Origin of the sequence: Halovenus halobia (assembly GCF_051414135.1) — an archaeon.
Lineage (GTDB): Archaea > Halobacteriota > Halobacteria > Halobacteriales > Haloarculaceae > Halovenus > Halovenus halobia.
Genome location: NZ_JBLKOA010000003.1, coordinates 111947 through 168597, shown reverse-complemented (window position 1 = coordinate 168597; position 56651 = coordinate 111947). Strand labels below are relative to the sequence as shown.

Genomic DNA, 56651 nt, shown 5'->3' with positions numbered 1-56651 from the left:
GGGAGTGAGGAAGCAATCGACCCCTGTGCCGAACTGGCAAACAGGGCGCGGGAAGCGGGTGCAGAGGTCATCTACACGCGGGACGTTCACCCGCCCGAGCAGTTCGACGACGCCCACTACTACGACGAGTTCGAGCGCTGGGGCGAGCACGTTCTCGAAGACTCGTGGGAGGCCGAACTTGTCGATGGCCTTGGGGCGGACCCCGACGACCACGTCGTGGTCAAACACACCTACGACGCCTTCCACGAGACTGAACTCGACGGCTACCTCTCGGCACACAACATCGACAATCTCGTCTTCGCCGGCACGCTCGCAAACGTCTGCGTGCTCCACACCGCCGGCAGTGCGGGCCTGCGTGACTACCGGCCTGTGCTCGTCGAAGACGCAATTGGGTTCATCGAAGAAGCTGACCGCGACTATGCGCTCGACCACGCCGAGTGGCTGTTCGGTGAGGTAACGGACCTCGACGCAATCAGTTTCGCGTAGGTTCGTCACCGCCGTCGGCGGTCAGTGCTGCCTCGCTCGTCGTCTCCTCGCCAACCGCACGGTCGAATGTGAGCGTCACAGTGGTTCCGTCGTCTGCGTCGAAGGAGAGTTCGCCGCCGGATTTGTCCATCACCCAGTAGACCAACCACAGTCCGAGTCCAGTTCCGTGCTGCAGTTGTGTCTCCTCGCGGTCCCGCAGGGTTTCGATTTCGTGAGATTCGATGCCCGGGCCGTTGTCTGTAACGTGCAGTTTCAGTTGCTCGCCGACAGGTTCGATATCGACTCGAACCAGTGGATTCTCGGCGGTGTTGTACCGGGCCGCGTTGTCGAGGATGTCCCGGAGTGCCCGGTCAATCTGTGGCACTGCCTGGACTGCTCGTGGCTGCCTCTCGGTGAACTCGAAGGTCACCTCGGGGTACTCCTCGCGGAGTTCCTCGAGCAGTGTGTCGAGTTCGGCCGTGAGGTCACGGGTAACTCGGTTGTCGGTTTCGACGAGTTGCTCGATCGTTCGCGCTTTTGTGCTCCACTCGAGAATCTGGTCGGTCTTTTTGACGATAGTCTCGTATCTGTCGCGTTCAACTGGATTGTCAATATCGGCAAGCAGTTCGGCGTTGGCGCGGACGACGTTCAGTTCGTTGCGCAAATTGTGGCGCAAAAACCGGCTCTGGAGGTTCTTCAGCAGTTCGAGTTCCTCCTCACGCCGCCGAAGTTGTCGCTCCTGTTTGCGTTGTTCGGTGATATCACGACAGACGAGCACGCGCGCGAGGAGATTGTCGCGATAATCGGTAATCGGCGAGCTGTTGACGTTGATTGCTCGCTGTTCGCCGTCGATGTCGAGTTCGAGTTGCTGCTGGTCGTCCGCGAGGATGTCCTCGATTTGCTCCGTCTCGAACAGGTCGGTCGCTGGCTTGCCGGCCGCGGAGCCGTCGATGCCGAAGGCCTCCCGGGTGGCGCTGTTGGTGGTGATAACCTCGTTGTCCTCGTCGAGTACGATCACCATGTCCTCCATCTCTTCGAGCACCGTCTGGCGGGCCACTGGAATCGCGTCGAGCAGCCGCAACTGGAAGGTTGCGAACATCAACACGCCCGCAGTGCCGACGAAACTCACCGGCGTGAGGTCAAACTGTGTGATATCGAAGTGGAAGGCGAGGTTGACCGCTGTCGGGAAGAGAATCGCGAGAAACACGGCTCCGAGCTGTCGGCGGTAGCCGGCGTTGGCCCGGAGCATCATCCCGCCGAGTAGCCCGAGACTCATGATGACAAACACGTACGAGTAGACGGTGTGGGCCAGAAACAGCGGCGTCTGGACGAGTTCGTAGCCCCACGGAAGAGCGTCGTTGACACGAGCCTCGAACAACAGCGACCGCGCTGGCGACAGCGCCAGCGCAATCTCCGTGAGTGGGACGACTGAAAGCAACGTCACGAGTCGCCAGTCGATATACCGCTCGCGACCCGTGTACTCCAGTCCAAGAAAGAACATCCCGATGACCGTGATTTCGATACCGAGAATGCGCAACGCCATCCCGAAGCCTGCATACCGCAACATCCGGAGCTGGATCTGCAGCAGTTCGGAGCCGACCCAGAGACTGATTCCCGTGAACATCACGATGAGCGACGTGACGCCTCGCTTCTGGCGGTACTGCAGACAGTAGGCGAGAAATCCCAGCGAGATACAGAGGCCCCCCAGTAACAGCAGTTGGAGCACTGGAAATGCAGTTGTGACCCCCTTCATTCGCTTATCTACTACTTTGCACCCACATAAATTGGTATTGGCCACAGAATGAGATCTGATACTCACTGACAGTGTGCTGAGATTCAAGACAGCCGGGGTCCTACTGCCTGCCATGGGGCCTTCGACAGGCGACATCGAGTACCGGCCGGCGACACACGACGATTACGAGGCTGTGGTCGAATTTACTGACAAAACCTGGGCTGACCTCGATGTCGAGGTCTCTGATTATCTGCCCGATGTCTACCACGACTGGATTGACGGCGACAACCGCCAGACCATCGTTGCCGACGCCGGCGACGACATTGCAGGTATTGCACAGGTAGTCGCGCTCTCCTCGTGGGAGGGCTGGGCCCAGGGGATGCGCGTCAACCCAGCCTTCCGTGGCGAGGGTATCGGCCGGGCAATTAACGACCACCTCTTCAGGTGGGCTCGCGAACAGGACCTTACAGTCGTCCGGAATATGGTCTTCTCGTGGAATCAGGCCGGTCTTGGCCAGTCCCGCGCGCTCGGCTACGAGCCAACGACGGAGTTTCGCTGGCTGCACCCTGACCCAGACGCCGACGCGGTTGCAGACCTCGACAGCTACCGTGGCGAGGCCGACGCCGCGTGGGCGTACTGGACGACCAGCGACGCCCGGGACCACCTCCGCGGGCTCGGGCTCGATACCGAGGAATCGTGGGCGCTCCGCGAACTGACTCGGGAGACACTCGCTCGTGCTGCTGAGGACCAACGACTGCTGACTGTGGGCGAGGACACGACTCACGGCTTTGCGTACCTGTCTCGAACTGTGGACAACGCAGGCGAGGACGACACACAGCGACTGGCAGAATACGGTGTCGCGGCGTGGGCTGACCTTGACGCGGGTCGAGAACTCTTGGCTGGGATTGCCGCCGACGCAGCGGCCCGTGACGCTGACACTGTTCGGGTGCTGATTCCAGAGACACCACGGTTCGTCTCCGATGGCGCACACCTTCGGGCTGGCATCGGGCAGAATCCCGATTTCGTCCTCTCGACCGAGCTCAGTCCCACTGTGCGCCGGGATTTGTAACTGCGCCAGGACCATCTTTTTCCGATTCGGGTGTGCTGCGCACACCGCTCGTCGCAAAAATATGGGTGAAAAAGGCCGCGAGCGTGCAGCAGCGCGCTCGCGGTAGAGTCAAGCTAGCCCAGACAGCATGACACCGCTCTCACGGCTTCGCCGTTCGAGTGGATCGAGACCTCGCTTCGCTCGGTCTCGCACTCAGTCCCACTGTGCGCCGGGATTCGTCACTGCGCCGTTGGCCGCCGACCCGAAGTCACGGACGACCATCTTTTTCCGACTCGGGTGTGCTGCGCACACCACTCGTCGCAAAAACATGGGTGAAAAAAGCCGCGAGCGTGCAGTGGCGCGCTCGCGGTGGAGTTAGTCGAACCGCACCGCTGACTACCTACTCCATTGCGCGCCAGGATTCGTCACCGCACCGTTGGCCGCCGACCCGAAGTCACGGACGTGCTTTGCGAGCACGCCGTTCTCGTAGGCTGGCTCTGGGTCGTGGTCCTCCAGTCGCTGTTCGAGTTCTTCATCCGAGACGTCGACCGACAGTTCCAGTTCGTCGATGTCGATAGTGACGGTATCGCCGTCCTCCAGCGCGGCAATTGGACCGCCGACGTACGCTTCCGGTGCAACGTGACCGATGGAAAACCCTCGCGTCGCGCCCGAGAACCGCCCATCAGTAAACAGCGCCACATCCTCGGCGTGACCCTGTCCGGCCACCGCGGAGGTGACACCGAGCATCTCACGCATTCCGGGGCCGCCTCGTGGCCCCTCGTTTCGGATGCAGATAACGTCTCCAGATTCGACGTTTCCTTCCTGCACGTACTCCATCGCGCCCTCCTCGCGCTCGAAGACCTGCACCGGCCCTTCGTGACGGAGGTGGTCCTCGCCGGTGATTTTGATGACCGCACCGTCGGGCGCGAGGTTGCCCGTCAGAATTCGGATTGCGCCGCGCTCGTGAATCGGCTCGTCGACCGGGTAGAGATAATCCACGTCCAGGTCCTCGATGGCTGGCGGGTCGATTGCGTCGAGTTCTTCGGTGATTGTGTTGCCCGTCACCGTCAGCGCGTCGCCGTGGAGCAGGCCGGCGTCGTTGAGTGCCTTCAACACGACTGGCACGCCGCCGACTTCGTGGAGGTCGTTCATCACGCGCGTCCCGCCGGGCTGGAGGTTCGCAATCTTGGGCGTGCGCGCGCTGATTTCGTTGAACGTCTCGATATCGAGGTCGATGCCCGCCTCTGCGGCCAGCGCGAGCAGGTGCAACACGGCGTTGGTCGACCCGCCGATGGCAACCTGCAGGGCAATTGCGTTCTCGAAAGACTCTCGCGAGAGGAAATCGGAGGGTTTGCGCTGTGCCTCGACAGCCTCGATAGCGAGTTCGCCTGCGCGCTGGGCCTCGACGTATCGGCCCTCGTCCTCGGCCGGTGGCGACGCACTCCCCAGCGGCGAGAAGCCCAGTGCCTCCGAGATGGAGGCCATCGTGTTCGCGGTGAACATTCCACCACAGGAGCCAGCACCGGGACAGGCGTTGCGCTCCATCTCGTCGAGTTCGTCGGGGCTCATGTCGCCGTCGGAGACAGCGCCGACACCCTCGAAGACGTTCTGGATGGTAATCTCGCGGCCGCCGTGCTCGCCGGGCATAATCGAGCCACCGTAGAGGAAGACACTCGGCAGGTCCGCGCGAATCGAGGCCATCATCATCCCCGGCATGTTCTTGTCACAGCCACCGATGGTGACGAGGCCGTCCATTCGCTCGCCGAAGGCAACCAGTTCCACGGAGTCGGCGATGATCTCACGCGAGATGAGCGAGGCACGCATTCCCTCGGTGCCCATCGAAATCGCGTCGGAGATAGTGATGGTCCCGAACTCGATTGGCATGCCGCCAGCCTCGTCGACACCCTCGTAGGCGGCGTCGGCCACGTCGTCGAGGTGAACGTTGCAAGGGGTGATATCTGCGGCTGGGTTGGCGATGCCAATCATCGGCGCCGACAAGTCCTCGTCGTCGTAGCCCATCGCGCGGAACATCGCACGGTGCGGGGCACGCTCGGTACCCTGTGTCACCTCGTTGCTCGGGAGGTCGGGGTCCTTCTCGTATCGTAACTCCTCGGCTGGCTCTTCGTCGCTGCTCATATCCCTGTGGTGGCACCCGCTGAACTTAAACGGTGCTTTCGACGGGTGTTGTCGATTTCTAACCAACGAACGGATCCATCGAAGTTGACGACTCTCTCACGGCCGAAGTCTCCAGCTGTTCCTCGAATGCTGAGATTTAAGTAGGAACTGGCAGGCAAAGTTCACTGTCTGAAGTGATGAATTCGACCGACGATAGTGCAGACAACGGGCTGCACTTCGATGCCGAGGAGGACCTCTTGAGACGTTACGAACAGATGATCCAGACTCAGATATCGACGCTGAACGATATTGACGACAAGGCCGCATACGTCGCTCGACTGGTCGCAATCCTGACCGGATTGATACTGAGTGCAGCCTCCCTCGCAGCGAGCAGAGCCGAAATATCACTGAACGTGGACACAGGTGCTGTCCTCCTTCTGACTGGTTCGTCGGTGTCCGCGTTTTTCATCTCTGTCGTGCTTGCGATTCTAACCTATCTGAAAAGCGAATTTGAGTACGGACCGACTATCGGGATGGGACGGTATATGTCGAGGTACAAAGTGGACGAACAGCAGTACAAGGATGTCCTCCTCAGGAGCTACGCCACTGCTATCGAAAACAACAGAACGGTTGTCGTAGCAAATGCTCGACGGTTCCAGACGAGTCTTGCCGCACTCTTAGCTGGACTATTCCTCCTCTTCGGGAGTGCAGCGCTTCTCGTGTTGCCACCTGCCCCAATGGTTCAGTACGGCACCGCAGGCCTGTTTGTTATCGCCGCTACGTGTGTCGCCCTGGTTATTAACCACGGTGCATATTTAAGATTGGAAGAGCAAGATCATAACAATGAGTGACAAGAAGCCTGAGGGGAACCTCGCAGACGCGGACGGAGTCTCGGAAGACGAAGAGGGGAATCCGCAGGCCGAATTCGAGACGCTGCAAAAAGGCGCCGACGACTCCGACGCGGATCAGTAGCAAGGACTACTCTACCAACGCGCGACACACTACCTTTTGTTCACCATGTCACCGCCATCTGCTCCGCGTCTCCGACGGCGACTCGGAGGGGGACTCGCGATTGGCCGCGGATAGCTCTGGTGTATCCAAGAGTAACGAGAGGACAAAAACCACGAACCCGACGATCACCAAGGTCAGCGCAATTCCGACTAACTGCAGGACCAGCGCCACGAACAGCCCCAGCACTGTCAGATATATTGCGACCAGCGCGCCTCCTCGATTCATTTTGTCCACTTGTTGTGTCTTTCAGTTGTTAGTAGTTGCGCTCGCCTCGACGAGTGGTGTCACGAACGGCTCTCGTGAGGACTGATTCGACCGCTAGCGTTCGATCAGCAACCGAGACAAGTCTCCACAAACGACCTGTGTCAACGCCCGACAGGAACGGTAGGCCTACTCAAATAATGAGTATAAGGGACATTTATCATGGTTTTTCATAACGTTTTTCTATCCGTGCCAATTCCAAATAGACGCCAAGCGAGCCGCGCATGAAACGCGGCACTACATACCAACTATGACACAAGATAACGACGGAGTTGACGAAGTTGCGTCCCGAGTCCAGAGCACAGACCCGTACATGTGTGATGTGGACAACGAGGCCGCCCGAGAACTGCGAGACAAACTGAACAACCAGGATTTCGTTTTCGCACCTGGTACCTACCACGCCCTCGACGCGCGACTGGCCGAGATGGCCGGTCTCGACGCTGTCTACATGTCGGGTTACTCCACAGTCCTCGGCCAGTTCGGCTTCCCGGACCTGGAGATGGTCGACATGCGAGAGATGGTCGAGAACGCAAAGCGGCAGGTCGAAGCGACGAACCTGCCAATCATCGCGGACTGTGACACCGGCTACGGTGGCATCCACAACGTCCAGCGAGCAGTGCGAGAGTACGAGAAAGCAGGCGTTGCAGCGGTCCACATCGAGGACCAGACGACGCCAAAACGCTGTGGCCACATCGCCGGCAAGCAGATCATCTCGCGAGACCAGGCTGAGGCCCGCTTCAGCGCGGCCGTCGACGCCAAACAGTCCGAGGACACCATCATCATCGCCCGAACCGACGCCTACGGCTCGGCGAACGGTGACTGGGAAGAGCACCTCGAGCGAGGCCGACTCTACGCCGACTGTGGCGTCGACCTCGTCTGGCCCGAGATGCCGGACCCATCGCGTGAGGACGCTGTCGAATACGCCGAAACGATTCACGAGACTCACCCTGACCTGAAACTGGCCTTCAACTACTCCAGCTCCTTCGCCTGGAGTGAAGAGGAAGACCCACTCACGTTCCAGGAGCTGGGCGACCTCGGTTACAAATACCAGTTCATCACGCTGTACGCCCTGCACAGTGGCGCACACGCCGTCTACGAGGACATGGTCAACATCGCCGAAAACGACGAAGAGGCACAGTGGGACCTCGAAGACCGCTACCTCGGTCACCCGACCGAAAGCCACCACGAGCTTTCCTTTGTCCCACGATTCCAGAACATCGAGGCGCAGTACGACCCTGACGCCAAGCAGCGACAGCAGGACTCTGCAGGCTTCAGCGACGACGAAGAAGAAGCAGTCATCACCAGCGACAACGACGACTGACGACGGTTACTGACGATTTCTGCAGGACAGCACTTTTGCTGTCTTTCTCTCTTTTCAGTCTCGAGCCGTGCGTGTCTCGTGTGACCTGGTGCGATTGCGACTACCGCTAACAGAGACCGAAACAGCATTGGTTTATTGGTGGCGAGCAGAAGACGTGCTATGAGCGAGGAGTCACACCAGGAACTCGGGATTACCGAGTCGAAAGAACACAGTACGGGCGACTGGTACGCAGAGGTCGTCCAGAAGGCCGGGCTGGCGGATTACGCTCCGATGGGCGGGTTCATCGTCACGAAACCGCGGGGCTACGCCATCTGGGAACGCATGCAGGACTATCTCGACGGCTGGTTTAAAGACACCGGCGTCCAGAACGCCTACTTCCCACTCTTTATCCCCGAGAGCTATCTCGAAAAGGAGAAAGACGTCGTCGAAGGATTCGACCCCGAAGTGGCGTGGGTCACCCACGGCGGCTACGACGAACTCGAAGAGCGACTCGCAGTTCGGCCAACGAGCGAGTCCATCATTGCGCCGTTTATGGCCCAGTGGATTCGCTCACATCGTGACCTCCCGATGCAACTGAACCAGTGGTGTTCGGTCGTTCGCTGGGAGGCCACAGAGACCAAGCCGTTCTTCCGGACCAAGGAGTTCCTCTGGCAGGAGGGCCACACCGCCCACCGCGATATGGACGGCGCGTGGGACGAGACGATGACACGACTGGAGCAGTACGAACGACTCTACAAAGACGTTCTCGCCATCCCGCCGCTGGTCGGTCGGAAACCCGAACACGACAAGTTCCCCGGCGCACACACCACGACGACCATCGAGGCACTGATGCCTGACGGGAAAAGCGTTCAGGGGGCAACCTCACACTATCTCGGCACCTCCTTCGCGGAGGCGTTCGATATCACCTACGCCGACGAGGACCAGGACGACCAGACAGCCCACACTACCTCGTGGGGGCTGTCCTGGCGGGCGATGGGCGCGCTCATCATGACCCACAGCGACGACCAGGGGCTCGTGCTTCCGCCGACGCTCGCGCCAAAGCAGGTCGTCATCGTCCCGATCTGGCAGGAAGACAACAAAGAAGAAGTCGTCGACTACGCTGCCGAGCTGGAGGAGACCCTCGCCGACGCGGGCGTGCGTGTCCACCTCGACGACCGCGAGAACCGCAACCCTGGCTTCAAGTACAACGAGTGGGAGCTCAAGGGCGTGCCGCTGCGAATCGAGGTCGGTCCGAACGAAGTCGAGGACGAGATGGCAACGCTTGTCCACCGGCCCGACGGCGAGAGCGAAGCGGTCGACCGAGAGGGACTCTCGGAAACTGTCGACGACCACCTCGAAACAATCTTCGCAAAACTGTACGCCAGCGCCGAGGAGACCCTCGACGGCGCGACCCGGGAAGCCCAGAGCCGCGAGGAGATTCTCGGCACCCTCGGCCAGCACGGCGGCTACGTGAAGTGTGGCTGGTGTGGTGAGGAAGACTGCGAGGAACCGATCAAGGAGGCGATGGCAGCGGAAATTACGATGGTGCCACTGGAGCGCGACGAGGAACCGATCCACGACGAGTGTGCAATTTGTGGCGAGGACGCTGAAGAGACGGCGTACTTCGCGCGGACGTACTAATTTCCGGCGAGCACTGCGAGGCGGTTCGCTCGGCGCTTGCGCCGAGGACTTTTTCGCCGACGTTTTTCAAGGAGTGGTGTGCGGAGCACACCCGACGCAGAAAAAGGTCGGTACCGGCGTACTTCGCGCGGACGTACTAATTTCCGGCGAGCACTGCGTGGCGGTTCGCTCGGCGCTTGCGCCGAGGACTTTTTCGCCGACGTTTTTCAAGTCGAGCGAGACCAGCGGTCTCGCTAACCATGCGAACGGCGCTGCGAGGCGCGGTAGCGCCTCGAAGTCGCGGCGCGTAGCGCCGCGCTGCCCGTGAGCAGAGAGTGGTGCCCGCAGCGAACGGAGTGAGCGGGGACACCCGACGCAGAAAAAGGTCGGTACCGGCGTACTTCGCGCGGACGTACTAACTGCCGCCGCTGGCGTGGTTTCACAGAGCCCCGAGCAGCGCGAACGCCGAGTTACTGCTCCGACTCGCCATCTACCGTGTAGGCGTCCTCGTCTGCAGTGTGGCGGATTTCGACACGGACGACGTTGAGGGTATCGTCGACGACAGCCTCGCAGATTTCTCCTGATGCTGTGAACGTTACCTGCATCCGGAACGGCGATTCAGAGAGGAGTTCGAGGCCATCATCGGAGACAAAGTCATCGACTTCCCAGTAGTGTTTGTTCCGATAGTCGACGAAATGGCGTTCGTGGAAATCGTTGACCGCCGGGTCCCGGCGCGCAATCGCTGCGAAGGAAGTCCTGACCCGGCGGTGACAAACGTCACAGATTATCTCTGGGAGCACGTCGAAGGGAAGCCCATCAGCTGTGTCTTCCGTGATACCGTGGTTGACTGGCCCGCCACAGGTCGGACAGATACCCGCGTAGGCCTGCTCGACCTGCTCGAACGACCATTCCTCGAAGGCAGCGAGGGCCTCTTCGGGGTCACGCCCGCGAATGAGACTCGGTGGGGCGTCGACTTCGAGCATCTGGTGGTCACACTCCCGGCAGGCGATGATGAATTGCTCGTCAGCGTATGCGGCGTCGAGTGTCTCCAGGCCGCAGTTGTTGCAGATGCCGTCGACACCGAACGGCGGCAGTTCCGGGCTGTCGGTGTACAGGCCAGCCGACACCGCGCGGGCGAGGCGTTCACCTGCAGCCGTGAGTCTGTATCCGTCGTCGGGTTTTGTGACGAAGTGTCCCACAAGCTGGGAGAGATGGTAATTGAACTGGCCGCTGTCCTCGACACCGACCCGGTCCTGTAACTCGGAGAATCCGATGGGCTCGCCGGTCGCCTCGTCCAGCGCAGCGATGATGTTCAGACGGACATCCTCGCCCAGAAGCGAGAAGGCATCCGCTGGGTCCAGACTCTCCTCACTCATCGTCGCTCCGTCCCGTTGCGGGGCAGCACATGCACCTCTTTCGACGCCGTCCGTCAAAAAACCCTCCTGAAACCGTGCTCAGTTCACCGCCCCGCACAGCGCTGGATAACGAACCGCCCGGGGCCGCTCGAAAACAGACTCGAATGTGGGTAGACTGAATTGTTCGGTTTCGACTTCCTCACGGTCCCTCCGGACGGGGCCTGTGAAACGGCTACAACTGAAGATTACTTCAGTAAGTCGTCTTACAGAAGTATCATTCAGATTACTATTATGTGGCTGACGCCCCTTCTATACAGATACAATGAGAGTAACACCATCGCAGACGGAATACACAACGTTGAGTGGGACAGTTACGAGTGCGCTCGTCGTAGTGGCGCTGTTCGCTGGCGTGTTTGTCATCGCAAGTCATCCAGTCCTGGCCGCGCTGGTCGGCGCTGGGGCTGTGGTCGCTGGGTTATTGGCGCGGACGGTCTGGCAGCAGACGAAGTCGAAGTTGCCCGGTCTCTACGGCCGCCTTCGGGTCGGTAACAATGAGCGACCGGCAGCACCGTCTGGACGCTGAGGCTTATTTGACGACTTCGGCGAAGGCGACGTTCTGTTTCACCTGTTCGATTTCGACAGTTGGCTGTTCGCCCGGCTCAGCTCCGGGAACGATGACGACGTAGCCGCGTTCGACTTTTGCGATGCCGTCCCCCTGGTCACCGACAGATTCGATTTCGACTGTCCGGACCTCCCCTTCGTCGACTGGTGGTTCGGGCTGTGTTTCGTGCTCGGCGTAGTCGTCGTCGGATGGCTCGACTGTTTCGGCTGGTACCGCCTCAGAATCGCTGCCTTGCGGGAGCACGGCGATGCGGTAGGTCTCGCCGGGGGCTGCCGCCTCGTGTTCGATCTCAGAGTCAGGAATCTCGATATAGTAGCGGTCGTCGTGTTCTTCAACAGTCGCAGTGAACAAACTTCGCAGTGAGTCAGGAATCTCGACCATACAATGTTTCCTGGTTCGCACGGTACGCTCATTAACTTTTGCAGGACTCGCCGGCATAGTTGGCCCGCCACGCCCCGAACGTGTTCGCGATAACCGCTGATGTGGTCGAGTGCTTTCCTTCTGGTATGAGAGGAATTCGCTCGATGCTCGGCGGCGAGGACGCGGAGTTCACCGACCCGACGGCCTTCGAGGCGGAATATATCCCAGAGTCCGGCTCGTTCCTGCGCGGCCACGACGTGCTCACCGGCCAGCGCCACGTTGCGTTTCACCAGCTCACAGCCGAACTTTTCGAGGAACGTGGCGTCTACGACATGACCTTCGGGTACAATCTCGCCAAATTGAATCGAGACACTCGTCACCCCGGCGCAGGTTATCGGTACGCTGTCGACGCCGAGGATTCGACTGTTCTCTGGGCAGAGTTCTCGCCGACGACGGAGTTCTGCCCGCAGACTGATACGCTCACGAAGGGGTCGTTCCGCGCGTGGAACGGCAACCCAGAGCGTCACGAGTTCGACCTGGTTCGCGTTCGCGCCGCCGAGAGCCACCAGCAAAGCGAGGCCGTCAACGAGGCGCTCGCCGAGATGGAAGCGCAGTACCGCGAGACCGGCGAAATTGACGCCGCGGAGTCTGACGCAGCGGCTCCGGAACCAACAGTCGACGGAGACGCTAATCCGGACGCGCCGTTTTGACCTGCCCCGGTGTTTATGTGCTAACCAGCGGTCGGTTCTCGTATGGACTCGATTGGTGCAACCGCAACCGAACTCGCCAAGGCAATCCGGAGCGGCGAGACGACAGCAGAAGCCGTGCTCGACGCGCATCTCGACCGCATCGCCGAGCACGACGAACTGAACGCCTTCGTGACTGTCATCGAAGAGTCGGCCCGCGAACAGGCCCGACGCGCCGACGAGGCCGCCGACGCCGGCGAAGACCTCGGCCCACTGCACGGCGTGCCGGTCGCAATCAAAGACCTGACCCAGCGTAAGGCCGGCGTCCAGCACACGCTGGGGCTGGCACCGCTGTCCGACAACGTCGCCAGCACCGACTCAGTGACCGTCGAGCGACTGGAAGCCGCTGGCGCGGTGATTCTCGGCACCACGAATACACCTGCGCTCGGACATACGATCAAGACGGACAACAGGCTGCAGGGGGCCACGCCGACGCCGTTCGACCTGACACGCTCGGCAGGTGGCTCCTCCGGGGGGTCGGCGGCGGCACTCGCCGGTGGATTGACGCCACTCGCAACGGGGTCGGATATCGGTGGCTCGCTCCGCGTGCCGGCTGCCTGCTGTTACGTCGCCAGTCTCAAACCGACGTTTGGACGGGTTCCGGCCGACGACGGCGGTGTCGACCGGTTCAGCCACCACACGCCATTTCTGGTGCTCGGTTCACTCGCCCGTACCGTCGAGGACGTGGCGCTGAGCTACGACGTACTCGCCGGCCCGGACGACCGCGACCCCTTCTCGCTGCCGGCGACTCCAGCAACACGCGACCAACTCGACCAGCCACCCGAAACCCTCTCGGCGGCCTACAGTCCTGACCTCGGCCTCCAGCCAGTCGCGCCAGAAGTCAGGGACGCCGTCGGTGCGGCCGTCGACGACCTCGCCAGCGCCGGTGTGACTGTCGAGGAGCGCGACCCAGACCTGCCCGACTACGCCACGTTGAGTGAGGCCTACATGACCCAGGTCGGTGTCTTCTTCGCCGGGATGGCCCGGGGCATCGAGGAGGCGTTCGGTATCGACTTCGAGACTGCCGACGTTGTCGACACGGTTCGGTCGACGATTGCGCTCGGTGAGAGCGCCGACCCTGTCGAGGCGCAGTTGAAAAACCGCGTTCGGACCGCCGCCTACGACGGTATCGAGGCTGTGCTCGACGAGTACGACGTGCTCGTGACGCCGACGCTGACGGTCCCACCGTACAGCAGAGACCTCGCTGACGGCTACCCGACCGAAATAGACGGGGAGGACGTGATGGGCGTACCGACCGACCAGATGCTGACGTGGGTCTTCAACGTGACCGGCCACCCAGTCGCGAACGTTCCTGCCGGACTGACCGACGACGGACTTCCAGTTGGGCTGCAGATTGTCGGGAGCCGACACGCCGAGGCGGACGTCCTCGCCGTGGCGAAGTCACTCGAAACTGTGCGGCCGTGGGCCGACGAGTACCCCTTCCGCAATTAGACCGGTTCCGGCGGTTCGTCCTGGAACTCGACCACGACCTCCCGGAAGGCGTCCGGCACGCGGGTCGGTGACCCGGAGTCGTCAACAGCGACGTGGGTGACTGTCCCCTCTGCGAGCACTTCGTCGTCGGATTTGCGTCGACACTGGTACTCGAAGGTGAGACTGGAGTCGCTAATCGACGCGATCCGAAGTGAGTTGACCAGTCGGTCCCCAAACTCCGCTGAGCCGCGGTAATCCAGTTCGACGTTGACGACGTGAACGTCCCAGCCCCGGTCTGCAAAGGTTGCGTACTCGTAGCCGATTGCGTCGAGATATTCGGTGAAGGCTTCGTCCTGATATGTCACGTAGTTGCCATAGAAGACAATTCCCTGTGCGTCTGTCTCCTCGAAGCGAACGTCGTTTTCGAAGACGTCGTGCATACCTGCTACGGTCGCTCGCCCGGGGTATAACGGCTCCGCTCGCGAGGGACTCTCAGAATAAACTTTTCTTCATACACAACAGCTCGTTTAGGATTTCAGAAAACACTATTTGTGCGTGCGTCCAGTAATAAACTGTGACTGGACATCAACAGACACTGACACCGTTTTTGTGGCGCGCTGAAAATGTATTCCCGGAGAAAGAGATAGTCGCTCGTACCCACGAGGGTATGAAACGGTATACCTACGATGAGTACGGTGACCGTGTCAGCAAACTGGCGAACGCCCTCGACAACGCGGGTGTCGAGGATGGCGACCGAGTGGGAACGATCTGTTGGAACACGGACCGACACTTCGAGACGTACTTTGCAGTTCCGAACATCGGTGCCCAACTGCACACGATCAACCCGCTGCTGCCCGACGGGCACATCCAGCATATCGTCGACGACGCCCAGAACAAGGTCATCTTTGTCGACCCATCGCTGGCGGAGAAACTCGATTCGGCCTACGAGGAAGAGTCGTTCTCGAGTGTCGAGCAGTTCGTCGTGATGGGCTCTGAGGTCCCTGACGTTTCTGTCGAACCTATCACGGACTACGAGTCTTTCATCGGCGACGAATCTACGGAGTACGACTTCCCGGAACTCTCCGAAGACCAGCCTGCAGGGATGTGTTACACCTCCGGCACGACGGGGATGCCAAAAGGTGTCGAGTACACACAGCAGATGATGCACGCCCACACGATGGCGACGATGGTTCCGCAGGCGCTGGGCATCGACGACTCAGACGTGCTGATGCCGGTGGTCCCGATGTTCCACGTCAACGCCTGGGGGATGCCGTTCTCGGCGACTGCCGCGGGTGCCAAGCAGGTCTTCCCGGGACCGTCGCCCGAACCCGCAGATATCGCCCGACTCATCGAGGAAGAGGGGGTCACACTCACCGCCGGCGTCCCGACTGTCTGGCTCGGCCTGCTCGAGTACATGGAGGACAACGAGGTTGACCTCTCCTCGCTCGAACGAGTCATCATCGGCGGCTCTGCCGCCCCGAAAGCACTCATCGAGAAGTTCGATGACCTCGGCGTCGAGGTCGTCCACGCGTGGGGTATGACCGAGATGTCCCCAATCGGCAGCGTTGCAAACCTCAAATCCGACCTCGAAGACGCACCGAAAGAACAGCAGTTCAACCTGAAGGCCAAACAGGGGCTGATCGTCCCCGGACTCGAGTTCAAGGTCGTCGACGACGACGGCAACGAAATCGAGTGGAACGGCGAAGACTTCGGTGAACTCTACGTCCGTGGACCGTGGGTCACTCAGTCCTATTTCGAGCGCCCCGACGCAAACGAAGAAGACTTCGAGGGGTCGTGGCTCAAGACCGGTGACATCGTCACCGTCGACACCGACGGCTACCTCGAAATTGTCGACCGAGCAGGCGACGTGATCAAATCTGGTGGCGAGTGGATCTCCAGTCAGGAACTGGAAAACGCCATCATGGCCCACGACGACGTCAGCGAAGCGGCGGTCATCGGCGTTCCCCACGAACGCTGGTCCGAGCGCCCAGTCGCGATGGTTGTCACTCCCGAACACGTCGACAACGAAGTCCTGACCGATGAACTCAGAGAGATGCTACTCGAGGAGTACCCCAAGTGGTGGCTCCCGGACGGCTTCAAGTTCATCGACGAGATTCCGAAAACCGCGACCGGCAAGTTCTCCAAGAAAGACCTCCGCGAGATGTACGAAGGGCAGGAGGACGAACTGCTGCAGGAAGAGGTCTCCGAGGACGCAGCGCCGGAAGAAGCAGACAACTAACGCCCGCCGTCTGTCCTCCGAGCCTATTTATTCGCGCTGCTCGTACTGAGAGTGTGCCTGTCGTTTTCACGCCGTACCTGAAAAATAAACTCGGTGTCGCCGACGCCGAGGAGTCACCCGAACCCGTCACCTCCGTCGACAACACTGTCGAACTGCTCACCAGACGGGAGTTTCTCGCAGGTATCGCCGCGGCCGGAATCGCGGTTCTCGCGCTCCGGCGTCGCCGTGCGGACGACGCGCCTGCAGAACCCGAGGCGTAGGTCGGCTACGACTCGAATTCGGCCAGAATTGACCGGTAGAGAACTGCTTCTCGCGCACCGACCGCTTCGACCTGTTCACTCGCCTCCCACAGCAACGATTGGCGGTCGGCGGCGCTGTCCGTCTCGCTTGCCTCCCGGAGCACACCGGCGAGTTCGGTCCAGTCGTCGGCGATATCGACCATCTCCGCTGGGAGGGCGCTGTCCAGTCCAATTGACCCGGCTGCTGTCTCCAGAAAGTCGGCGAACAGCCGTCTGAACGCGCCGCCGCCGGTTCCACGGCGCTCGATGTTCTGGTAGGCGAACCGAATCGTCCACGACGGGTCCGGTAAGTCGTCGAACTCCGGCAGTTCTTCGGCGAAGGCTTCGATTTCACCGACTCCCTGCCCGCTGAAGTACTTCGATTCACGCTTGCTCGCTGCCGGGTCGAGCATATAGGTTGCCGTCTCTCTCAGTGCGTCTCTCGCTGCCGTCTCGAAGTCGACGGTCATCGTCGGGTCGTCGATCGTGAGATATCGACACTGCAGCGCAACGACGTGCGTGGAGGTGAGTGCTTTCTGGAGGCGCTCGAGGGGAAGTCGCTGAATCTCGCCGAACTCGCTGTCAGCGAGGTGGACAGTCTCCTCGTCGTAGCCCACCACGAGCAGCGAGTGGGGCGCGAAGTGGGTGTCGGTGTCGTAGTAATCCAGATAGAACAGGTCGGTGAAGATCATCACTGGCTCGCCGTCGTCGATTCGAGCGCGGATGTCGGCCCACGCGTCCTCGAAAGACTGGCCCTCGTGAATCGTGTGGTCGATACCACAGTTCTCGAAGAAGGCGCGTTCGAGCCAGCCTGTCCGACCGAAAAACGCCCGGTGTGGCGACTCCGGGAGTTCGAGATACGAGAAGCCAAGCCCCTCTCCAAGCCCGAAACAGGTCGGCTCGTCGAACCCCCAGCCGTAGTACGTCGACAGGTCACGAAGCGAGGTCGACCCACAGTGGGCGCCGACCTCGTGCTCGAAATCGAGTCGTTCCATACCTTGGCTGGTGGTTGCGAGCCACTTAGCTCTCCGGCCTCGGAGGCGTGCGGGTTTTTGTGTGCCCTGGCGTAAGCAGTGAATGATGGTCGCAGCCGCAGATATCCTGTTCCTCGTGGTTATCGGCGTTGGGCTCTCTCTCGTCGGCCTCAGCTGGGCTCTCCGAACGACCGACGGCCTCGGTGTCACGGCGCTTCGAGCCTTCGCGGTCGTATTCGGCGCTGGTGTTGCCGCTACGGGTGTCGTCGGCCTCGTTGCCCGCGACCCGGAGCCACTCGTCCAGCCTCTCTGGGCACAGATTGGCTTCTTCTTCTGGGCCGTGTCGGTCGTCCCATGGTTTCTCTTCGCACTCGCGTACACTGGCCGGTACACCGACCCGACTCGCCGCGTTGTCGCTAGCTTGTGGCTTCCGTTCGTGATTCCGTTTGCGAACTTTGCCTGGCTGAACGCCGGCGGCTCACCCTCCGGCGTGCTCAACGCACTCTCCTCGGTCGTGTTCATCTACGGGCTCTCAATCGCTGTGTTCGGTGCGCTCCTCGTGTTGCAAGCCACTCGGTCGTACGTCCACCTCTCGGTCTGGGACGGACTTGGACTGACCGCGACGCCAGTGTTGGTTGTCCTCGCACTGAACTCGACGGGAAATCTGCAACAGAGTGCGCTCATCCTCGCACCGCTCGTCTACGCTTTTGCACTCGTTGCTGGCACAGCGGCGCTGTGGGCTGCCGTCGTCCGCGGGTCGGCCCTGAACCGACCGCCTGCTGTCGAGCGGATTGGCCGACGCGCGATTGCGAGACAGACAGACGACCTGGTCTTCATCGTCGACGCGGACGGGCTGATTGTCGAGTGTAACTCGGCAGCCGTCGAGACACTTCCGACGACGCGAGACACGATGCTCGCTACGCCTGCAAGGGAACTTTTGGGTGCCGATACGACGACACTTCGGGACCGCGAGACAGTCACAGTTGACACCGTTGCCGGCGAACGCCAGTACGATCCGCAGGTGTCGACGCTCGGCGACGACCCGCTTGGCGCGGTGCTCAGTCTCCGGGACGTCACCGAGCGTCAACTACGCGAACAGCGCCTCGCAGTGCTCAACCGCGTGCTCAGACACAACCTCCGTAACAAACTCGACGTCATCAAAAGCCACGCGGAAGTGCTCGACGGCGAGGAACACCCCGCGATGATTACCGACACTGCCGACGAACTCGACCGTCTCGGCAACGAAGCCCGCCGTATCGACCGCTTTCTCTCCGCGTCATCGACGGCCGAAGTCGACCTCACGGAAGCAATGATTCGGGCGCGCGATGCCGTCACTGGCGAGTATCCTGACGTGACTGTTAGCCTCGACTGCCCAGCAGACGCGGTGGTTACCACGAACCGGGAGGCACTGGAGGCCGCGCTCGACAGTGCCGTCGAGAATGCCTTCTCGTACGCAGACTCCGCCGTCGATATCGCTGCCGAGCGCCACGAGGTCGGCTACACAGTCGTTATTTCCGACGACGGCAGCGGGATTCCCGAGCTCGAACTCCGCTCACTCGACTCTGGCATCGAGACGCCGCTCCAACACGGCACCGGACTCGGACTCTGGCAACTGAAGTGGGCGGTCACGACTATCGGTGGTGAACTGACTATCGAGACGACCGACGGGACGACTGTCCAGTTCACCGTTCCAGACTGCTCCTGACGGTGGTGCCCACAATCGTGGATTTATTATTTGCGCAGGTGTATTCGTAGGTATGGATTTCACGCGTTCCACTGAACACCAACAGATCAAGGACATGGTCTCCGACTTCGTCGATGAGGAGATCAAACCGCAGTCCGCCGAAATCGACAAGGAAGACGAGTTCCCGTGGGAACTGGTCGACGAGATGGCGAGCCTCGGCCTGATGGGCATGCCGATTCCTGAAGAGTACGGCGGAGCAGGACTGGATTATCACTCCTACGCGACCGCACTCGAGGAAATCTCCCGAGGCAGTGGCGGTGTCGGAACCATCGTTGCAGCCCACATCTCGCTCGCCTGCAACATGATCTACGACTTCGGCAGTGAGGAACAGAAAGAGGAGTACCTCACGCCGCTGGCAGAGGGCCAAGAAATCGGTGCCTTCGGACTGTCGGAAGCAGGCGCAGGCAGTGACGCCCCGGCGATGGATACCACCGCCACAGCGGACGGCGACGAGTACGTCATCAATGGTGGCAAACTCTGGATTTCTAACGGTTCCGTCGCCGACACTGTCGTTGTCTTCGCCAAGACTGACGAAGACGCCGGCGCGAAGGGTATCTCCTCGTTCATCCTCCGCCCCGAGGAGGACGACGGATTCATCGTCGAAGGCACAGAGGACAAACTCGGCGACAAGGGCTGTCCGACTGCCGAACTGCGATTCGACGACCTGCGCATCCCGGAATCCCGCCGTATCGGCGGCGAAGGCGAGGGAATGATTCAGGCGCTGAAGACGCTCAACGGCGGCCGAATCACCATCGCTGCCCGCTCGGTCGGTATTGCACAGGCTGCGCTGGATGAGGCACTCGCCTACTCACAGGACCGCGAACAGTTCGACCAGCCAATCAGCGACTTCCAGGCCATCCAGCACAAACTCGCCGACATGGATACGAAGATTTCGGCGGCCCGGATGCTGATGCACCGCGCGGCCGACCTGAAGATGAACGGCGACGAGTACCGCAAGGAGGCCGCGCAGGCGAAACTGTACGCGTCCGAGGTTTCCCGTGAAGTTGCCAACGAAGGTATCCAGATCCACGGCGGCTACGGCTACGTGAAAGACTTCCCTGCCGAGCGGTTCCTCCGTGACGCGAAAATCAACGAGATTTACGAAGGAACCAGCGAAGTGCTGCGTAACACCATCGCCGACCAACTGCTCGACTAACGCCGAATTTACGCTTTCGGCGGCAGTGACTTTTCTGAAGAATCTCTGTCTGCGTTACTCGATATGAATCGCTGGCTTGCCCGGCTTTGCCTTCCCGGCAAACTCCCCATCTGGGTCGGCCCGACGAACCTGCACTGTCGTCTCGAACTCGTCTTCGAGCAGCCACGACGCCCGCTCCAGAAGTTCGAGTTCTGCTGCCGGCGACAGCGTCGGCCGCAGTTCCTGCTGGCGGCCCTGTAACTCGGCGGCGTACTCCTGTGCCGCCGTCCCGACCGACTGCATCGACTCTTGCTCCATAATCTTGCCGACGAGGGCATCAGTCTTGTCGGCCTCACGAGCGATGTCGTGGGCGGTGTATTTCCACTCCGGAGCCAGCACGACATCGATTTCCTGTGGGTTCGCAATCGAGGCCACGTCGACGATGTCACGCACGTCGTCACGGAGTTGCTCGACAATCCGGCGCTCGACATCGCCCTGCTCGACTGCCGAATCTGGTTCGGGCCACTCCGCCGCCGCGACGAGGCCGTCGCCCCGGAGCATGTTCCACATCTCCTCGCCGAGATACGGGGCAATGGGCGCAATGAGACGGGAGAGCACGCGCAACCCGCGGCGATACACCGCCTCCTGTGGCGTGTCGAACTCGCGGTACTGGCCCAGCAGGGCGGCGAGGGTTCGAATCTCGTTGACTGCTCGGTGGAACCGGAACCGGTCGTAGTGCTCGGAGACGGCACTGACCGTCCGGTCGATCTCGCGGGCCACGTACTCGTCGTGTGGCCGTCGGTCGTCTCTCACTTCGGCCCGTTCGTTGAAGTCGGCGACCATTCCGTACAGCTGTTGCTGGAGGTCGTAGGAACTGCTCACGTCACGGGCAGTCCACTCGAAATCCTGCTCGGGGTGGGCCGCCGAGAGCACGAAGAGTCGCGTCGTCTCCGCGCCGTACTCGTGAGGACTGACGACGTTGTCTTTCGTCTTCGACATCTTCTCGCCGCTGTGCAACACCGTCCCCTGATTGATGAGGCGCTCGACCGGTTCGCGCTCGTCTAGCAACCCGATGTCTGCGAGTGCGCGGGTGAAGAATCGAATGTACAGCAGGTGCAACACGGCGTGTTCCTCGCCGCCGACGTAGACATCCACCGGGAGGCTCTGGTCGGCCACGTCGCTGTCGAACGGCGCATCGTCGAGGTTCGGCGAGAGATACCGCAGGAAGTACCACGAGGAATCGACGAAGGTGTCCATCGTGTCCGTCTCTCGCTCTGCAGGCTCGCCACACTCCGGACAGGTCGTCTCGACAAACTCCGGCGACTCTTCGAGTGGGTTCCCACGGCTTTGGACGAACTCTGGGAGTTCGACCGGGAGGTCGTCTTCTGGAACGAGCACCGGGCCACAGTCCTCACAGTGGACGACAGGAATTGGCGTCCCCCAGTACCGCTGCCGGGAGATGAGCCAGTCACGGAGTCGGTAGGTGACGTCCTCGGCGACGGCGTCGGTGTCGGCGAGAATTCGCTCGCGGGCGGCGACGCTTGCGAGGCCGTTGTACTCGCCGCTGTCGGTGAGCATCCCCTGTCCGGTGAACGGGCCCGACTCGACATCGACTGCCTGCCCGTCGACGGGTTCGATGACCTGCTCGATAGGCAGGTCGTGTTCGGTCGCGAAGGCGTGGTCACGCTCGTTGTGCGCTGGGACGCCCATCACCGCGCCGGTGCCGACATCCTCCAGGACGTACGCCCCGACATAGACCGGTACGTCCTCGCCGGTGACGGGGTTGGTTGCAGTCGCGTCCGTCTTAACTCCAGAGAGTTCGGCCACGTCGTCGGTCCGCGCAGCGTCGATATACTCGGCGAGTGCTTCGTCGTCCTCGGCCAGCTCTCGGGCGAGTTCGTGGCCCGGCGAGACGGCGAGATACGTCGCGCCACAGACCGTGTCGAGGCGGGTTGTGAATGCATCGACGGTGTCGACTGCTGGGCCGGCAATATCGAAGGTAATCGTCGCGCCTTCTTGTCTACCAATCCAGTTGCGCTGAATCTCGCTGACGCTCTCTGGCCACCCCTCCAACTCGTCGAGGCCATCGAGTAGTTCCTCGGCGTAGTCCGTAATCGAGAGGAACCACTGGTCGAGTTCGCGCCGCCCGACCGGCGTGTCACAGCGCCAGCAGACATCCTCGTGTTCGTGCTCGACAACCTGTGCGTCGGCCAGCACTGTCTCACAGTCCGGACACCAGTTCACGTCGGCGGCCTTGTAGTCGACCAGTCCGGCCTCGTGGAATTTCCGGAAGAAGTACTGGTTCCAGCGGTAGTACGACGGGTCACAGGTCGTAATCTCTCGCGACCAGTCGTAGCCGAATCCGAGCGTCTCCATCTCCTCGCGCATCTGGTCGATACAGGCGTCCGTCCACGATTCAGGGTCAGTGTAGCGCTCGTGGGCGGCGTTTTCGGCGGGCAAGCCGAAGGCGTCCCACCCCATCGGGTGGAGTACGTCGTCGCCACACATTCGCCGGTATCGGGCGTAAGCGTCGGTAATTGCGTAGTTGCGAACGTGGCCCATGTGCAGCGTCCCCGACGTGTAGGGAAACATTCCGAGTACGTAGGTCGGGTCTGCTGTCTCTGGGAGTTCGTAGACATCCTCGCGGTCCCACGCGTGTTGCCAGTACTCCTGGACCTGCGCGCTGTTGTAACTGCGTCTCGACATCGCTTGTTGTCGGAGATGCGAGCGGCGGGCATATGATTGTTCGCCCATGACTGCTCGAACTCGACCCACGAACCGTACTGCACGAACGGGTCTCCACCGCCACCCACGGGACCACACTTCTGGAAACGCGCCGCTCGGACATCGGCGCTCTCGTGTCGTACGGGCTAAATTCGTGACAGGCGAACATGTGCCTGTTCGGCTATGTCGCGGTCGGTATCGCCAACTCTTTAGCTCCTTCATCGAGTAGCAGGAGACATGTCCACGGGTAGAACCGGTAGCCTCTCAATCGCGGCCGTTCGGGAGCGACTTCCCCTCGTGCTGTTTGGGGTCGTCTGTCTGCTCTTTTCGCTTGACTTGCTCCGGCGGCTTTTGATCGGGAGTACACCCCCGCACCGCCTCGGAATCTTCCTCTGGGAGGGTATCGTCTTCGGCATGGCCATCGGCCTCGCAGGAATCGGCCTCGCAATGACCTACAGCATTCTCCAGTTTGCGAACTTCGCCCACGGTGACCTGATCACCGCCGGTGCCTTCGCTGGCTGGAGTAGTACATTCGTCATCGTCGGACTCGGTCAGTACGCGCTGGAAATACTGATACTCGTCGGCGAACCCGCGAGCGTGACGAGTGACCTCGGAATTGCTATCTCGACCGAACCGGTTGCAATTTTGCTCGGTCTCGTCGTCGCCGCGGGCTTTTCGGCCGGACTCGCGCTGGCAATTGACCGAACCATCTTCCGGTCGATGCGCGAGCAGAGCGGAATCGCGCTGTTGATTGCCAGCGTCGGCGTCGCGCTCGCGTTGCGCCAGTTCATCCGGCTCATCTACCAGCCGACGACGCCGCCGATTGTCAGTGCCGCTTCCGTCCCGTCGGTATCGATACCGCTCATCAGTGGGTCTGTCTCGATTAACGCTCACGAGGCAACGTTGTTCGTCGGCGCGGCGGCGCTGATGGTCGCCGTCCACGTCCTGTTGCAGTACACGAAACTCGGCACCGCGATGCGAGCAATGGCCGACAACGAAGCGCTCGCGCAGGTGACTGGTATCCCGACTGAGCGAGTCGTCTTCTACACGTGGCTGATCGGCGGGGCCCTGACCGGCGCGGCCGGCTACCTGCTGGCGCTCGAACAGGGCTTTCTCGACCTGACGCTTGGCTGGGACCTGCTGCTCGTCATTTTTGCTGGCGTCATTCTCGGCGGGATTGGCTCGGTCTACGGCGCGATTGCTGGCGGCCTGCTCATCGGCATTGTCAACCAGCTTTCGGTCATCTGGATTCCCGCTGAGTTCACCACACTCGCTTCGTTCGTCATCATGATTACCGTGTTACTGGTTCGGCCACAGGGTATCTTCGGTGGGGTGACCTCCGTATGAGCGAGGACTCCGTCTCCGAAGGTATTCGGACGTGGATCACCGCAACTGACCGCCGGCTCCTCGGGACCGTTATCGGGATAACGACGGTTGTCTTTACGCTTCTCGCACTCGCCTCGACGCCCAGTATTGACGGCGCCGTCGGCACCGTCCGGCGCGTGTTCTTCTTCGGACTCGTCTACGCGCTCGTCGTCCTCGCGTTGAATCTCCAGTGGGGCTATGCCGGCCTGTTCAATATCGGCATTGCTGGGTTCATGATGATTGGCGTCTACGCGATGGCTATTTTGACCACACAGATCGGGCTTCCGTACCCGATTGCCATCGTCGTCGCTGTTGCGGTGACGGCGCTGTTCGGGGCGATTGTCTCGCTGCCGGCGTTGCGGCTTCGGGCGGATTATCTCGCCATTGTCACGCTTGCCTTCGCCGAAATCGTCCGCAGCATTCTCTCCTCACGGCAGTTCTCCGAGACGACACTGGCCGGCTACGATGTTGGCTTCGGCGGCGCGACAGGACCCGACGCTCCGCCGGACCCGCTGAAATTCCTCCTCTACGAAGAACCCGGGAGTCTCGTTTCCGAGCCAAATGCCGTCGGAGAGCTGTACTTCTCGGTGCTCGCGCCCCTCGGTATCGACGACTCGACCGCCGAGGCATTACTGTATATCCTCTTTCTGGTCGTGATGGTCGGACTGTTTTACACGCTGCTGTCCCGTCTCGGGAGCTCTCCGTTCGGTCGCGTGCTCAAAGCAATCCGTGAAGACGAAATGGTTGCCCGCTCGCTGGGCAAAGACACCCGGGTATTCAAAATTAAAGCCTTCACGCTTGGTGCTGCGTTGATGGGCTTTGCGGCAATTCTCTGGTTCCTCGAAAGCGGCGGCGCACGCCCGAGTAATTTCCAGTCACAGACGACGTTTTTCATCTTCGTTGCGCTGATCGTCGGCGGCTCTGGCTCGAATCTCGGCAGTGTCGTCGGTGGGTTCGTCTTCGGGACGTTCCTGCTACAGGGGCCGGAGGTCATCGAGACGATTATCGGCCAGCAACTCGACCCGCAGGCGAACCCGCAGACGATTTTCGACGCCTTCGGCGGCTTCGACCCGCTGGTCGCCTACACAATCGATAATCTCGCCTCGATTCGCATCATCCTGCTCGGCATCTTCCTCATCTATCTCATCAAGAACCGGCCGGAGGGTATCGTCGGGAAACGTAAGGAGACGGCGTCGAGTATCGACCTCGAACAGCGTGGAGGTGACAGCTAATGGCAACTGCACAACAGACCGACCGTGAGACCGAGACGACGAGCGACGAGCGACCGGACGATGCGATTCTCGAAGTCGACGCGCTGCAGAAGAGTTACGGCGGTGTCGTCGCCGTTGACGGCGTTTCCTTCACCGTCGAGCGCGGGACGATTACCGGCCTGATTGGGCCAAACGGCGCGGGCAAATCGACCACGTTCAACTGTATCACCGGGACCCAGCAAGCCGACGGCGGCGCAGTTCGCTTCGAGGGCACTGACGTCACGGGACTCCGGCCGGAACAGATTGCGAACCGCGGCCTGTTGCGGACGTTCCAGATCGCCCGCGAACTCAGCGAGATGTCGGTACTAGAAAACGTCATGCTCGCGCCCCAGCACCAACTCGGTGAGTCGATGGCCCGGTCGGTGTTGCCGGGATTCCGGAGCGGAGTCAGCGACCAAGAGCGGGACCTCCGCGAACAGGCCTGGGAAACCCTCGAATTCTTCGAGATTGACCACCTTGCCCGGGAGTACGCCGGCACACTCTCGGGCGGCCAGCGGAAACTGCTGGAGATGGCCCGCGTCTTCATGGCTGACCCCGAGATGGTGTTGCTCGACGAACCCCTGGCCGGCGTGAATCCCACACTCGAAGAGAAACTACTCGACCGGATTCACGAACTCTCTGACCGCGGACATACGTTCCTGCTCGTCGAACACGATATGGACGTCGTGATGCACAACTGTGACCCGATAATTGTCATGCACCAGGGGCAGGTCCTCACCGAGGGTGGCTCCGACGAGATTACACAGGACGAGCGCGTCATCGAGGCCTATCTCGGGGGTGAAGTCGAGCAATGAGCGACGCACAGCTTTCAGTCGAGGACCTTGACGCCGGCTACGGCGACCTGCAGGTGCTCGACGGCGTCGATATGCAGGTCGACGACGGCGAGTACGTCGCCATTGTCGGTCCCAACGGCGCGGGCAAATCGACCGTCATGAAGTCGGTGTTTGGACTGACCGACCACATGGGTGGCAAGATTGTCTTCGACGGTGAGGACATCAGCGACCTCGACCCCAACGAAATCATCACCCGGGGACTCAACTACGTCCCACAGAACGAGAACGTCTTCGGGGGACTCACTGTTCAGGAAAACCTCGAAATGGGGGCGTACATCCTCGATGAGGTGCCACAGGACTGCCTTCGAGAGGTGTACGACCGGTTTCCGATTCTCGAAGAGCGCAAGGGCCAGACGGCTGGGTCGATGTCCGGCGGCCAACAGCAGATGGTCGCGATGGGTCGGGCGTTGATGCTCGACCCCGATATCCTCCTGCTCGACGAACCGAGTGCTGGTCTCGCGCCCGACCTCGTCGATGACATGTTCGACCGGATCGACGGCATCAACGACGACGGGACTGCGGTGCTCATCGTCGAACAGAACGCAAAAGAAGCGCTGCGCCGGTGTGACCGCGGGTACGTCCTTGTACAGGGACAGAACCGCCACGAAGATACCGGCGACGCCCTGCTGAACGACCAGCAGGTCAGAGAAGATTTCCTCGGCGGTTAGAGCTGAATTGTGTCGATGTTCTCGATGCCGTCTTCGGTGAACCCGAAGTACTGGTAGGCAACGTCGCTCTGGTCACCGTTTTCGTCGTAGGTAATTTCGCCGGAGACACCGCGATACTGCACGTCGTCGCCGTCGCTGGCCATTTCAGCCCCTTCGACGATGTTGTCAATTGTGACCTCTGTTCCGGGTTCTTCCGTGACGTTTCGAATCTGGTCACGAACCGCCACTCCGTCGGTGGCGTCGTCTGCCGCTGCCGCAGCGAGTACGAGCGTTGCCGCGGCGTCGTAGGATTGTCGAACGAATGGGTCGTCGGAGGGGTCGTTGTCGTAGGTGTCCTGGTACAGTTCCTGGAACGTCTCGACGCCCGGCCCAGAGCCGATTGGTGCGGTCCCGGTCACGTCGGTCATATCGAAGCCGACGTCAGACGGGAGATTGGAGGCTTGCAGCCCGTCGGCCACGAGCACGTCCACCGAGTCCGAGTCGAACTCGCTGTAGAAGTCCGAGAAGATTCGGACGCCGTCCTCTGGGAAGGCAACGATAAGCAACACGTCCGGGTCGCTTTCCAGCGCACTCTCTAATTGCGTCGTGTATGAGGATTCTCCTTGTGTGAAGATGACTGGCTCGGCGGCCGACCCGCCGGCGTCGTTGCGGAACGATTCGACGAAGGCACCGGCCAGCCCCTGGCCGTAGGAGTCGTCCTGAGCGAGCACTGCAACGCTGTTGCCGTCGAGTCGCTCCGCGGCAATCTGTGCGAGGACCTCTCCCTGGAAACTGTCCGGGACCGCTGTTCGGAAGGTGTAGTCTGCTTCGAGTTCGGAGTACCCCGGCGCGGTGCTGGCGGGTGAAATCATCGGCATCTCTTCGGGAATCGCGACGTCCTGTGCGACCTGCAGGCTCACGTTCGAGGCGAGCGCCCCAACGAAGCACGGATAGCCAGAGTCGTTCAACGTCTGTGCGCCGCTGACGCCAGTGTTTGCGTCTGTTGCTGTATCCTCGAACTGTGTGTCGAGGGTCAGGTCGGTGTCGGCGCTGTCGAACTGCTCGGTGACGAGTAACGCTGCGTCCCGGATTGGCGGTCCAAGTTCCTGCAGCGACCCTGATACGCCCATCAGGACGCCCATACTGAGTTCGTTCTCGCCACCACTGGACAGACAGCCCGCGACAGCAATTGCGCTGCCGGCCCCCGCTGCCTTGAGGAAATCGCGTCGGTTTGGTTTCGCCATGTCTATTTGTGTTATTTGATATGAGTGGATTAAACGTTTTGCATCCTGACGCACCCCTACCGTTCGCTGACGTAACCTCTCGTTCCGTGATTGCGCTCGACAGTGCTGGCCTGCCTTCGGACTGAATCCAGCCGTCGGTGAGAAACTGGCTGTCCGCTGGCTTGCTACTGGAGTCTCAATAGAATTGGGCTTTCAGTAGGAACATCCGACCGACGTATCATATCCTGTACCACAGACAGGCCAGTCGCGACGGGCGGATAGCAACCTTTTCGGCCGAGAGTCTCCGAATCGTGGTATGCTCGGTATTGTTGTCTCTCGTGCAGATTCTGCCTCCGTCAATATCGGTGCACAACTGCGAGCAGTTGCCGAGTGGTCGGAGGCAACCGATGACAGCCGTCCCGACGCCGACGGTGGTGGAACCGTCTACCGGACGGAGGGTGCCACACTCCGCGAGTTCGAGGACTGGCATCTCAACCTCGACCGGCCTGCCGAGGTCTTCGACGACCCGGACCTGCTCGTCTTTGCCTCTCGCCACAGCGGCGAGACAGGACCGCTGTTGACTGCACACCACACGGGCAACTTCGGCCCTGCCGAACACGGCGGCAGGGACAACGACCTCGCGCGGGCCTGCCCGAACGCCCACGACGCTGTGCTCGACGCGCTCCGTGACCACGCTCCCGAGGAGTACGACGTTGGGATGGAAGGGACACACCACGGCCCGTCGACGGTCGGCGCGCCCTCGATGTTCGTCGAAGTCGGCAGCGCAGAGCCACAGTGGGCGGACGAGGCCGCTTGCCGCGCGGCCGCCCGGGCAATCCTCGACTTGCGCGACGTTCCGGCCGACCGGCCAGCCAGCAGTGACAACCGCCGCCGGCATCTCGCCGGCTTCGGCGGCGGCCACTACACCCCCCGATTCGAGCGAGTCGTCCGCGAGACAGGCTGGAGCGTCGGCCACGTTGGCGTCGACTGGGGCCTCGACGCGGTCCCGGCCTCGGCTGAACAGTCTGTCATCGAACAGGCCTTCGAGCAGAGTCGCGCCGCCTACGGTCTCGTCGACGGCGACCGGCCGGAACTGCTCGACGCTATCGAGGACGCTGGGTACCGCGCCGTCTCGGAGACGTGGGTCCGCGAAACTGATGGTGTCGACCTCGACCTCGTCGAGGCACTCGAAACCGAACTCGGCACCATTGCCGATGGCTTACGGCTTGGAACTTCTGCAAATACCCATGAAGGAACTGACTTTTTGCCCAGTTCGCTGCCCGAAGGGCTGGTCGAGGAAGCCGCTGGAATCGACCGCGAGCGTGTCACCGAACTCCTTACCGAGCGAGTGCTCGCCTTCCAGACTGAGGAAGGCGGCACTCGTCCGACGGGGGCAGTCGCGCTCGCTGCACAGCGCCACCGCGAGACAGTTCTCGACGACCTCGTTGCGGTGCTCGAAGCGCGCTACGACGAGATTCAGCGCTCCGAGGACCGCATCGTTGCCCGCACGGAGCAGTTCGACCCGGAGAAAGCGAAGACGTTCGGCCTCTCAGAAGGTCCGGCGTTCGGCCGCCTCGCAAGCGGCGAGGCTGTCGAAGTCGACGGGCGGACAATCCCCCCAGAACAGGTCCAGACCGAGCGCGAAGTCACCTTCGAGCTATAAATCGAAATCGGTCGGTGGCGTCGGGAACGACCCTTCGTCAGTCTCGGGGTCGTAGCCCTCGATTGCGGCGGCGACGATGTTGAAGACACCCTCCTGACTCCAGCGGGCGGTGTTGATGTGCATGTCGTAGAACGTCCGGTCGTCGAGGTCGATGTCGTAGTAGGTCTCGTACCGACCGGCCTCGTTGACTTCTCGGACACTCATCTCAGCGGCAGTTTCTTCGCGGTCGCTAATTCGTGCTTTTCGGACTTCTTCCGGTGCGTTCAGGTAGATTCGGAGGTCGGCTCGTTCCCCCGCGAGCCACCCTGCCAGCCGCGATTCCAGCACGAACGGTTTGTTCGAGGCCCCCCACTTCTCCGCAATCGAGCGCAGGCGCTGGTCCAGCTCACGGTCGATATCGTCCGATTCCTGTGCCTTCGCGCTCAACTCAGTCAGCCCCATCCCGCGGTCCTCTGCCAGTTCTCGAAAAATCTCTCCCCCTGAAACGTACGGACAGTCGAGTGCCTCCGCCAGCCGCGTACACAGCGACGTTGCACCACAACCCGGCGGCCCCGAGACTGTCACGAAGAGGTTTGCGTCTATCGGCGACACCGTTGTTCCTTGCTCGACCATACACGCCGGTCGCTCGCCAAAAGTAAAAACAGGACGTTCTCTTTCTGCCATGTCGAGTGTTTACACGGCCCGTGATGGCTCGCTACTCGCGCTTCGCTTCCCGTTCGTTTTGACGAGTTCTTCGCTTCGCTCAGAACCCGTCCTCAAATCTAAACGTGCCGTTTCGCTGAACACCTTCACCATCCACTTCGATTCGCGAATCCTCCGCCACGACCTTTTTCATCGTCGGGTGTCCTCGCTCACTTCGTTCGCTGCGGGCACCACTCTCTGCTCACGGCGCGAAGCGCCGTTCGCACGGTTAGCGAGGGATCGGAGATCCCTCGGACATTCGAACGGGTCGAAGACCCGTGAGAAGACAGCGAGACCGCTGGTCTCGCTCGACTCGAAAAACGTCGATGAAAAAACCGCTCGCTCCTCCGTCGCTCGCGGCGCTACTGCTCGAAGCCGTCCTCGAACCGGAACGTGCCGTTTCGCTGAACAACCTCACCATCCACTTCGATTCGCGAATCGTCGGCCATGTCGACGATCATATCGACGTGGACCGCGCTCTGGTTCTGTTCGTTCCCCTCGCCGACGGTGTCGCCGTACGCCCGGCCGACGGCCATGTGGACGGTATCGCCCATCTTCTCATCGAACAGCATGTTGTAGGTGAACTGGTCGATATCGCGGTTCATTCCAATGCCGAGTTCGCCGAGATATCGGGCGCCCTCGTCGGTTTCGAGCACGTTCGTCAGCACATCCGCGTTCTTTTCGGCGTCGTGGTCGACGACTTTGCCCTCGTCGAACTCGAGATAGACATCGGTCACTTCTCGGCCCTGATGGTACAGTGGCTTGTCGAACAGCACTTCACCGTTGACGCTGTCGCGGACCGGCGCGGTGAACACCTCGCCGCCGGGGAGGTTCTTCTCGGCGTAATCGTTGAGCGTTGGATTTCCGCTAATCGACATCGTCACGTCGGTCGTCTCGCCGGAGATGATGCGTACCTCGTCGGCCGGGTCGAGAATCTCGACCATCTGCTGTTGGTGTTCGCGGACGGCCCCCCAGTCTTTGTTGATGGCGTCCCAGACAAAGTTCTCGTAGGTCGGTGTGCTCATCTCTGCGAGTTGTGCGTTCGCCGGTGCGGGATACTGTGTGAGACACCAGCGTTTCGAGAGTCGCTCGTCGAGAATTGGCTGTTTGGCCTGTGAGTAGGCGGCGTTTGTCTCCGGACTGACGTCGCTGGTCTCGGTGACGTTCTCGTTGGCTCGGATTGCGATGAACACGTCTGTCTCCTCGATGAGTGCGAGTTCGTGTTCGGGCGTCTCGAAGTCGTCGTCGCGCGAGCGGAGGTAGGCACGGCTGAACCGGTCGTTGCCGTTTAGTGCGACCGGATTTGCGCCGTGTTCGCCGATGACCTCGTGCAGAGCAACAGCAAGGTCGTCGGCCGCAGGCGGCGCGGCGATGACGACATTGTCGCCTTCGGAAAGATCGACAGAATGCGTTGCAATAACTTCTGCGTGTTTGCGGACACGTGGATCCATACGCTACTCGAAGGGCGGAATCGTCAAACCGCTTTTGGGTCTACTCGCCGTTCATGCCCCGCTTGAACTCCTGTGTCGTTCGCCGGAGCATCAGGAAGACGAAAAAGATGAACAACAGAAAGACACCGAGAATCGACATGACGATGATTCCATTCATACTAGCTGTCTTGTCGGCCAACGAAAAAGAGGTTACGGGCTCACGAGCCGAGTTTCTCGCTGATCGCCGTCGAGAGGTCAGACAGGTAGAGTCCGCCCCAGATTGCGACGATGATTCCGCCCATCGTGTTGAACGTGAGGTCTTTCAGGGTATCCTCGATGCCGTACTGTGTGAGAATGCCTTTGGTATCGAGCAGGTCGGCAGTGACGCCGATTGCGAACTCGAGTAGTTCCCAGAGGACGCCGAACGCGAGCACGAAAATCAGCAGGATGACACCGACGTACCGTCCGGGAATCTCGACGTCGTCCGAGTGCAGGTCGACGGCGCGGACCGTCGCGTACCCGGCCGCGGCGACGACCGACGCCGACAGCGAGTGTGTGAGGTGGTCCCACCACCAGATGTTGGTGTAGAACGACCGCGTCACGCCCGGAATCCCAACGATTCCGAGGCCGTGCAGGAAGGCTGCTGCCGTGATCCACAGCACGAGCTGGGGGCTCATCACCAAGTCGTAGTCGCGCTCGAGAAACGCCGGCAACTGGACGACCACCAGCGACGCAGCCGTGTTGACGATGATGCCGACGCTGCCACGGTCGATACCGATGAACAACAGCCCGATTAACAGCAGTTCCATCGCCCTCGTTAGCTGCCGTTGCCGCCGCTCGCTGGGCAGTATCCGACTAATTGTCGACATGGTGTCCCCCCTCGACGGTGTCCTCGAACTCCTCGGGAACGCGTCTGCCTTGGGTGACGTAGCGCCTGAAGTACGTCCGGAAGATTATGCCCCCAACAAAGCCCGCGAAGACGGCGTAGATGAACTCAATCATCAGTTCGTCGTTCGTGAGCTCGAAGCTCCTGTCGAGAGCGATGGCGACGTACCACTCGAGCATTGCCCAGAGGGCAGAGGCAGCCATCGTCGACGCGACGACGAGGACGATGGCAAAGCCCGGCGACATCTGAATCGAAGTAAAGGAGTCGAGCTCGACGACGATGACCAGCCCGACTGCCGCGATTGCGAGATAGGAGACGAGTGGGCTCGACAGCCGGCCGGCTCCGAGTGCGATGCCAATCAACGGTAACAGCGCAACCGCGAGCACCTCCCACGGGAGCATGACGTACCGGGAGCGGAAGGAGACCGGCGGCACGAGCCCCAACAGGACGATTACGACCGCGAACACCGACCAGAGGGGGCCAGTGACGATGACACCCCCGATGCCGGCCAACGCCGCGATGCCCAACAGCAGCCAGGCTATCGTCGCGTTTCGCCGGCGCTCGGACAGCAAATCAGAGAGCGCAGTCCCGGACATACTACTGCTTCGGTGGGGTTACGTTTAACAGTAACTCTGGGGCGGTCAGCCCACGAGCAGGTAGACCAGCCCGTAGCTCACCAACGCGATCCCGACGCCAGCCAGTGCAGTCAGTGTCGTTCGGAGCGTTCGCTCAGTTGTTCCGACTAGTCGGTCACACACCGACCGCAGTCGGGACCGTCCGAGCGCAGCGGGCTGAGAGACACCGACGAAACCGCCGACAGCCAGAATCGAGCCGACGAACTGATAGGAGAGGTGAATCGTCGGCGGGGCCATGACCACCGCGGCGACACCGTACCCCGCCCCGACGAGCGCACGCCGGTCGACGAGGCGGTGGGGCTCGTACCCCAACTGTCGGGCCAGCACGGCCACAGCCAGCGCCACGACGGCCAATTCCAGGGCAAAGGCGCCGAGCAAGTGTAGCGTTGGGTCCGAACTCAACATTACGCGACCGCTGAGCACCGACACATCGAGGGGATAGAACAGTGCTGGCGGTTCGCCGGTGACGAGGTCACCCCACGGGTGCGAGGCAACGCCGGCCGTCGCGGCGAGCCCGATAATCCTCGCTCGCAACTGGAGCTTCGACCGGGAGAGTTCTGCAATTCCAAGCCCGAAGAGGGCGAACGCACCCATGACGAACGCACCGATTAGGCCACTTGTCGCTGCTGCAACGGCGACGAGCGCAACGAGTACACCGACGGCGGCGACACTTCCGGCGACGCTTTGCCACCGGTCAGCCGAACGCCACGCCCAGAGTCCGAAGGCCGGGCCGGCGATGGCGGCGACGACCAGCGAGTGTGTCATCAGCCGGTGGGCCTCGTTTGCTGGCCCCCAGAACGCCCCAGGGTCGACGCCCGTGCCTGCCACGAGCGCGGCGGGATTCATCGCGACAGCGGCGTAGAGTACGTCGACATCCGGCAGTGCAGCGAACGCTCCTGCCGCCACGCCGACCGCGAGCACTTCCCGCTGTCCCCACCCGCGCCACTGTGCGACCAGCATCGCGAGGGCGAACGCCAGGAGTGCGTGACCGATGAACATTTTGCGATACTACACGGTCAGCAAATATAAGTCTCGCGGCTACAATGCGGCATGTTCGCGTTAGACACGCACTCCGGCCGATTTTCCGTAGAATTGGCGTCTCGTGTCTCGGTCCTCGACGCGGACCGTGTTACTTTTCGCACTGGCACGGCCAGTACGAGCATGCACGTTCGGGAAGGCGGTGTCGACATTGAGGTCCCCGAGCAAGAGGACGGGGTCGGCGACGGGGTCTTTTTCAACCCTGTGCAGGAACTCAACCGCGACCTGACCGTCGCGGTGCTTCGGGCCTACCGCGAGCGCGAACCACGCGCAGAGAGCTATCTCGACGCGATGGCTGCCAGCGGGATTCGCGGTGTCCGGGCGGCGGCCGACGACTGGGACGTGACCTGCTGTGATGTCGACAGCGAAGCGCTCGACCTCTGTCGAGAGAATCTCGACGCGAACGAACTCGACGCGGCGACTGTCCAGCGCGATGTCAACGCAGTTCTGCACGAGGACTACTTCGACGTGGTCGACCTGGACCCCTTTGGCACGCCAATTCCGTTTGCCGACGCTGCTTTCCAGGGGACACGCAATCTCCTCTGTGTCACTGCAACGGACACCGCGCCGCTGTGTGGCGCACACTTCGAGAGTGGTGTCCGCTCGTACAGCGCCGTCCCGCGCAACACCGAGTACCACGCCGAGATGGGCGTCCGAATTCTCCTGTCGGGACTGGCCCGGACGGCTGCCAGGTACGACATCGCGATTCGTCCAATCCTGACCCACGCCACAAACCACTACGTCCGGACGTATCTCGAACTCGACCGCGGCGCGCGAGACGCGAATGCTGTCGTCAAGGGATTAGGGTTTATCTACCACTGTATGAACTGTCTCCACCGCGAGCACGAGGCTGGCCTGCTCGCGGAGTCACCGGCTGAGTGCCCGAACTGCGGGAGCGAGCTCACGACAGCAGGCCCGGTCTGGCTCGACCGCATCTGCGACTCGGAGTTTCTCCCCGCGGTCCGGGCTGCCCTCGACGACGAGATGGGGGCCGCCGACGAGGCCCGTGACCTGATTGACCGTCTCGCAACAGAACTCGACCAGCCGACACATTTCGACCAGCACCGCCTCTGTGAGCAGTGGGGTGAGCCGGCTCCAGCGATGGACGCCTTCCTCGGCGCGCTCCACGACGCCGGATTCGAGGCCTCGCGCACACACTACGGCGGCACGACGTTCAAGACGACAGCGTCCGTTGCGGAGGCTCGCGAGGCAACGGCGACGCTGTTCGAGTGACTGGCGGGGTTTCTGGCCCAGAAACAAACGGATATCGTTTTGATTGATACGTCTGTACCAGTGGGTATGTCCAACGAATCGTCGCGTGCCAGCAGTGCTGACGGTGAACAGGTAGACGAACGAGTTGCCAAGTTCATGGGCGCAGGCTCGGGTGTGATGAGCGGCGTTGCGCTCGCTGCGGCCAGTTATTTTGTGTTCGACACCAACGCGCTACTGTTCGGTGCGCTGGTCGGCCTGCTCTCTGCAGTCGGGTCCTCGCTGTTCATGCCGTGGATACTCCAACAGTCCGAGGAGAGTTCTGCCGCTGAGGAGACAACTGGATTCGACACCACCGAACCAGAGACCGACGCTGGCGGAATCAACACGGCTGCTTTCGGTGCCGGGTTGGAAATCGCCGCTGTTGGGATGTTTACACTCCGACTCGTTTTCGAGGACATTCTCCTTGCCGTCGGCGGTGGCGTCGCCATCGGGCTTGGTGTTTTCCTCGTTGGTTCGGTTCTGTTCGGATACGCCGAGTAAGTAACACCAGACAAAGCGACTACTTTGCCGTCCGCTATTTCGAGACGCTCTGAACGTCGCGTCTCGCTTTACTCTTCCTGTGCGTCAACAACCGCAACGCCTGCGAGGTTGACGATGTCCTTCACTTCGTCGCCCCGCTGGAGGACATGAACCGGCTTGTCCATTCCGACGAGCATTGGCCCGATGGCCTCCGCGCCGCCGAGTCGCTGGAGCAGTTTGTAGCCGATGTTGCCGGCTTCGAGATTCGGGAAGACGAGGATGTTTGCCGGGTCGTCGAGTTCGGAGAACTCGTAGCTGTCGTTGAGAATATCCTCGACGAGAGCCGTGTCGGCCTGCATTTCGCCGTCGACAGGGAACTCCACGTCAGGGTCCGAGCGGAGATTGTCGGCCGCGCGGCGAATTTTTCGGGTCCCGGGATTGTTGACGCTGCCAAAGTCAGAGTACGACAACAGCGCTGCCCGCGGTTCGACGTTGAACCGCTGGGCGAGTTCGGCTGTGTGGCGGGTCATCTCTTCGAGCACATCGCGGCTCGGGTCCTGATTGACCGTCGCGTCGACACAGAACACGACCCGGTTCTTGAACGTGAGCATGTAGACGCCACCGGCGTAATCGGCGTCGTCGGCGGTACCGATCACCTGCAGCGGCGGGCGGAGTGCGGCCGGATAGTGGTGCATCAGTCCGGTCAACAGCGCGTCTGCGTCGCCGACTTCGACCATCACGCTGCCGAGGTAGTTACCATCCTCGATGAGGTCTTCGGCCTCTCGGCGGGTGAGACCGTTGCGTTTGCGCAGGTCGTGGAGTCGGTCGGCGTAGGGGTCGAGGTTGTCCGCGTCTGGGTCGACGATTTCGGGCTCGAAGTTCAGTCCCAACTCCTCCATCTGTGCCCAGATTTCCTCGCGGTCACCCAGCAGAATCGGCTGGGCGATGCCCTGGTCGGTGAGCTGGTAGGCCGCCCGAATCATCTTCTCGTCGTCGCCCTCCGCGAGGACGACCCGCTTTGGCTCGCTCTTTGCCTTGTTGAGCACGACCCGCATCATCTCACGGGACTTGCCCAGTCGGGCTTCGAGCCGCTCGGTGTAGGCGTCGAGGTCGAAGTCGTCCCGTGCCGCGCCGCTCTCCATCGCCGCCTCGGCGACGGCGGGCGCAACCTCGAACAGCACGCGCGGGTCGAGTGGTTTCGGGATGATGTAATCGGGGCCGAACTGCAGTGGGTCGTCGCCGTAGGCTTTGACCACTGCGTCGGGCACGTCCTCGCGGGAGAGCTCCGCCAGCGCCTCCGCGGCGGCGACTTTCATCTCCTCGTTGATCTCAGTTGCGCGTGCGTCGAGTGCACCCCGGAAGATGAACGGGAATCCGAGCACGTTGTTGACCTGATTCGGGTAATCCGAGCGTCCCGTCGCGACGATGACCGTGTCGTCACGGGCCTGTTTGGCGTCCTCGTAGCTAATCTCGGGGTCGGGGTTGGCCATCGCGAAAATAATCGGGTTGTCAGCCATCGACCGGACCATATCCTGGTCGACAATCCCGCCGACCGAGAGGCCGACAAACACGTCGGCCTCCTCCATCGCGTCGTCGAGGCTCCCCTCCGGCACGTCGGTGGCGAACTCCTGTTTAAACTCGTTGACATCACCGGATTCGGCTCGCTCTTTGGTGATGATGCCGCCCGAGTCACACATCGTGATCCGGTCTTTGTCTGCTCCAAGTGAGACGTAAAAGCGTGCGGTCGCGATCGCGCTCGCTCCAGCTCCCGAAAAGACAATATCGAGTTCAGAGATATCCTTGCCGCCGATGTCGACCGCGTTGAGTAGTGCTGCTCCGGAGATGATTGCCGTCCCGTGCTGGTCGTCGTGGAAGACGGGGATATCCATCTCCTCGCGCAGGCGCGACTCGATCTCGAAACACTCCGGCGCCTTGATGTCTTCGAGGTTGATACCGCCGAAGGTCGGTTCCATTGCCTTGATCGACGTGACCATCGCCTCGGGGTCGTCGTGGTCGAGTTCGATATCGAAGACGTCGATGTCGGCGAAGCGTTTGAACAGTACGCCTTTGCCTTCCATGACAGGTTTGCTGGCCTGCGGGCCGATATCACCGAGTCCGAGCACCGCAGTGCCGTTGGAGACAACACCGACCATGTTGCCTTTCGTGGTGTAGCTGTAGGCCTTCTCGACGTCATCTCGGATCTCTCGACACGGAGCGGCCACGCCCGGCGAATACGCCAGGCTGAGGTCGCGTTGTGTGTTCGTCGGTTTCGTCGTCGAAATCTCGATTTTCCCGGGCGGATCTTCCCGGTGGTAGTCGAGTGCGTCCTCGTCTAGTCCCATGCACATATGAGTCTCCGGAGAGCCCAAAAGAGCATCGGAACCCCTGCCTTCGGTTTCCCCTGTGACGGGAAGAATGCGACAATTGAAATATCTCGGCTCCTGAAAGCCGTGTATGCGCCCCTCATTCCGCCATTACCTGACTGTAACGACAGTCAGCGCCTTTGGACTCATCCTCCTTGGCGTCTACACCGGAAAGATCGGTGCCGGACTGACCTGTGCGGGTCGATGGCCGTTCTGTGACGGCTATCTCGGGCTGTTCCCCGCGACGTGGCCTAGTTTCGTCGAGTGGTTCCACCGACTGGTCGCGATGGTTGTCGGCTTCATGATTCTCGGCGGCGGCCTCGTGGCCTGGCGTGGCGAGTACGACCGCCAAATAACCGCCGCACTGGGCGTCGCAATCGTCATGCTTCCGCTGCAGATTCTGTTCGGTGCGAACACGGTACTCAACTTCGGGGTCACTGCCTCGATGCTCCACCAGACCGCCGCGCAACTGATCTTCGCCGGACTGGTCTACGCGACGGCGCGCTCGTACTGGGTTGCTGACAATACGGACCCAACGACGACAGAGGCCGAGACTGACACTGCCGTCGCCGGCGACTGATCACATAAAATCCGACAGTCCCGCCTGCTCGTCGTCTTCGCTTTCGTCTTCGCTCTCCTCTTCCGCAACCGCCTGCTCGTCCTCAGTCTCCGCTGATTCAGCCGTCTCCAGTTCGACGTCGGGGTCAGGTTCCTCGGGTGACCCCTCGAAGGCGCCCTGTGAAGCGGCGACCGACTCGGATTCACGCAGTTCGTTCGCGTCTTCGACAATCGATTCGACTTTGTTCGTGTTTTTGCCGCTGCCGGTCACGAACGCGACGTGTTCGGCCTCGAACTCGTACCGGGCAGCCATCGCAACCGTCAGGTCGCGGTTCGTGCAGTGGTGAGTCATCACTGCGAGTTGTGGCATAATCTCTCGGCGCGCCGTGCTCATGCTCACACCGTTGGCCTCGGCAATTTTCCGGGCAATGTGGTCGCGCTTGTCCCGTGTCGCCCGTGACCGGCCGAGTTTCGACCAGTAACTCGGCGGGCCGTACCGCGTCCAGCCACCTTTCTCTCCCTGGCGAGCAGCAGCGACACCAGCGGTCATGTTGTCGCCCGCGTAGCGCCAAAACGAGTAGTTCTGTGTCGCACGCACGCGCCCGAGCCACCGGTCAGCATTCGCCAAGAAATCGTATGCACGGACGAGTTCCTCGCCGTGGTAGTCTTTGGGCATGTTGTCCTCAATCCAGTTGATGAGGTCGTCCGGTGTCTCGTCGACATCGTAACTCGCCTCTAGCGCTTCCTGTGGGCCGGCCTTCTTGATGACGGTGTCGAGATAATCGAAGACACCCTCCGTCGTGTCTCGCTCGCTGGTCACGACATCGTCGGCTTCGAGGCGGTCCTTTCCGTCCGCGAGCGCCTGCAGGTCCTTGATTGCTCCTCGGAGGTCGCCGTTGTTGGTTTCGGCGATCTGTTCGAGGGCCTCACTGTCGAACTCGATGTTTTCCTTGCGACAGAGGTCACGCAAAACTGGGAGAATCGAGCGCTTGGAGACACCACGGAACTCGATGTCCTCACAGGCGTTGCGCAGCCCGTTCGACATGTCGTAGAAATCATTCGCGATGAGAATCATCGGCTGGCTGGCTTCCTTAACCAGCGAGGTCACTGCCCGCGACCCGCCCCGGTCGGCATTCCCGTGGATGTTGTCGGCCTCGTCCATGATCAGGAGTCGACGCCCGCTGCCGCCCGCGGTCAGGGTGCCGCTTTTCGCAGCCTCACCGGCAACTCGCTCGATGACGTCTTTCGTTCGGGAGTCTGAGGCGTTCAACTCGATGGTCGGCCAGTCCAGGTCGGCCGCCAGCGCGTGTGCGGCCGAGGTTTTGCCGATGCCCGGCGGGCCGTGGAGAATGACGGCTTTCCGGTGGTCGTCCCACGTCGCGGCCCACTTCTGGAGTGCGTCGCGGGCCTTGTCGTTGCCCCGGAGTTCCGACAGCGACGCAGGCCGGTATTTCTCCGTCCAATCAGTCATTGTCGGGAGTTTGTCCGGGCCGCGCTTAGGGGTTGTGGACGGGCCGCCGCCGACCTCAGAAGGGCCGACGTGTTTCCAGTCGATACGATCCATTTCCAGTGATTCGTCCAATTCTCCGCCGCTTCGACACTGACAAAACTGGTTTTGGGCTCGACAGTTCGTTTCTCTGGCGTATGGCTAATCTGGTTTCGACATGTTTACGGCGAGCGCTGAAGGAATTGCAACCATGGCAAAAGTAAGCATCGTCGGTGCGGCAGGCACCGTCGGCGCGGCAGCAGGGTACACAATTGCACTCGAAGACATCGCTGACGAAGTCGTTTTCGTCGATATTCCCGAACAGGAAGACGTCACCGTCGGGCAGGCTGCGGATACCAACCACGGGATCGCCTACGACTCCAACACTGAGGTCCGACAGGGCGACTACTCCGACACCGCTGGCTCGGATGTCGTCGTCATCACGGCCGGTCTCCCGCGCAGTCCGGGCGACTCTCGACTCGACCTGGCTGACGATAACGCGCCGATCATGGAAGACATCCAGGACTCACTTGCGGAACACAGCGACGACTTCATCACCGTCACAACCTCCAACCCGGTCGACCTGCTCAACCGCCACCTCTACGAGGCCGGCGACCGCGACCGAAATCAGGTCATCGGATTCGGTGGTCGACTCGACTCCGCCCGATTCCGCTACGTCCTCTCGGAGCGATTCGACACCCCCGTCGGCAACGTCGAAGCGACGATTCTGGGCGAACACGGCGACGCACAGGTTCCGGTCTTCTCGAAGGTCCGTGTCGACGGCACTGACCCCGAGTTCACCGAAGACGAACAGGAGGAGATTCTCTCCGACCTGCAAGAGAGCGCAATGAACGTCATCGAACGCAAAGGCGCGACAGAGTGGGGTCCGGCCCGCGGTGTTGCCCACATCGTCGACGCGATTCTCAACGACACCGGCGAAGTGCTCCCGTGTTCGATTCCGCTGGACGGCGAGTTCGGCCACGACGACGTTGGCTTCGGTGTCCCGGTTCGACTTGGCGAAAACGGCGTCGAGGAGGTCATCGAGTGGGACCTGACCGACTTCGAGCGCGACCAGATGCAGGAAGCCGCCGACAAACTCTCCGAGCAGTACGACCAGATTAGCTAACGTCGACGGCCCCCTCGACGTGGCTGGTACAGAACGGACAGCCGTTTCGCATCACTGCTTCTCGCGTCGCTGGCGAGACGCTCATTGTTCCCCCGCATGCCGGACAGACGAACGCTTGCCCATCAGATGCTTGCATATCTTAGAGTATGGTTCTCTTTCACATAGCTCGTTGTCCTGAGTATGTGGGTTGTTTTAAATACGGTCTGTCTACTATACGGGTCCGCGCGCGGTGTAGTTGGCTCCGATTGCGTTGTCGATATCGGTTCGAGTCCGTGGCGGCACCGTCGAGACGAGCCAAATTTTCAGCGTTGATTTTCACCCAAAACACTCGTGATTGACATCACAAATTTATGTATCTCTCAAAATCGCTGTACAGTGGCCTTTTTTCTGGTCGTGAAACCGCCGTTATGGTAGTGAAAACAGTCATCTAGTTGAAATCAAATATCAAAACTGCTAATCGAACATGGGGGTTTATGTAATTCTCTGTACTGGGATTGAACTGGAATGCAACGAGTCAAAGCAATGTTTGACGACGACAGTGCAGTTAGCCCAGTGATCGGCGTGATCCTGATGGTCGCGATTACGGTTATTCTCGCGGCTGTCATCGCGTCGTTCGTACTCGGGCTTGGGGGGAACAACGAACCGGCGCCGAGTCCGACGATTGATTCGTCAAGCGATGGCGAAAATCTGAATTTCAGTATCACCGGCGGTGATGAATTTGACTCGACGGTTACGACGATCAACATGGAAATCACTGCCAACGGCACCACTTACAGTGATGATGGAATTGACATGCAAGGTGGAAGCTTCAGTGGCAATGTCACGTACAGTGGCGTGTCAGACGATACGGCGAGTGCTGGCGACGAATTCAGCTTCTCCGTTGACAACGACAAGGCCGTCGAAGAGTGGGAGATTGAAGTCATCTACAACCCGTCTGACCAGGACGCGTCGACGATCTACTCCGACTCCTCGTAAACGAAACCACACTTTTCTTTTTATACAACGTTGACCAGTGCCAACAGTCTCACTTTGGCGGCGGGACGATCTCAATGGTCTAGTCGTCAGTCGTCGTGATACCAACGGGGTTATTGATATTTGCTTCCTCGTCCGCCGAGCGAAGCGAGGCGGTTCACTGAACGCGAGGCGAAGCCGAGCGTTCAGCCTTTTTCACCCACGTTTTTCAAGGAGTGGTGCGCGCAGCGCACCCGACGCAGAAAAAGGTGGAGTGGGACCGCCCGGATTTGAACCGGGGTCACGGGCACCCAAGGCCCGAAGGATACCAAGCTACCCTACAGTCCCTCGTATCTACTGCTGGGAGGGACGCAAGTGTAAGCGTTTCGTTGCCGCGCTGGAGTGGGCTGTGCGACCATTTCTCACGACTCAGCTTCGATCGGCCGCCCCTCACTCTCCCACTCAGTCAGACTGCCTTCGTAGAAGCCGACGTTCTCGTAGCCGAGATGGCTGAGCACGGTGTAGGTGTGGCTGATCCGCCGAGCGGTGTTACAGTACAGTAGAATCCGCTTCTCGGGGGCAATCCCCTGCGCGTCGAGGATGGCCTCGATCTCTGCCCGCGGTTTGAGGCCGCGGGTCTCGTCGTCGACGAGTTCTCGCCAGTCGAGTCGCACCGCGCCGGGAATGTGGCCGTCCTCGAACTCCCACTCCTCACGAGTGTCGACAATGACCGTTTCTCCGTCATCGATAGCGTCGGCGACAGTCTCCGAATCGACCAGCGGTGTCTCGTCTGGTCGCTGAATAACGTACTCGACTGCTTCGACCGCTGGCTCCTCGGACGTAACCTGGCGCTCTAACTGCCACGCGCTGAAATCACCGTCCAGAAGGTGAAGTTTCTCCGGCGGGTGGCCGTACAACAGTGCCGTCACGAGCGCTCGCGCGGCGAAGACGCCGTGGTGGTCGTCGTAGGCCACGATGTGGTCGTCACGGCTGATTCCTGCCTCGCCGAACAGCGTCGCGAAGGCGTCCTCGCCGGGGAGCATCCCCTCGCCGTCGCCGCCGTCTGCGGCGTGTTCGTCCGCGCGGAACTGCTCGAAGGGGATGTTCACCGCGCCGGGAATATGCCCGATGCTGTCGTACTCCCACGCCTCGCGCACGTCGACAACCCGGGCCGACTCGTGGTCGGCGAGCCAGGCGGGCGAAACGACTCGTTCGCTCATGCCCGCACATTTAGGCTGGACTCGTTTGAACGTATCCGTTCGGAGGGGTCCGAGGGTACCAGCAACTTTTGCTTACAATTTGCTGGCAACCACTCACGAGCCGGATGCCGTTGTGGACTCTCTGCGTGGCTGGTTGCAATTGGAGCGATAGTCTCTTTCTGAAACAGGTTAGTGTTGCCGGAATAGCCAACGTGTGGCGGCTCATGCCGCAATTAATACCGCTTTATGCGTGGAAATGGTTGTATAGTATGCAAACATGAGTGAGAGCAATTACGCAAAAGACGTACTCGTATCAGCGGACTGGGTCGAGGGTCACCTCGACGAGTTCCAGAGCGACGACCCGGCCCACCGGCTGGTCGAAGTCGACGTTGACACCGAGCTGTACGACGAGAGCCACGCACCGGGCGCAATCGGCTTCAACTGGGAGACAGACCTGCAGGACCAGACACGACGGGACATTCTCGAGAAAGAGGACTTCGAGGACCTGCTGGGCTCCCACGGTATCACCGAGGACTCGACCGTTGTCCTCTACGGTGACAACTCCAACTGGTTCGCGGCCTACACCTACTGGCAGTTCAAGTACTACGGCCACGACGACGTGAAACTGCTCGACGGCGGCCGTGAATACTGGGAAGAACACGACTACCCAACCACCGACGAGGTTCCTGACTTCTCTGCAGTCGAATACACCGCCTCCGGTCCGCGCGAGTCCCTTCGGGCCTACCGAGAGGATGTCGACAACGCAATCGAGCGCGGCCTGCCGCTTGTCGACGTTCGCTCGCCTGAAGAGTTCAGTGGCGAAGTGCTCGCCCCGCCAGGTCTCGACGAGACCGCACAGCGTGGCGGCCACATCCCCGGCGCAGAAAACATTTCGTGGGCCGCAGTCACGAACGACGACGGCACGTTCAAGACTGCTGACGAACTGGAAGAGCTGTACGCTGACTACGACATCGACGGCGACGAGACGACTGTCGCCTACTGCCGAATTGGCGAGCGCTCCTCTGTCGCCTGGTTTGCCCTGCACGAACTGCTGGGCTACGAGGACACCATCAACTACGATGGCTCCTGGACCGAGTGGGGCAACCTCGTCGGCGCGCCAATCGAAAAAGGCAACTAAACCGACAGCTACCTGGCGGTGCTGTTCTGGAACTGCTTGCGGATTTCCCGTGTTTTTGTTTTCCGTCGTCAACCCGTGTCACCGCTCGGTGAGCCGACAGTGCCAGTCCAGCTAGCCACACCGAAACCCCTAATCCTCCGAAGACGAATTCACACGTACGTTTCGCGGATACCCAAGCTATGAGTACGAGCCGAATTGAGCACTGGAGCCGCACGTACCGGTCACAGCTCTGGACACTGGCAGCGATCAACGCACTCGTTGCGGTCCAAGTGCTCGCCGCCGTGCTCTATGGGCTGGTCTTCGGCACCTCGTTGCTCAGTCTCCACATCTTCCTCCTTCCGTTCATCTGGATAACGACGAGTGTCGTCACCATCTGGTACACTGACTCCGTCTCCAGAGGCTGGAAGCCGATGGCCTTTGCCGGCGCTGTCGCCGTCGGCTACCTCTCGCTGTTTCTGTGGCTCTCGGGGACCATTGGGTTCGTCCCGTCACAGCTCGAACCCGTCACTGGCTCGCTTGGACTCGGCATCGACGCTGGCCGGTCCTTTGGCTGGGGGCCGATTATCTACTACTCCGGCGAGTGGATTGGTGCGCGAATCATCCCCTACCAGATTATCGGCTACGTCTCGCTCTCCTATATGGTCTATCTCGCAGTGCTTGACGTGACGCGGTCGGCGGGCGCGGGGACAATTGGTCTGATTCTCTGTCCGGGCTGTGCGGCCGCGGCGTTCGTGCCGGCCTTCGGCGGGATTGCCGGCGTTTCGGCTGCGCTGACGGTTTTCCTCCAGTTTAGCTACGAGATTGCGACCGTGATGTTCGTCGTGGCGATGGGGTGGCTGTACTACCAGCCCTCAATTCGGACGGTGCGTCACCAGACGAGCCAGCATCTGCTCCCGCTCACCGCGAGTCTGGCCGTCGCGGTTGCCAGTCTACATCTCTTTCACCCGACGCACGGCCTCGTTCGCTTGCTGGAGTACGCGCGATATCTGGTCGCTCCCGACCCACGACCGTTCGCGTTCACGCTCTCAGGAATTGCGCTGCTCGTCGGTGTCGGTCTCGGGGCTGTCGACAGATACCGGCGACCGCTCTACGCGCTGGGCATCGGGCTCACGCTGACGTTCCTGCTGGGCTACGCCGGGTGGCACACAGTTCTCGACCACGGCACCTTCTGGCCGACAATCGAACCGACCGGCCACACAGAGACAAATCCGCTGACGTCGATTAGCACCCACCTGTTCAACGACGGTTACGCACTGTTGAGTAAACTCCTCGAACTCGCGCTGTTGGCTGCACTCGTCGTCTGTTACCGCCGGTCCTGAGTTCCACTGCCAGCGACGGCGAACTGCTGCTCGCGTCGAAAAGAGTCCGTTGCGTTAGTTCGGTGATGGACCGACACGGCCGAGCACGACGATGCCAATCGTGATGACGACGCCGAGGCCAATTGCTCCGCCCATTCCCATTGCAACTTCAGTTGGTGTACGGATGCCGAACTCGGTCATGAGCCGGAACGCCACGGCAATCAGAAACAGCGCGCCGAAGGCGAGCGCTGCCGACGCGACCGAGTGTGAGTGTGGCTGGCCGATTCGCTGGCCGAGTGCGTAGGTTCCACCGACGATCACCGAGGTGTAGACCCCAACTTCGACTGCGAGCGCGAGTTCCTCGATGTTGCCGCCGAGAAACGCCGCGGTCAGCAGCGCCAGGATAGCGCCAATGCCGGCGACGAGCGCCGCGAACTTCCGTTTGTCTCGAAATGACTCCTTGTCCATGCTGATCTCTACCTCGCCTTATCACCCCGGCCCTATAATCGTTTACGAAGTAACGAGGAGGAAGCCCCGTGTTTTAGCGCGGGGATGAATCCGACAACGTGGCGTCAAACCACACTCGCTCCGACAGGATATTCCACAGTAAGGTTAGTCCTAATATTTATGAAAGATAGAATACTATACTTACATGTGTCGAATCGAGTTGTCACGCGGACACTAAAAGCGAGTATTACTAATCACTCGCAAGTCTCTGACGAGCTTGATTCGCATGGCTTCGCCGCCAGCAAACTCTGGAACATCGGGCGATGGACAATCTCGCGTGTTTGGGATGCTATCGGCCATATTCCAGACGCCGACGAACTCTGCTCGTACCTCAAGAATCACGAACGCTATGCGGACTTGCACTCGCAGTCCAGTCAACGAGTTCTTCAAGAACTCGGTGAAGCGTTTGTTTCGTGGTATGAACAGAACGATTCCGACGCGAACCCACCCGGTTACCGCAAACACGGCGATAAACACCCACGCTCAACCGTGACGTGGAAGAACCAGGGTTTCAAGCTGGATACCGAGTACAACCGCGTTCGTCTCTCGAAAGGGACAAATATGAAGGAGTCTCGGTATGCCGCGGACTACATCCTCTGTGAATACACGATCCAAGCAGACGACCAGACCCTTGCTGATGTTGAAAGCATTCAGACAGTCCGAGCAGTCTGGACTGGTGACCAGTGGGAACTGCATTTCGTCTGTAACGTACAGGTTGAAACGTCCAAAAATTCCGGCGACAAAACGGCTGGTATTGACCTTGGAATCTGCAACACGGCGGCTGTCTCTATCGGTGATGAGACACTGCTGTACCCGGGCAACGCGCTGAAAGAAGATGCTTACTACTTCCGTCACGAAGAATACAGCACTGAGGGTGAGAACGGCCCGAGCAACAAGGCACAGCGGCTTCGACAAAAGAAGACTCGACGACAAGACCACTTCCTGCACGCACTGTCGAAGGATATCGTAGAGCAGTGTGCTAACCGGAACGTCGGGACGATAGCAGTTGGACACCCGAAAAAAATACGTGATGACTCCGATTGGGGACGCCACGGTAACAAACGACTACACGACTGGGCATTTGAAATTCTCCTGAGGCACATTGAATACAAAGCAGGGGAACGCGGTATCGATGTAGAGCGCGTTCCCGAAGGCAAATTGAAAACCTCGAAAACGTGCTGTGAGTGTGGCACAGAATCAGATTCAAACCGTGTTGAGCGTGGATTGTACGTTTGCTCAGAGTGTGAGCTGGTTGCGAACAGTGACCTGAATGCGGCGGAGAATATGCGAGCTACGGTAACTCCGAATCCGTCACAGGATAGGAGTAACGGCTGTTTGGCACAGCCATCGGTGCGCCTGTTCGATACATCGACGGGGAGAGTTGCCCCTCAAGAACAGGTTGTCCCGTAGACCACAATATCCCAACAGCTGTCGGGAATCCTCGCTATTCAGCGCGTGGAGGATGTCAAGGACTGTGCCGGCTCAGACCGACGCCGGAATTGCGACCCTGTCGCCGATTTCGACGCCAACCGCGCTGGCCCACCCCCGTGGCACTTCGAGCACGTACAGCCCACGACCCGTGTACGGCGCGTCGTCCGCTGGCGGAGGTCGGGCGCTGTGAATCTCCGTAATCGTCCCATCGGGGTCGATGAAGATGATGTCGATGCCGAAGGACATGTTTCGCATCACGTACGATTTCGCACCGGGTTCGTCGTGGACGAACAACATTCCCGACCCATTTTCGAGTCGGTCGGTCCGACTCAACCCGATTTGACGTTGGGCGCTGGTCTTGGCAACGGTGACCGAAACGGTGCCGAGTTCGCTCCCGTTTGCCGACTGCACCGTCACCGTTGTCTCTCCGTACTCGCCAGTGTCGAGCAACGGCAATGGTGGCAGCGAGGCAAAGGCCACGAGCAAGCCGCTGGCGAGGACGGCAGCGACGAGCAGAGTGCCGGGTTTTCGCACACCCGGGCCAACGAGAGCGGTCTGCCTAAGCGTTCCGACCGAACAGAAAGCATTATTCGGCGCGACAGAGTTATTTCAACTGTCGGGTTCGTGGTCTAGCTGGTTATGACGCGGCCTTTACAAGGCCGAGGCCGGCGGTTCAAAACCGCCCGAACCCATACGCAGTACGTACGGTCTCTAACACTCCTGTTTTCGGCTTCTTACGGCTTCTTTCTGCAATATTCTCTATCTCGCCGTTCTCCGACGGCGATATGCGCCGTGCGAACCCGTGCAGATTCCTGCGCGCTCCGCCTTCGTACCGGAATTCCGTTATTCGAGATTGCTCGTTGGTTTATTAACTTGTTGGAAATCATATCTCAATCTTCATTTCTGGGTTTAATTCTTCACACAAATCATTATAAACAACGCCTACCACAGGGAAACCTGTGACAGCGCGCAACCAAATTTAATTATAGTGTGATAAAATTGTGAGAATACTAAACAGAATACACGCACGCGCTGACACCGCGTACGACAATGCGTACCACCACAAACTAAGTGGGCGAATCTGGCGCGCGCTCGAAGGAACAGAGTACGATCAAGTACACGACGAGAATCAGCCAAAGCCGTTCAGCTTCAGTAACCCATTTCCGCCGGGGGACATGGAAGAGGGAGACGAGCGAACACTGCTGATCGCCTCGCCAGACGAGCAGTTGCTCGCTCATATCGCTGCTGATCTGAAAGACGATCCCGAGTTGAATATCGGTCAAATGCCCTTCACCGTGGCGGATTTGTCGCCGCTGTCGCCGGATGTCGGTGAACCGGGAACCTCGGGCACGATGGAAACGGGAACCGGTGTGCTGGTTCGGATTCCACCGTGGCGGTTTGAGGAGTACGAGATCGACGTTGACCACGACGAAGCCGAGTTCTGGCGGCCGAAACACACGATGGAGCCGTTCAGAAAACAGATCGAGGCGAACCTGGACAAGAAACACGGGCTCTATTGTCCGAACTATTTGCCCGGCCCCTCTGATGTAGAGGGTGATCTGTTCGATGGCTATGAACTTATCAAGACGTTTGCCCTGCCAGTCACGCCGACGACGGGCCAGACGGAGACGTGGGTGTTGAGCAAGTGGCGGTTCGACTACACCGTTCGAGACGACGATCATCGACGGCACCTGAACCTCGCACTGGATGTCGGAATTGGTGAACGGAACAGCCTCGGATTCGGGTTCGTGAATCTCACGGAGGCAAACTGATGGACACGAAAGCCCTTGAGAACGTGGATGCCGAAACGATTGAATCCGCGATCCCACGTCGACCGATCGCATCGCTCCGCGATATTGAAGTGCTCTACGGTGCTCTGTATACGCTCGGTCGAGGATTGACCGGGCCGTATGGCGCATACCTTAGTCCGGACGCTGCTGCTGATCAGATCGGAAGCGAGACACTTGTTGTCGTTCGTGTCGATCTCAGAGGCGAGAAAGCGACGCTTGGAGATCCACCAGTCAAACTCGAAATGTTCCCTGAGGATCTGGTGCCGCGTGTTGCCCATTCAAAATTCAGTGCTGCGATGGGTGTCGATCACAGCATCACCCACCAGTCTGGTCAGACCAACGGACCAGAAAAGCATAGCGACCACGCTTTCGAGCGATTAGAGCGTTGGCCCACAGAGGATGCTGTAATCGAAGCCGCATCAGAACATGATGATGGCTGGCTAATTGAGACATTAGCCGAGTTAGGAGAAGATGATTCAGTCGAAACAAAAATTCGAGAAGGAGTCAAGTCACTCATTTCCGAAGAAGGACAACTTCTCCATACAGTCGCTATCGCATTTGACGATGATGAGTTGAACACGACGACGGAATTCCAGCCCGACGAAACCTGGCACTATCCCGGTGAAATAGAAGTGCTTCAAGAGGCGATGGCGGCTCGTAAGACGGGGAAATTTCGGGCGAAAAACGAAGCTGAAGACGCCTCTGGCGACGGAACGTGCTTCGTTTTTGACACCGACGAAACGGTGTACGGTGTCGTTGATGACCCGATGAAGCACTATCTCTCGAAACAGATGGAGAAGTTCCCTGCTCTCGATGCTGATCGGTCGTGGCAGACGCAAGGCCTCGGTCGTGATGCGGCGATTCGAGCACAGAACGCGGACACGTTCCTTGATGCGTGTGCTATCCCCGCTCCCGGAACGTCAGCGTTCTACCTCCCGTATCCGACGGGGAAGATCGATGCGGACAGCGCGAGAGCAGTCTATGAACTATTGAGCGAACAAGTTGAGGCAGACGATGATGAATCACCTGTCGGCAATAAGTATCGTCGGCTCAAGAAGCTCGACAGGCTAGATACGATTCGGTTCTCGCTCATTATTATCAACAAATATCAAAAAGATCGATGGCGGGTTCTTGCGGCGACCCCGACAGCATCGATTCATGTCATTGAGGAAATAACCCAGCAACATCGTACTGTCCAAAATAGCCGATGGGTTAAGAAGGAAGAAATATTCCCGAAACGCGAGAAGTTCCCTCTGCTCAGTATTACGGAATCGGAACCTCTCTCAAATGTTGTCTCCAGTGTCGCATACCTTGGAGAGACCTGTCTCGGTGATGACGCCGATGATCCGAGTAGTGACGATTTCCGATTCCGAGGGACGGCGACGATTGCCAGTGGAAAACAGCTCCGCGTCGAGGAGTTACTTGAAGAGTACGTCGCAAAGCTGGTAGATCGATTCGACCCGGGCAGCCAGTATCCGTTCCCGATAGCGACTCTCGCACAGCAGTACGTGCAGCTTAACGCGCTCAGAGCGTGTGACTTGCTCACCGCAGATGACGAGCGACTCGTAACACAGCCACCACACATGAGCGATCAGACCTCACAGACGACGGCAGATAATCGTCAAGAACAGTTCGAACAGTTTATCGAAGATCACCCTGCATTGAGCGACAAAACGAGGGAGGGAGTATTTGCTCTCGGTGCGCTTGTCGGCCGCATCTCTCGTTACCAAAGTAGAGAAGGAAAAAGCATGACGGCTGTCAAGCAGTATCCGATAGACAACCTCACCAAACACAATATCAGGCGAATTGCGACAGAGGTTGTTGGTTCCAATATCGTCTATTCTGATGAGTATGCAGGGACGATGTATGGAGAATTAATGGACACCGTGTGTGACGGTCTTGAAACAGCCGAACCAACCGACTGGGAGCTATCGACGCAAGACCTGCGCTTCCATTATGCAATGGGTATCGCCTACGGACAAAACGATTCCAGCACTTCGGAGACTAACAATGAGTAAAAACAACATCATCGAGAACCGCTCGGAAATTGTCTTTTTGTATGATGCCGTTGACGCCAATCCCAACGGTAATCCACTTAGTGGAGCGAACAGACCGCGAATCGATCCCGTAACAAACGAGGCAATCGTCACCGACGTTCGGCTGAAACGCTACCTCCGCGATCAGTTCGAGGCAGACAATGAAGGAGTCTACATTACGAGCGAACGCGGGGAATACGCTAAAGAGCGCGAGGATCTACTCAAGGAAACGTTCGGTGTGACAACTGTCGAGGAAATTGAAGACGAGGAGTTCGATGGCTTCGACAGGTTCCTCGACAATGCAATCGACGCCCGGTTGTTCGGTGCAACCTTTAGCATTGATACCGATGCTGGTGAGCTTATCGAGGCCCTCGAAAAGCACCTCCCTGATCACCTTACAGGCCCTGTCCAGTTCTCACCTGGAAAAACACTCCACCCTGTCGAGGTAAACGAGGAGTACAACAGCCTCACGAGTGTTATCGGCACCGACGACGAAAAAGAGCAGGGCGGATTCGATCTGGATGATCACCGGATCAAATACGGCCTGATCGGATTCCACGGGCTGGTCGATGAACACGGTGCGGAGGATACCAACCTCAAAACGGAGGATATAGAACAACTGGATTCGACCTGTTGGCGTGCGATCAAAAACCAAACAATCACCCGTAGCAAGGTAGGACAGGAGCCACGTCTCTACATTCGTGTCGAGTACGACACTGACAGTTTCCATATCGGCGGCCTCACGCACGAACTTGATGTCGTGGGTGACGACGAAGACGCTCGCTCCTACCGGACAGTGCAAGACGTAACAGTCGATGCAACGGATCTTGTCTCCCGGCTCAAATCACATGAGGATCGCATCCAGACAGTGCATGTCGTTGCTGACGATGCATTAGAGATCGAACTCAATGGAGAATCACTCCAAGACGGATTCGTTAGTGCGCTCGAAGACCGCTTCGACTCAGTCCACGAAATCGATGTGTACGGTAACTAGTGGATCATAGGGATGCAATCACAACTTGACGATCACGCTGACGAGAGTACAAGCCAAGACACTGAGCCGCTCTCCCGTTCCCCTCCGGAGCGGTGCCTTTCGTTTCGGCTATCCGGCCCATGGGGGCACTTCCGCCGCGTTGAGGGGAACACAGTGAAAACTACGTACCGAATCATCCCAAGAACAACTGTCGCTGGTCTCTTGGCCGCAGTTCTGGGTATCGGGCGAAACCAGTATTATGACCTGTTTGGCCCCGAGTCATCTGCGATATCTATTGAGCCGGTAAGCGAACTGCGAACGATAAATCTCCCCGTGAATAACCTCACTACATCGCAAGAAGGGCTGAAAGGAGTCAATACGCGGGGCAAGGTCAGCGTCTACTATCCAGATCCGACGGAGGATAGGCAGCGAACGAATTACGAGGTACTCGTTGAACCTGAGTACCGAATTGACCTTTGGCTTGCTGACGAGGAAAGATACGACGAACTTCGAGAGTACCTTGCGGAAGGAAAATCATACTACACGCCTTCGCTTGGTCTCTCCGAATATCTGGCCGACATCGAATACCTCGGTGAATACGAGGTGACAGCAGTAGCACAATCCGAACCTCACGCTGTCGATTCCGCGGTTCCAGACCCTGATGGCGTGATACCTGAACCAAACGTCAACTATGGAACGGAACGATCACCGGCGTTCATGGAACGGACGACAACGTCCGGTGAATTCTCGGGACGGCGAACAACGAGTTACCTGACCTATACGTATAGTCCGGATGGAGACACACTCACCGTCTCAGATACAACAGCGGCAAGCGTTGATAATCGAACTGTGGTGTTTCGATGACGTGGACGCTTGACTCGGGACGAGAAATTCTCTCTCATCCGCCGGAGGCGAATCGTGCATCAAAACCGCTCTGGGGCCACTTGACGGGTGTGAGTGATCGAGCCGCTTCTGCTATATCTGAGAACACACAGTCACAGACTGAGGATTCACTCAGTGAAATAGTCCAACTTCTCGGTCTGGCTCACGATTTTGCGAAAGCAACACCGGCATTTCAACGGTACATCCGAGATGAATACTATGACTCTCCAAAGCACCATGCAAGACTGGGTAGTTTGGTCGCCTACTTCTTTCTCGAACAGAACGGGTATGAGCGAGAACCCCGGTTAGCTGGACTGCTCGCTGTTGCCAAACATCACGGTGATGTCCCGGATGCAGCAAAATATATCAGAAAAACGTTTGACGAGCCTCGAATCGATCCGATGGGAAGCAATCAAACCATTCAGGCAATCAAGCAAGCCAAAACAATCGAAGCTCATGCCGAGACGTTTGCTCGTGATCTGTTCAGGAAAGCAGTCCGTGAGGGGGCTTGGGACGATTTTCTGGAAAAGATCGGCGGTGCCTCTGACTCACCTATCCTCACAGATGTCGTCGAAGATGCAGGTAAGAGAGGAGGATTCGCTGGCGAACTAGAAGTAAAAAACTCTCTTTTCAATGAGTCAATATACACGACACATTTGATCCTATTTGGCGCGTTGACGTTTGCAGACAAAACGGATGCTGCAGGAATCGATTCCGATGACAACCGACTATCGGGGGAGTATCCATCACTCGATAAACTCGAAACCCATCTAACAGAGCTGGGTGGAGAAACGCAAAACGATATTGAAGCTCAGCTAAACGAAGTCAGAACAAAGGTTCAAGACGAGATTCCGGAACAGACACAGGAATTTCTCGAAAGCAATCACTCAGTCGCGACGTTAACGCTCCCGACAGGATACGGAAAAACATTCGCTGGCCTGCTTGCGGGCCTTACACTCTGTGAGAACCACGATGGGCGACTCGTATACGCACTCCCGTTTACCTCTATCATCGACCAGACTTCGGGAACGCTACAGGACGTTTTCGAGACAGATCCATCCGGTAATCTGCTGACGGTACATCACCACCTCGCAGAAACAAGAACCGATACGGAAAGCGAAGAGGAAGAGGAAACAGACGAACACGCTTCACACGAGGTGCTACTAGCAGAGAGCTGGCGAACCGGGCTGACGCTAACGACTTTTGTACAGTTGTTTGAGAGTCTCGCTGGCCCGCGAAATGGACAATCGCTCAAGCTATCCGCGCTTCAGGGTAGCACTGTTGTTATCGATGAACCACAGGCGATCCCACAGCATTGGTGGCCCATCGTTCGGAAGCTCATCGATATGCTGACTGAGCAGTTCGATGCTCAGGTGTTGCTAATGACCGCTACACAACCCTCCCTCGTTGAGGATTCGTTCGAACTTATTCCGTCTGAACAACTGCTTGAGATCGAGCAATCCGCTTTCGCTGGTGATCCACCATCGAGAGTACAGTATCAACTCCATACGACAGCACTCGTCACCGAAAACGAGGATCGATTATCCCACCTGGACGCAGCAAACTTACTCGCAGAAACCGTCGTAAGCGGAGACACAACGTTAGCGATCTGTAACACGATAGAAAGCACTCGAACGCTTACGAGGGAATTTGTGGATAGTATCTCAGAATCCAAGCCTGATCCGGTCGCTGTCTCTGAATTGTATGAAGCACAGCTTAATGAAGACGAAATCGGTGGGCCGTCAGCGACAAAGGAGTACGACGGCAAGCAACGGCCGAGTATTGAGCGCGGTCGGCTCGTTCGCGCTGTTGTCGAGAAGCTTCGAACCAAAGAGACCGTAGCGTATCTACATCTGACGACGCGTGTGCGCCCGTGCGATAGGCAGTTCCTCCTTGCTGTTGCGAACGATCTCGCTGGGATTGATATTCCGTTCGCACTCATCTCGACACAACTCGTCGAAGCGGGGGTCGACATCAGCTTCGACACTGTCTACCGTGACTTCGCTCCCCTAGATTCGATAGTACAGGCGGCAGGTCGGTGTAATCGTTCATACGAACGCGCACCGGAAACTGGTGTTACCACCGTCTGGCAACTCGAACCACCCGGCGAAGGCAATACACCTCCATCGACCGCAGTGTACGCACCGAACCGCAGTAGAGGTGAGACGGATCTTCTAATGCATACTCGATCCGTTCTCGAAACTGTCCGGGACGAACATGGAGCCGCGTTTGCTGACGAGGTTCTAGCGAAGGACGCTATCGAACGCTATCACGATACTGTTGGAGAGCGTGTTCACAGCGTCTCCGAGAGTAATGATCTCGTGACTGCATTCGAGCAGGCAGATGGGGA

52 protein-coding genes and 2 tRNA genes (2 of these 54 running past the window's edge) are annotated in these 56651 nt (G+C 59.7%); 32 read left to right on the top strand and 22 right to left on the bottom strand.

Features of this window, described 5'->3' with window-relative positions; genetic code table 11:
* A protein-coding gene (locus ACMGFM_RS09995) for a cysteine hydrolase family protein (RefSeq protein ID WP_436902412.1) crosses the window boundary here: on the top strand, positions 1–486 show its 3' portion. The gene continues 87 nt to the left of window position 1, outside the view; 486 of the gene's 573 nt are visible here — the last part of the coding sequence; its start codon lies beyond the left edge, outside the window; it ends in the stop codon at positions 484–486.
* Here the strand turns inward: ACMGFM_RS09995 and ACMGFM_RS09990 are convergent.
* Positions 473–2218 carry a sensor histidine kinase gene (locus tag ACMGFM_RS09990; protein WP_436902411.1) on the bottom strand — a complete coding sequence of 582 codons (1746 nt, stop codon included), beginning with the start codon at positions 2216–2218 and terminating at the stop codon, positions 473–475. The two genes, ACMGFM_RS09995 and ACMGFM_RS09990, sit on opposite strands and share 14 nt — an antisense overlap.
* A gap of 112 nt (positions 2219–2330) precedes the next feature.
* On the opposite strand from ACMGFM_RS09990, the gene ACMGFM_RS09985 reads away from it, so the two are divergent.
* Positions 2331–3266, top strand: coding sequence for a GNAT family N-acetyltransferase (locus tag ACMGFM_RS09985; protein ID WP_436902410.1), 936 nt, complete (start codon positions 2331–2333; stop codon positions 3264–3266).
* Between the two features lie 375 nt (positions 3267–3641).
* Here the strand turns inward: ACMGFM_RS09985 and ilvD are convergent, their stop codons facing one another.
* On the bottom strand, positions 3642–5381 hold the full coding sequence (ilvD, locus tag ACMGFM_RS09980) for a dihydroxy-acid dehydratase (RefSeq protein ID WP_436902409.1): 1740 nt from the start codon (positions 5379–5381) through the stop codon (positions 3642–3644).
* A gap of 176 nt (positions 5382–5557) precedes the next feature.
* Between ilvD and ACMGFM_RS09975 the strand changes: the two genes are divergently transcribed.
* Positions 5558–6211 carry a hypothetical protein gene (locus tag ACMGFM_RS09975; RefSeq protein ID WP_436902407.1) on the top strand — a complete coding sequence of 218 codons (654 nt, stop codon included), beginning with the start codon at positions 5558–5560 and terminating at the stop codon, positions 6209–6211.
* A complete protein-coding gene (locus ACMGFM_RS09970; protein WP_436902406.1) occupies positions 6204–6332 on the top strand; it encodes a hypothetical protein in 129 nt (42 codons plus the stop codon). Before ACMGFM_RS09975 ends, ACMGFM_RS09970 begins: the two co-directional genes overlap by 8 nt.
* 48 nt (positions 6333–6380) lie before the next feature.
* On the opposite strand, the gene ACMGFM_RS09965 is transcribed toward ACMGFM_RS09970, so the two are convergent.
* Positions 6381–6596 carry a hypothetical protein gene (locus tag ACMGFM_RS09965; protein WP_436902405.1) on the bottom strand — a complete coding sequence of 72 codons (216 nt, stop codon included), beginning with the start codon at positions 6594–6596 and terminating at the stop codon, positions 6381–6383.
* 349 nt (positions 6597–6945) lie between these two features.
* On the opposite strand from ACMGFM_RS09965, the gene aceA reads away from it, so the two are divergent.
* Together aceA and proS are read left to right on the top strand one after the other, a co-directional pair.
* Positions 6946–7953, top strand: a complete 1008-nt coding sequence (gene aceA / locus ACMGFM_RS09960) for an isocitrate lyase (RefSeq protein WP_436902607.1) — start codon at positions 6946–6948, stop codon at positions 7951–7953.
* Between the two features lie 159 nt (positions 7954–8112).
* Positions 8113–9573 (top strand): proline--tRNA ligase, encoded by a 1461-nt coding sequence (proS, locus tag ACMGFM_RS09955; RefSeq protein WP_436902404.1) that lies wholly within the window; start codon positions 8113–8115, stop codon positions 9571–9573.
* Between the two features lie 449 nt (positions 9574–10022).
* Here proS and ACMGFM_RS09950 read toward each other — a convergent pair whose 3' ends face one another.
* Positions 10023–10928 (bottom strand): DUF7351 domain-containing protein, encoded by a 906-nt coding sequence (locus tag ACMGFM_RS09950; protein WP_436902402.1) that lies wholly within the window; start codon positions 10926–10928, stop codon positions 10023–10025.
* 301 nt (positions 10929–11229) lie between these two features.
* On the opposite strand from ACMGFM_RS09950, the gene ACMGFM_RS09945 reads away from it, so the two are divergent.
* The gene (locus tag ACMGFM_RS09945; RefSeq protein ID WP_436902401.1) at positions 11230–11490 is read left to right on the top strand and encodes a hypothetical protein; all 261 of its coding nucleotides are present in this window, start codon (positions 11230–11232) and stop codon (positions 11488–11490) included.
* 3 nt (positions 11491–11493) lie between these two features.
* Here ACMGFM_RS09945 and ACMGFM_RS09940 read toward each other — a convergent pair whose 3' ends face one another.
* Positions 11494–11910, bottom strand: a complete 417-nt coding sequence (locus tag ACMGFM_RS09940; protein ID WP_436902400.1) for a TRAM domain-containing protein — start codon at positions 11908–11910, stop codon at positions 11494–11496.
* Between the two features lie 125 nt (positions 11911–12035).
* Between ACMGFM_RS09940 and ACMGFM_RS09935 the strand changes: the two genes are divergently transcribed.
* Both ACMGFM_RS09935 and ACMGFM_RS09930 read left to right on the top strand, forming a co-directional pair.
* Positions 12036–12599 (top strand): DUF7998 family protein, encoded by a 564-nt coding sequence (locus ACMGFM_RS09935; RefSeq protein ID WP_436902399.1) that lies wholly within the window; start codon positions 12036–12038, stop codon positions 12597–12599.
* A 42-nt stretch (positions 12600–12641) separates the two neighbouring features.
* Positions 12642–14087 (top strand): amidase, encoded by a 1446-nt coding sequence (locus ACMGFM_RS09930; protein ID WP_436902396.1) that lies wholly within the window; start codon positions 12642–12644, stop codon positions 14085–14087.
* On the opposite strand, the gene ACMGFM_RS09925 is transcribed toward ACMGFM_RS09930, so the two are convergent.
* Positions 14084–14506 (bottom strand): acyl-CoA thioesterase, encoded by a 423-nt coding sequence (locus ACMGFM_RS09925; protein ID WP_436902395.1) that lies wholly within the window; start codon positions 14504–14506, stop codon positions 14084–14086. The genes ACMGFM_RS09930 and ACMGFM_RS09925 overlap by 4 nt on opposite strands.
* Before the next feature lie 134 nt (positions 14507–14640).
* Here ACMGFM_RS09925 and ACMGFM_RS09920 point away from each other — a divergent pair, with 134 nt between their 5' ends.
* Positions 14641–16305 (top strand): long-chain fatty acid--CoA ligase, encoded by a 1665-nt coding sequence (locus ACMGFM_RS09920; protein ID WP_436902394.1) that lies wholly within the window; start codon positions 14641–14643, stop codon positions 16303–16305.
* A 53-nt stretch (positions 16306–16358) separates the two neighbouring features.
* Positions 16359–16565, top strand: coding sequence for a hypothetical protein (locus ACMGFM_RS09915; protein ID WP_436902392.1), 207 nt, complete (start codon positions 16359–16361; stop codon positions 16563–16565).
* 5 nt (positions 16566–16570) lie between these two features.
* Here the strand turns inward: ACMGFM_RS09915 and ACMGFM_RS09910 are convergent, their stop codons facing one another.
* On the bottom strand, positions 16571–17578 hold the full coding sequence (locus ACMGFM_RS09910; RefSeq protein WP_436902391.1) for a BtrH N-terminal domain-containing protein: 1008 nt from the start codon (positions 17576–17578) through the stop codon (positions 16571–16573).
* A gap of 82 nt (positions 17579–17660) precedes the next feature.
* Here ACMGFM_RS09910 and ACMGFM_RS09905 point away from each other — a divergent pair, with 82 nt between their 5' ends.
* Positions 17661–19262 carry an ATP-binding protein gene (locus ACMGFM_RS09905; protein WP_436902389.1) on the top strand — a complete coding sequence of 534 codons (1602 nt, stop codon included), beginning with the start codon at positions 17661–17663 and terminating at the stop codon, positions 19260–19262.
* A gap of 52 nt (positions 19263–19314) precedes the next feature.
* Positions 19315–20457, top strand: coding sequence for an acyl-CoA dehydrogenase (locus ACMGFM_RS09900; RefSeq protein WP_436902388.1), 1143 nt, complete (start codon positions 19315–19317; stop codon positions 20455–20457).
* Between the two features lie 54 nt (positions 20458–20511).
* Here ACMGFM_RS09900 and leuS read toward each other — a convergent pair whose 3' ends face one another.
* The gene (leuS, locus tag ACMGFM_RS09895) at positions 20512–23142 is read right to left on the bottom strand and encodes a leucine--tRNA ligase (protein ID WP_436902386.1); all 2631 of its coding nucleotides are present in this window, start codon (positions 23140–23142) and stop codon (positions 20512–20514) included.
* Positions 23143–23397: 255 nt separating this feature from the next.
* Between leuS and ACMGFM_RS09890 the strand changes: the two genes are divergently transcribed.
* The 4 genes from ACMGFM_RS09890 to ACMGFM_RS09875 are packed head-to-tail and all read left to right on the top strand — an operon-like array spanning position 23398 to position 27297.
* On the top strand, positions 23398–24507 hold the full coding sequence (locus ACMGFM_RS09890) for a branched-chain amino acid ABC transporter permease (protein WP_436902385.1): 1110 nt from the start codon (positions 23398–23400) through the stop codon (positions 24505–24507).
* Positions 24504–25757 (top strand): branched-chain amino acid ABC transporter permease, encoded by a 1254-nt coding sequence (locus tag ACMGFM_RS09885; protein ID WP_436902383.1) that lies wholly within the window; start codon positions 24504–24506, stop codon positions 25755–25757. The genes ACMGFM_RS09890 and ACMGFM_RS09885 overlap by 4 nt, the downstream gene beginning before the upstream one ends.
* Positions 25757–26590 carry an ABC transporter ATP-binding protein gene (locus ACMGFM_RS09880; RefSeq protein WP_436902381.1) on the top strand — a complete coding sequence of 278 codons (834 nt, stop codon included), beginning with the start codon at positions 25757–25759 and terminating at the stop codon, positions 26588–26590. Before ACMGFM_RS09885 ends, ACMGFM_RS09880 begins: the two co-directional genes overlap by 1 nt.
* Positions 26587–27297 carry an ABC transporter ATP-binding protein gene (locus ACMGFM_RS09875; protein ID WP_436902379.1) on the top strand — a complete coding sequence of 237 codons (711 nt, stop codon included), beginning with the start codon at positions 26587–26589 and terminating at the stop codon, positions 27295–27297. The genes ACMGFM_RS09880 and ACMGFM_RS09875 overlap by 4 nt, the downstream gene beginning before the upstream one ends.
* Here the strand turns inward: ACMGFM_RS09875 and ACMGFM_RS09870 are convergent.
* Positions 27294–28520: a substrate-binding domain-containing protein gene (locus ACMGFM_RS09870; protein WP_436902378.1), complete on the bottom strand. Its 1227-nt coding sequence runs from the start codon at positions 28518–28520 to the stop codon at positions 27294–27296. The two genes, ACMGFM_RS09875 and ACMGFM_RS09870, sit on opposite strands and share 4 nt — an antisense overlap.
* 295 nt (positions 28521–28815) lie before the next feature.
* Between ACMGFM_RS09870 and ACMGFM_RS09865 the strand changes: the two genes are divergently transcribed.
* Positions 28816–30162, top strand: coding sequence for a D-aminoacyl-tRNA deacylase (locus ACMGFM_RS09865; protein ID WP_436902377.1), 1347 nt, complete (start codon positions 28816–28818; stop codon positions 30160–30162).
* Here ACMGFM_RS09865 and cmk read toward each other — a convergent pair.
* The 6 genes from cmk to ACMGFM_RS09840 form a co-directional block, all read right to left on the bottom strand.
* Positions 30157–30774 (bottom strand): (d)CMP kinase, encoded by a 618-nt coding sequence (gene cmk, locus ACMGFM_RS09860; RefSeq protein WP_436902376.1) that lies wholly within the window; start codon positions 30772–30774, stop codon positions 30157–30159. The genes ACMGFM_RS09865 and cmk overlap by 6 nt on opposite strands.
* A gap of 431 nt (positions 30775–31205) precedes the next feature.
* A complete protein-coding gene (locus ACMGFM_RS09855) occupies positions 31206–32294 on the bottom strand; it encodes an aminopeptidase (protein ID WP_436902374.1) in 1089 nt (362 codons plus the stop codon).
* Positions 32295–32334: 40 nt separating this feature from the next.
* Positions 32335–32451: a DUF7859 family protein gene (locus ACMGFM_RS16655; RefSeq protein ID WP_495849255.1), complete on the bottom strand. Its 117-nt coding sequence runs from the start codon at positions 32449–32451 to the stop codon at positions 32335–32337.
* 40 nt (positions 32452–32491) lie between these two features.
* Positions 32492–33142: a DUF2238 domain-containing protein gene (locus ACMGFM_RS09850; protein WP_436902373.1), complete on the bottom strand. Its 651-nt coding sequence runs from the start codon at positions 33140–33142 to the stop codon at positions 32492–32494.
* Complete coding sequence (locus tag ACMGFM_RS09845) at positions 33129–33755, bottom strand: hypothetical protein (RefSeq protein WP_436902371.1); 627 nt, start codon at positions 33753–33755, stop codon at positions 33129–33131. Before ACMGFM_RS09845 ends, ACMGFM_RS09850 begins: the two co-directional genes overlap by 14 nt.
* A gap of 45 nt (positions 33756–33800) precedes the next feature.
* On the bottom strand, positions 33801–34793 hold the full coding sequence (locus tag ACMGFM_RS09840) for a metal-dependent hydrolase (RefSeq protein ID WP_436902370.1): 993 nt from the start codon (positions 34791–34793) through the stop codon (positions 33801–33803).
* A 162-nt stretch (positions 34794–34955) separates the two neighbouring features.
* On the opposite strand from ACMGFM_RS09840, the gene ACMGFM_RS09835 reads away from it, so the two are divergent.
* Positions 34956–36065, top strand: coding sequence for a tRNA (guanine(26)-N(2))-dimethyltransferase (locus ACMGFM_RS09835; protein ID WP_436902369.1), 1110 nt, complete (start codon positions 34956–34958; stop codon positions 36063–36065).
* A 66-nt stretch (positions 36066–36131) separates the two neighbouring features.
* Positions 36132–36584: a hypothetical protein gene (locus ACMGFM_RS09830; RefSeq protein WP_436902368.1), complete on the top strand. Its 453-nt coding sequence runs from the start codon at positions 36132–36134 to the stop codon at positions 36582–36584.
* A 68-nt stretch (positions 36585–36652) separates the two neighbouring features.
* On the opposite strand, the gene ACMGFM_RS09825 is transcribed toward ACMGFM_RS09830, so the two are convergent.
* On the bottom strand, positions 36653–38905 hold the full coding sequence (locus tag ACMGFM_RS09825; protein ID WP_436902367.1) for an NADP-dependent malic enzyme: 2253 nt from the start codon (positions 38903–38905) through the stop codon (positions 36653–36655).
* 112 nt (positions 38906–39017) lie between these two features.
* On the opposite strand from ACMGFM_RS09825, the gene ACMGFM_RS09820 reads away from it, so the two are divergent.
* The gene (locus ACMGFM_RS09820) at positions 39018–39506 is read left to right on the top strand and encodes a COX15/CtaA family protein (RefSeq protein ID WP_436902366.1); all 489 of its coding nucleotides are present in this window, start codon (positions 39018–39020) and stop codon (positions 39504–39506) included.
* On the opposite strand, the gene ACMGFM_RS09815 is transcribed toward ACMGFM_RS09820, so the two are convergent.
* Positions 39507–40955 (bottom strand): replication factor C large subunit, encoded by a 1449-nt coding sequence (locus ACMGFM_RS09815; RefSeq protein ID WP_436902365.1) that lies wholly within the window; start codon positions 40953–40955, stop codon positions 39507–39509.
* A gap of 226 nt (positions 40956–41181) precedes the next feature.
* On the opposite strand from ACMGFM_RS09815, the gene mdh reads away from it, so the two are divergent.
* A complete protein-coding gene (mdh, locus tag ACMGFM_RS09810) occupies positions 41182–42096 on the top strand; it encodes a malate dehydrogenase (RefSeq protein WP_436902364.1) in 915 nt (304 codons plus the stop codon).
* Here the strand turns inward: mdh and ACMGFM_RS09805 are convergent.
* Positions 42089–42232 carry a DUF7560 family zinc ribbon protein gene (locus tag ACMGFM_RS09805; RefSeq protein WP_436902362.1) on the bottom strand — a complete coding sequence of 48 codons (144 nt, stop codon included), beginning with the start codon at positions 42230–42232 and terminating at the stop codon, positions 42089–42091. The two genes, mdh and ACMGFM_RS09805, sit on opposite strands and share 8 nt — an antisense overlap.
* Positions 42233–42618: 386 nt before the next feature.
* On the opposite strand from ACMGFM_RS09805, the gene ACMGFM_RS09800 reads away from it, so the two are divergent.
* Complete coding sequence (locus ACMGFM_RS09800) at positions 42619–43071, top strand: type IV pilin domain-containing protein (protein ID WP_436902361.1); 453 nt, start codon at positions 42619–42621, stop codon at positions 43069–43071.
* 251 nt (positions 43072–43322) lie between these two features.
* Here ACMGFM_RS09800 and ACMGFM_RS09795 read toward each other — a convergent pair.
* Together ACMGFM_RS09795 and ACMGFM_RS09790 are read right to left on the bottom strand one after the other, a co-directional pair.
* Positions 43323–43395: transfer RNA gene (locus ACMGFM_RS09795), tRNA-Pro, on the bottom strand.
* 74 nt (positions 43396–43469) lie between these two features.
* Entirely contained in the window at positions 43470–44267 is a 798-nt protein-coding gene (locus ACMGFM_RS09790; RefSeq protein ID WP_436902360.1) for a sulfurtransferase, read from the bottom strand.
* 256 nt (positions 44268–44523) lie between these two features.
* Here ACMGFM_RS09790 and ACMGFM_RS09785 point away from each other — a divergent pair, with 256 nt between their 5' ends.
* Entirely contained in the window at positions 44524–45384 is an 861-nt protein-coding gene (locus ACMGFM_RS09785) for a sulfurtransferase (RefSeq protein ID WP_436902359.1), read from the top strand.
* Between the two features lie 179 nt (positions 45385–45563).
* A complete protein-coding gene (locus ACMGFM_RS09780) occupies positions 45564–46703 on the top strand; it encodes a DUF7546 family protein (protein WP_436902357.1) in 1140 nt (379 codons plus the stop codon).
* Positions 46704–46757: 54 nt separating this feature from the next.
* Here ACMGFM_RS09780 and ACMGFM_RS09775 read toward each other — a convergent pair whose 3' ends face one another.
* Entirely contained in the window at positions 46758–47150 is a 393-nt protein-coding gene (locus tag ACMGFM_RS09775; RefSeq protein WP_436902356.1) for a hypothetical protein, read from the bottom strand.
* 186 nt (positions 47151–47336) lie between these two features.
* Between ACMGFM_RS09775 and ACMGFM_RS09770 the strand changes: the two genes are divergently transcribed.
* Positions 47337–48599, top strand: coding sequence for an RNA-guided endonuclease InsQ/TnpB family protein (locus ACMGFM_RS09770; RefSeq protein ID WP_436902606.1), 1263 nt, complete (start codon positions 47337–47339; stop codon positions 48597–48599).
* A 72-nt stretch (positions 48600–48671) separates the two neighbouring features.
* Here the strand turns inward: ACMGFM_RS09770 and ACMGFM_RS09765 are convergent, their stop codons facing one another.
* The gene (locus tag ACMGFM_RS09765) at positions 48672–49154 is read right to left on the bottom strand and encodes a DUF192 domain-containing protein (RefSeq protein WP_436902354.1); all 483 of its coding nucleotides are present in this window, start codon (positions 49152–49154) and stop codon (positions 48672–48674) included.
* A gap of 84 nt (positions 49155–49238) precedes the next feature.
* Between ACMGFM_RS09765 and ACMGFM_RS09760 the strand changes: the two genes are divergently transcribed.
* The 6 genes from ACMGFM_RS09760 to ACMGFM_RS09735 all read left to right on the top strand — a co-directional run.
* Positions 49239–49312 (top strand) — tRNA-Val (locus tag ACMGFM_RS09760).
* 309 nt (positions 49313–49621) lie between these two features.
* Positions 49622–50392, top strand: a complete 771-nt coding sequence (gene cas6, locus ACMGFM_RS09755; protein WP_436902353.1) for a CRISPR-associated endoribonuclease Cas6 — start codon at positions 49622–49624, stop codon at positions 50390–50392.
* Complete coding sequence (gene cas8b / locus ACMGFM_RS09750; RefSeq protein ID WP_436902352.1) at positions 50392–52428, top strand: type I-B CRISPR-associated protein Cas8b/Csh1; 2037 nt, start codon at positions 50392–50394, stop codon at positions 52426–52428. Before cas6 ends, cas8b begins: the two co-directional genes overlap by 1 nt.
* Positions 52421–53440 (top strand): type I-B CRISPR-associated protein Cas7/Csh2, encoded by a 1020-nt coding sequence (gene cas7b / locus ACMGFM_RS09745; protein ID WP_436902351.1) that lies wholly within the window; start codon positions 52421–52423, stop codon positions 53438–53440. Before cas8b ends, cas7b begins: the two co-directional genes overlap by 8 nt.
* A 12-nt stretch (positions 53441–53452) precedes the next feature.
* Positions 53453–54283, top strand: coding sequence for a type I-B CRISPR-associated protein Cas5b (cas5b, locus tag ACMGFM_RS09740; RefSeq protein WP_436902350.1), 831 nt, complete (start codon positions 53453–53455; stop codon positions 54281–54283).
* Positions 54280–56651: the 5' portion of a CRISPR-associated endonuclease Cas3'' gene (locus ACMGFM_RS09735; protein WP_436902349.1), read on the top strand. 349 nt of this gene lie beyond the right edge of the window; only the first 2372 of its 2721 coding nucleotides appear in the window; the start codon lies at positions 54280–54282; its stop codon lies beyond the right edge, outside the window. The genes cas5b and ACMGFM_RS09735 overlap by 4 nt, the downstream gene beginning before the upstream one ends.

Excerpts from the sequence above, each read along its gene's own strand:
- ACMGFM_RS09990 (WP_436902411.1), bottom strand. The coding sequence starts at position 2,218 with ATGAAGGGGGTCACAACTGCATTTCCAGTGCTCCAACTGCTGTTACTG.
- ACMGFM_RS09985 (WP_436902410.1), top strand. The coding sequence starts at position 2,331 with ATGGGGCCTTCGACAGGCGACATCGAGTACCGGCCGGCGACACACGAC.
- ilvD (WP_436902409.1), bottom strand. The coding sequence starts at position 5,381 with ATGAGCAGCGACGAAGAGCCAGCCGAGGAGTTACGATACGAGAAGGAC.
- ACMGFM_RS09975 (WP_436902407.1), top strand. The coding sequence starts at position 5,558 with ATGAATTCGACCGACGATAGTGCAGACAACGGGCTGCACTTCGATGCC.
- ACMGFM_RS09970 (WP_436902406.1), top strand. The coding sequence starts at position 6,204 with ATGAGTGACAAGAAGCCTGAGGGGAACCTCGCAGACGCGGACGGAGTC.
- ACMGFM_RS09965 (WP_436902405.1), bottom strand. The coding sequence starts at position 6,596 with ATGAATCGAGGAGGCGCGCTGGTCGCAATATATCTGACAGTGCTGGGG.
- aceA (WP_436902607.1), top strand. The coding sequence starts at position 6,946 with ATGTGTGATGTGGACAACGAGGCCGCCCGAGAACTGCGAGACAAACTG.
- proS (WP_436902404.1), top strand. The coding sequence starts at position 8,113 with ATGAGCGAGGAGTCACACCAGGAACTCGGGATTACCGAGTCGAAAGAA.
- ACMGFM_RS09950 (WP_436902402.1), bottom strand. The coding sequence starts at position 10,928 with ATGAGTGAGGAGAGTCTGGACCCAGCGGATGCCTTCTCGCTTCTGGGC.
- ACMGFM_RS09945 (WP_436902401.1), top strand. The coding sequence starts at position 11,230 with ATGAGAGTAACACCATCGCAGACGGAATACACAACGTTGAGTGGGACA.
- ACMGFM_RS09940 (WP_436902400.1), bottom strand. The coding sequence starts at position 11,910 with ATGGTCGAGATTCCTGACTCACTGCGAAGTTTGTTCACTGCGACTGTT.
- ACMGFM_RS09935 (WP_436902399.1), top strand. The coding sequence starts at position 12,036 with ATGAGAGGAATTCGCTCGATGCTCGGCGGCGAGGACGCGGAGTTCACC.
- ACMGFM_RS09930 (WP_436902396.1), top strand. The coding sequence starts at position 12,642 with ATGGACTCGATTGGTGCAACCGCAACCGAACTCGCCAAGGCAATCCGG.
- ACMGFM_RS09925 (WP_436902395.1), bottom strand. The coding sequence starts at position 14,506 with ATGCACGACGTCTTCGAAAACGACGTTCGCTTCGAGGAGACAGACGCA.
- ACMGFM_RS09910 (WP_436902391.1), bottom strand. The coding sequence starts at position 17,578 with ATGGAACGACTCGATTTCGAGCACGAGGTCGGCGCCCACTGTGGGTCG.
- ACMGFM_RS09905 (WP_436902389.1), top strand. The coding sequence starts at position 17,661 with ATGATGGTCGCAGCCGCAGATATCCTGTTCCTCGTGGTTATCGGCGTT.
- ACMGFM_RS09900 (WP_436902388.1), top strand. The coding sequence starts at position 19,315 with ATGGATTTCACGCGTTCCACTGAACACCAACAGATCAAGGACATGGTC.
- leuS (WP_436902386.1), bottom strand. The coding sequence starts at position 23,142 with ATGTCGAGACGCAGTTACAACAGCGCGCAGGTCCAGGAGTACTGGCAA.
- ACMGFM_RS09890 (WP_436902385.1), top strand. The coding sequence starts at position 23,398 with ATGTCCACGGGTAGAACCGGTAGCCTCTCAATCGCGGCCGTTCGGGAG.
- ACMGFM_RS09885 (WP_436902383.1), top strand. The coding sequence starts at position 24,504 with ATGAGCGAGGACTCCGTCTCCGAAGGTATTCGGACGTGGATCACCGCA.
- ACMGFM_RS09880 (WP_436902381.1), top strand. The coding sequence starts at position 25,757 with ATGGCAACTGCACAACAGACCGACCGTGAGACCGAGACGACGAGCGAC.
- ACMGFM_RS09875 (WP_436902379.1), top strand. The coding sequence starts at position 26,587 with ATGAGCGACGCACAGCTTTCAGTCGAGGACCTTGACGCCGGCTACGGC.
- ACMGFM_RS09870 (WP_436902378.1), bottom strand. The coding sequence starts at position 28,520 with ATGGCGAAACCAAACCGACGCGATTTCCTCAAGGCAGCGGGGGCCGGC.
- ACMGFM_RS09865 (WP_436902377.1), top strand. The coding sequence starts at position 28,816 with ATGCTCGGTATTGTTGTCTCTCGTGCAGATTCTGCCTCCGTCAATATC.
- cmk (WP_436902376.1), bottom strand. The coding sequence starts at position 30,774 with ATGGTCGAGCAAGGAACAACGGTGTCGCCGATAGACGCAAACCTCTTC.
- ACMGFM_RS09855 (WP_436902374.1), bottom strand. The coding sequence starts at position 32,294 with ATGGATCCACGTGTCCGCAAACACGCAGAAGTTATTGCAACGCATTCT.
- ACMGFM_RS16655 (WP_495849255.1), bottom strand. The coding sequence starts at position 32,451 with ATGAATGGAATCATCGTCATGTCGATTCTCGGTGTCTTTCTGTTGTTC.
- ACMGFM_RS09850 (WP_436902373.1), bottom strand. The coding sequence starts at position 33,142 with ATGTCGACAATTAGTCGGATACTGCCCAGCGAGCGGCGGCAACGGCAG.
- ACMGFM_RS09845 (WP_436902371.1), bottom strand. The coding sequence starts at position 33,755 with ATGTCCGGGACTGCGCTCTCTGATTTGCTGTCCGAGCGCCGGCGAAAC.
- ACMGFM_RS09840 (WP_436902370.1), bottom strand. The coding sequence starts at position 34,793 with ATGTTCATCGGTCACGCACTCCTGGCGTTCGCCCTCGCGATGCTGGTC.
- ACMGFM_RS09835 (WP_436902369.1), top strand. The coding sequence starts at position 34,956 with ATGCACGTTCGGGAAGGCGGTGTCGACATTGAGGTCCCCGAGCAAGAG.
- ACMGFM_RS09830 (WP_436902368.1), top strand. The coding sequence starts at position 36,132 with ATGTCCAACGAATCGTCGCGTGCCAGCAGTGCTGACGGTGAACAGGTA.
- ACMGFM_RS09825 (WP_436902367.1), bottom strand. The coding sequence starts at position 38,905 with ATGGGACTAGACGAGGACGCACTCGACTACCACCGGGAAGATCCGCCC.
- ACMGFM_RS09820 (WP_436902366.1), top strand. The coding sequence starts at position 39,018 with ATGCGCCCCTCATTCCGCCATTACCTGACTGTAACGACAGTCAGCGCC.
- ACMGFM_RS09815 (WP_436902365.1), bottom strand. The coding sequence starts at position 40,955 with ATGACTGATTGGACGGAGAAATACCGGCCTGCGTCGCTGTCGGAACTC.
- mdh (WP_436902364.1), top strand. The coding sequence starts at position 41,182 with ATGGCAAAAGTAAGCATCGTCGGTGCGGCAGGCACCGTCGGCGCGGCA.
- ACMGFM_RS09805 (WP_436902362.1), bottom strand. The coding sequence starts at position 42,232 with ATGCAAGCATCTGATGGGCAAGCGTTCGTCTGTCCGGCATGCGGGGGA.
- ACMGFM_RS09800 (WP_436902361.1), top strand. The coding sequence starts at position 42,619 with ATGTTTGACGACGACAGTGCAGTTAGCCCAGTGATCGGCGTGATCCTG.
- ACMGFM_RS09790 (WP_436902360.1), bottom strand. The coding sequence starts at position 44,267 with ATGAGCGAACGAGTCGTTTCGCCCGCCTGGCTCGCCGACCACGAGTCG.
- ACMGFM_RS09785 (WP_436902359.1), top strand. The coding sequence starts at position 44,524 with ATGAGTGAGAGCAATTACGCAAAAGACGTACTCGTATCAGCGGACTGG.
- ACMGFM_RS09780 (WP_436902357.1), top strand. The coding sequence starts at position 45,564 with ATGAGTACGAGCCGAATTGAGCACTGGAGCCGCACGTACCGGTCACAG.
- ACMGFM_RS09775 (WP_436902356.1), bottom strand. The coding sequence starts at position 47,150 with ATGGACAAGGAGTCATTTCGAGACAAACGGAAGTTCGCGGCGCTCGTC.
- cas8b (WP_436902352.1), top strand. The coding sequence starts at position 50,392 with ATGGACACGAAAGCCCTTGAGAACGTGGATGCCGAAACGATTGAATCC.
- cas7b (WP_436902351.1), top strand. The coding sequence starts at position 52,421 with ATGAGTAAAAACAACATCATCGAGAACCGCTCGGAAATTGTCTTTTTG.
- cas5b (WP_436902350.1), top strand. The coding sequence starts at position 53,453 with ATGCAATCACAACTTGACGATCACGCTGACGAGAGTACAAGCCAAGAC.